Below are 57671 nucleotides of genomic sequence, written 5' to 3'. Positions count from 1 at the left end.
TCCCACCCGCCGCCGCTACCGCGGCACCTGGGAGAACTGCAAGCTGGCCACCATCGAGCGCCAGCTGCTGCGCATCGTGCGCGAGGACGACCTGCCCGGCTCGGAAGCGCCGGCCGCGTGGCTGAACTACCTGCGCGGCGGCAGCGCGCGCAACCTGCGCCGCGTGGCCGCGCACAACCACCAGGACGTGGTGACCCTGGCGCTGCTGCTGCAGCGCCTGGTCGATGCCGAGGCCGAGGACCGCGAAGTGGTGCCGTTCGTGGAAGCGCCGTAGCGCAGCGTCCATAGCCCCTCTCCCCCCGGGAGAGGGGTTGGGGTGAGGGTCCGGCGCGAAGCGACTCGCGGAGTTTGGATGCACAAGGCTGCGCCCGGACCCTCATCCGCCCCTGCGGGGCACCTTCCCCCCAAAAGGGGGCCATGGTCCCGATGGGAAAAGGAACAGCGCGACGCGCTTTAGCCCCTCTCCCACCGGGAGAGGGGTTGGGGTGAGGGTACGCCGCGAAGCGACTCGCAGACTTTGAGTGCGCGAGGCTTCGCCCGGACCCTCATCCGCCCCTGCGGGGCACCTTCCCCCCAAAGGGGGCCATGGTCCCGACAAGGAGAAGGCAAGAGCCGCGGCGCGCTGTCCCCCCCCTCAATGCCGATAGATTCCCGGCAACAATCCGCTAAATGTCCCGCACCGACGTTTCGATCCGCCAAGCAGCGAACTCGCCTTCGAACTCGGCCAGACTCAACAGTCCCATGCACGCATGCGCGCCGACCGGCAACGCCGCGCCGCTGGCCAGCTTGCGTACCAGCAGGATCGCGGCCAGGCAGGGGATCTCCGGGCCATGCAGGGTCGGCGCGGTCAACTCCCAGCACAGCGCATGCGGGCGGCCATCGCGCAGGCCGCGCAACCGCACCGACATGCCGCCCAGGTCGCTGCCGAAGCGGTCGAACCAGCGCCCGGCGCGCGCGAACGCTGTCGCCAGCGCCCGCATCGGCAGCGGCACGCCGAGTCCGCGCAGGCGCGCGAGCGCGGCCAGGCAGCGCTGCAGGAACGGCAGTTCCAGCGCCGCACGGAAACGCACGCTGCGCACGCCGGGATAGCGCGCCACCAGCAGGTCGTGATCGGGCACATCGCAGGGCGCGGCCAGGCGCGGGGCGAGCCGTGCGAAGGTCACCCGCTGCGGTGCGGCCCAGCCGCGCGTGCGCTGCCAGCGTCCATCGCACCACCATTCGAAGGGCAGCCCGCAATACGACAGCACCGCGCGCACCGTGGCCATGCCCAGCGGCGTGGCCTGCGCCGGCGCGATGACCAGGTCGATGTCGTGCAGCTGCGAGAAGCGCGGGCGCAGGGCATCGACCACCGCGCTGGACAGCGCCGGCAGGGTGCTGGCGCCGCTGATCGCACTACGCCCGGCCTGCCGCGCCAGCGCATCCAGCGCGGCGGGGAAATCGCGCACGAACGCGCGGCCGTCGGCCAGGTCGATGTAGTGCATGCCGGCCTGCAGGCAGGCGCGCGCCACCGTGTAGTCCTGGCCCTGGAACGGTCCGGCGCTGTGCACGACGATGTCCGCGCCGGTGGCGGCCAGTTGCGCCGGGAAGTCCGCCGCCGCGGTGTCCAGCCGGCACACGGCGACGCCGCCCAGGTCCGCGCCCGCCAGATTGGCCGCCGCCGCGGCGGGATGGCGCCCGGCCACGATCACCTGCAGCGTCGGCGTCGCCGCCAGCGCGCGCACGATGCGCGCGCCGAAATGGCCGTAGCCGCCCAGTACCACCACCTTGCAAACCGCCATCGTCCCCTGCCCGTCCTGCGGCGTCCGCGCCGATTATCCGCGCCGGCGCCGCCTGCGGGGAATCGCTCAGCCGTCGGTCGGCGTCGCCAGCCCCTGCGCGATGGCTTTGCGGATCAACTCCTCGGCCTGCTGCCGCGCGCGCAGGCTGGCATCGGCCTGCTGCTTGCCCAGCCGGGACTGTTGCAGGCCGAGTTGCGCCTGCTGCCTGGCCAGATCCTGGATCTTCTTGCCCAGGTCCTGCCGGCGCAGTTGCTCGGTCGCGCGCAGCGCCGCCATGCGATCGATCTGCGCCTGGCTGGCGGCGCCACGGCTGGCGGCGACCGCCGCCTCGGCCTGGCGGGCGGCGCTCTCGGCCATCTGCGAGCTCAGTTCCGCCATGCGTTCGCCCAGGTCGCCCTGGCGCTCGCCGAGATCGCCGAGCTGGTCGCCCAGTTCGGCCTGCGCATCGGCCAGGTCCAGGGTCTGCGCGTGCAGCGCCTCGAAGTGCGCCAGCGCGTCCGGGTCGCGGACCACATAGCGGCGGCCGTCATGGCGGATCCACAGCAGGTCGCCGTTGCCGGCCAGGCGACGCGCTTCGCGCAGGTCGTCCAGCGAGGCGTCCATCAGGTTGTGTCCGTCCTGCACCAGCACGTAGGCATCGCGGTCGTCGTGCTGCCCGAGCGAGATGCGGCCCTGGGTGACCAGCGCGTCGGCCTGATTTGGCGCGGTGGGAGGCGTGGGCGCGACCGGCGGCTGCGGCGCCGTCGGGGGCGTGGGCGCGGGCCGGGCCAGCACGCTCGCCACGATCGACGGCGCGGCCGCCGGGGCCGCGGGTGCCGCAGGCGTGGCCGGTGCAGCCGGCGCGACGGGCGAGATGGGCGATGCAGCAACCGGCGTCGCATTGGCCAGCACCGGCTTGGCGACCAGGCGCAGCGGCATCACCCCGGCCAGCGCGATCGCGGCGGTGATCAGCCCCGCGCCCAAGCGCGAAAACGATGCGGTGCTCTGCAGCATCAGCAGCCGCCGCTTCAGGCTGACGAAGCTGGGCGAGGCGCTGGCGACGCCGGCCGCCGGCCGCGGCGCGACGCCCAGTCGCACCAGCAGGCGCGCGTAGTTGTGCCGGCAGTGCCGGTGCCCGGCCACCACCGCCGCGTCGCAGGCCGCTTCGCGCGCCAGCGCGTATTCGCGCACCGCCAGGTGCACCAGCGGATGGAAGAAGAACAGGTGCTGCGCCAGCGCCGGCAACAGGCCCCACCACAGGTCGCGGCGCTGCAGGTGCACCAGTTCGTGGGTCAGCGCCATGTCCAGGTCGTCGGCGTGCATCGCCGCCAGGCGCTGCGCCGGCAACAGCAGCACCGGCCGCCACGGCCCGATCAGCTGCGGCGAATCGATCTGCGCGGACAGCCGCAGTTGCGGCGGCTCGCGCAGGCCGTGCGCGTCGGCGGCCAGGCGCAAGGCGCCGAGCAAGGCGGCATCGGTGCACGGCACGCTGGCACGCACCAGGCGCCGGCTGGCGCGGTAGGCATGAGCGCTGCGCAGCACGCCGAGCAACACGCCCGCCAGCCACAGCGCGACCAGCGCCTGCGCCCAAGACAGCGGCGCGGCGGCAGAGGCGGCCTGCGGCGTGGAGGCATGCGGCGCTGCTGCAGCCGTTGCATTTGCAGCGCCCGCGGCCTGCAGCGACGCGGCCGGCAATGCGGTCGCGGCCACCGCGACCGGCGCCGGCGCGGCAGGCAGCACCGGCAGGTGCACGGCGCCGGCCCACAGCAGGCCGAGCACGGTCTGCGCGCCGACCAGCCACCACAGCCGGCAGCGCGTGGCCGCCGGCAATGCCGGCAGCCAGCGGCACAGCGCCCAGATCGCCGCGACCAGCACCGCGGCCTGCACGCTGGTCGCCAGCAGCCGCGACAGCAGGGTCTCGAACAAGCTCGTGCCGAAGATCGTGTCCATGCTCAATCCTCCCGCCGCTGCGATTGCAATTTGGCGACCAGCGCCTCCAGTTCCGCCAGCTCGTCGTCGCTGACCTCGGCGCGCTGCGACATCCACGCCACGAACGGCGACACCGAGCCTTGCAAGGTCTTCTCGACGAAGCTGCCGACCGCGCTGCGCACCACGTCGTCCTGTCCGGCGGTGGCGGCGTAGCGGTACACGCCCTGCACCTGGCGCCGGCGCAGATAGGCCTTGGCGCGCAGCCGCTCCATCATCGTCAGCACGGTGGAGCGGGCCAGCCCGCGGGTCTCGCCGAAGCCGGCGGCGACCTCGCCCACGCTGGCCTCGCCCTGTTCGCCGATGTACTGCAGCAGGGCCAGTTCCTGGTCCCCGATCGATTTGCGTCGCATCCGCCCGCCCCAGTGACTACACGTGTCGCCAAACCTACCCGTGGCGACACCTGTAGTCAATAGGCCGTCGGTCATTGCCGGAAGAGCCGGTCGGCGCCGAGGCTTCGCCTCTCGGTGCGCGCGCAAGGGCACGCGATCCTCGCTCTCGATGCGAGAAAGACATCCGCCATGCAGCGCGATCTCTTCGCTGGAGCTGTTCCATCCAGCACGGCCGCTACGGTGACGCGATGGTCCAAGAAAGAGGACGCCGACCTACCCTTTCAGGACCAGCGATGCATCCGGATACCTGGCGCACATGAAGTCCACGAAGGCCCGCACCTTCGGCGCGGCCAGTCGCCTGGAGGTGTGCAACACCCACAGCGCCGGCTCCACGCCGGAGATCGTCCCCCACTGCACCAACTCGCCGCGCGCGAGTTGGTTCCAGGCGATCGACTGCGGAATCAGCGCCACTCCTCCGCCGGCGATCGCCGCGTCGCGGACCATCAGGAACGAGGAGAACCTCAGCCTCGGGATGGGTTCCAGCACCAGGCGCCCGCCATCGAGCGTCCACGTGGTCGGCTGGAAGCTCGACATGACGACGCCGGGCACCGGCCTGACCGCGCCGCCGGACGGCATTGCCACGGAGGGCGCGGCCACGACGACCAGCCGATCCCTGGCGAAGCAGCGTCCGACCAGGCCGCTATCCGGGCTGGGGTTGATCCGAATGGCGACGTCGAACTGCTCTTCCACCAGATCCACCGTGCGGTCGTCCGCCACCACCTCCAGCGTGATCTCCGGATACGCCGCGCAGAAATCCGCGCCGATGCTGCCCATCGCCAACTGCGAGAAAAGCACCGGAGACGCCACGCGCAGGCGTCCTCGCGGTGCCGAGAGCCCCTCGCGCGCGGCGGTCAGGGCCTCGGCCACTTCGTTCAAGGGCATTTCGGTGCGGTCCATCAGCAGCTGCCCGGCCTCGGTGAGCCTGAGGCCGCGTGCGCTGCGCTCGACCAACCGCACCCCCAGTTGCTCCTCGAGCTCGGCGATGCGCCGCGACAGGGTCGCCTTCGATCTGCCACTCGCGCGGCTGGCCTTGCCCAGGCCTTGATTGGCGGCGACCAGGGCGAAATCGGTCAGGGCGTTCAGATCCATGGTGTTTCATATTTGAAACGAGGAGTCTACATCCTGGCATCTTCGTATTGCTCTCGCAACGGCATATCGTCTCGTCACCGCAACGCCAGACGAGCAACCACCATGAGCACCACACAACGCGCAGTCCTGATCCGCGCCTACGGCGACGCCGACGCCGCCGAAGTCGCCACCATCGCCAAACCAGAAGCAGCACAGGGCCAGGTGCTGGTCCGCGTCCACGCCGCCGGCGTGAACGGCATCGACTGGAAGGTCCGCACCGGCCTGGTGCGCGATGTCTTCCAGTTGCAATTCCCGGCGGTGCTGGGCGCAGAACTGGCTGGCGTCGTCGCGGCGGTCGGACCCGGCGCGACCCGTTTCCGGGTCGGCGACCGTGTCATGGGCGCCATGAGCGGGCTCGGGGCCTACGCCGAGTTCGTCGCGGTGGACGAGACCGCGCTGGCACGCACGCCCGACGGCCTGGACGACCTCCATGCGGCCGCCATGCCGGTCGCCGCGATCGCGGCCTGGAACAGCCTGCACCTTGCCGGGCCGCTGCACTCCGGCCAGCGGATCCTGATCCATGGCGCTGCCGGCGGGCTGGGCGGTTATGCCGTGCAGTACGCCAAGCGCGCCGGGGCCGAGGTGTTCGCCACCGCATCCGCGGCGCATGGCGACTATGTCCGCGGCCTCGGCGCGGACCATGTCATCGACTACCAGTCGCAACGCTTTGAAGACATCGCCCGGGACATCGACCTGGTCCTGGACTACGCCGGCGGCGAGGTACTGGACCGCTCGTGGCAGGTGCTGGCGCCGAACGGGGTCATCGTCGGCACGACCTCGCCGGACATCCTGGCGCGCACGCCGCCTGGCCGCCGCGGCCTGTGGTTCATGAACAAGCCGGACGCCGCCCTCCTGGAAACACTGGCCGCCGAGGTCGCGAGCGGCGCGCTGACCGCCAAGGTCGGCGAGGTGGTCGGCTTCGCCGACATCCCCCTGGCCATCGAACGCAATCGCACCGCCTCCCGCGCCGGCAAGGTCGTCGCCGACCTGTTGCGCTGACTCACCCTTCCATCCACAGCAGGAGATTCACCATGAGCATTCTCGTTACCGGTGCCACCGGCACCGTCGGTTCCCTCATCGCCCAAGGCCTCGCCGAGGCCGGCGCGGAGGTCAAGGCGCTGGTTCGCCAGCCGGGCAAGCGCGCATTCCCCGCCGGTGTCACCGAAGTCGTCGCCGACCTGACCGACGTTCCCTCGATGCGCGCCGCATTGTCGTCGGTGCGCACGCTGTTCCTGTTGAATGCGGTCACCCCCGACGAGGTGACGCAGGCGCTGATCGCGCTGAATCTGGCCAGGGAAGCCGGGATCGAGCGCATCGTGTACCTGTCGGTCATCCATGCCGACAAGTACAGCAACGTGCCGCACTTCACCGGCAAGCACACCGTCGAACGCATGATCGAGCGCCTGGATATTCCCGCGACGATCCTGCGTCCTGCGTACTTCATGCAGAACGAGGCCATGGTGCAGCAGACGATCCAGGACTACGGCGTCTATCCGATGCCGATCGGTGCGGCGGGTATCGCGATGATCGACGCGCGCGACATCGCCGACATCGCCGTCGCCGAGCTGCTGCGGCGCGACCGGGCCCCTGCCGCGCTGGAGCGCATCACGCTGGAACTGGTCGGCCCGCAGGCGCTGACCGGCGCCTCCGTCGCCAAGGTCTGGAGTTCCGCGCTCGGCCGCGAGATCGCCTACGCCGGCGACGACGTAGCCGCCTTCGAAGCGCAACTGGCGGCGCATGGCCCGTCGTGGCTGGCCTACGACATGCGCCTGATGATGGCGGGCATCCAGCAGTTCGGCATGCACGCCGCCGACGGCACGGTGGAGAAACTGCAGGCCATCCTGGGACGCCCGTTGCGCACCTATGACGCCTTCGTGCGCGAGGCCACGGCGCGGGCCTGACGCAGCGTGCGCAGCAAGCGCGGGCTTCCCGCGCTTGCTGCGCGCGTGCGTTTGTTCGATCCATGGCGTTCGCAACCACGCCGGCAGCGCCGCGCGGAGGATGTCCGCCATCGGCGCTGCCGGAACGGGCCGCTCGCCCGTTCGCCATGCAGGCGGCGGCTCAGCCCTGCGGACCGCCCATCACCGGCAGGATCGCGCCGCTGATGTAGCTGGCGGTGATCGGCGAGGCCAGGAACACGTAGGCCGGCGACAGTTCCTCCGGCTGCGCCGGGCGGCCCATCGCGCTGCTCTTGCCGAACTCGGCCACGTCCTCGGCGGCCTTGTCGGCCGGATTCAACGGGGTCCACACCGGGCCCGGCGCGACCGCGTTGACGCGGATCCCGCGCGGCTGCAGCTGGCTGGCCAGGGCCATGGTGAAGGCGTGGATCGCGCCCTTGGTCGCCGAATAGTCGAGCAGCGACTTGCTGCCGAACAGGCCGGTCTCCGAACCGCTGTTGATGATCGCCGCACCGCGCTTGAGATGCGGCAAGGCCGCGCGCGCCATGTGGAAGTAGCCGCCGATGTTGGTCTGCAGGGTCTCCTGCAGGTGCGCGTCGCTGAGCTCTTCCAGGGCATGGCAGTGCAGCTGGAAGGCGGCGTTGTTGACCAGGATGTCGAGTCCGCCGAAGGCGCGCACGGTCTGCGCGACCGCGTCCTCGCAGAACGCCGGATCCTTCACGTCGCCGGCGATGGTCAGGCAGCGCCGGCCTTCCTTCTCCACGTGTGCGCGGGTGACCTGCGCATCCTCGTGCTCGTCCAGGTACAGCACCGCCACGTCGGCGCCTTCGCGCGCGAACAGCACCGCCACCGCACGGCCGATGCCCGAGTCGGCGCCGGTGACGATCGCGCTCATGCCGCGCAGCTTGCCGCTGCCCACGTACTCCGGCGCCTCGAACCGCGGCTGCAGCGCCAGGTCCTGTTCCTTGCCGGGCTTGCGCAGGTGCTGCCTGGGCATGCGCTCGGGCTGCTTGCGCGCGCCGGCCTGGGTCGGCGCGGACTTTTTGGCCTTGGCCTTGGACGCCGCCTCGCCGGCATCGATCTTGCGCTGCAGGGCGCGCTGGGTCTGCGCGGTCTTGCCGGCGGTGGACACGGATCCGGCAGGCGTCGCACGGGAGGACGCGGACGTGTTGGAGGCGGCAGGACGCTTGTTGTTGCTGGAAGCCATCGGCATTGCTCCGATATGCGGGACGCCGCGCCGCGTGGCGCCGCGTCGGGTGGGTGAGCGGATGGGTGCGCGCTAGACGCGGTCGGCGGCGCCGTCCACGCCATGGCCGACGCTGCGGTGCAAGGCGACGCCATGGATCGCGCACTCCAACGCAGCGAAGGGGCCGCTGCGGGCGCCCTGGGTCGGGGAAAAGGCCTTGACGTCGTCATTGCCGCAGACATCGCAGGTGGCCATGCTCGGCTCCGGTCGGCTGGGGAGGGCGCAGTCTGGCCAAGCCCGCGGCCACGCCGGGTGAAGCCCGGCGCCGCTCTCTTCATGCCGCGCAAACATCCGCCGCGACACGCTCGCGCTATCCGCACGAAGGAACCCGTCCATGATCCGCCATCCGCTCGCCCTCGCCGTTCCATTCGCCGCCAGCCTGTTGCTCGGCGCCTGCAGCACCACCCAGATCGCCCAGGTGCAGCCGATCGACGGCGTCATCTCCGGCCAGTGCCACGTCGACAAGGTCCGCGGCGCGGTCGGCCTGGCCGCGGCGCAGACCACCGTCGAGCGCGCCCGCGTCGACAGCGACAGCCTGAAGGTGCAGGTGGTGAACAGCAGCGTCGGCGGCAGCGGCGCCACCTCCAGCGGCGTGGACAGCGCGACCCGCGGCGCCGGCGAGAGCGGCGGCGAACGCCTGACCATCGAGGTCGGCCCGTACAACAACATCACCACGCTGTATTGCGGTTGAGGCAGAGGGCGCGCGGCGCCGGCTGAGCGGCGCGGACGCAGCCGTTCCGCCGCGTCCGCGTCGCCCGTGATGCAGCCGCACGCGAACGAGCGGCCGCACCTGCGCTTCGCTCAACTGCCTTTGCGTGGGCGCGTCGCTTTTGCGGCCGCCGCGCTGCGGCCGGCCCGACGCGATGCGGCAGGCGCCGCCGATCCGGCGCCTGCCGGCTTCGCACCCGGTTTCCTCGCCCCCGCGGCCTTGGTCGCCTTGCGCGTGGCGGCACGTGCCTGCGCCAGGTACTTCAGCGTGGCCAAATCCCACTGCCGCTCGCCGCGCACGCGCTCGCACAGCCCGTGCAACTCGCCGCCGCGCCAGCCGGCGAACACGCACGGGTCGATGTAGGCCTTGCGGCACACCGCCGGGGTGTTGCCCAGCGCGTCGGCGACCTCGCGGATCACCGCGTTCTGCGCCAGCTTCAGCGCGCGCTCGCTGCTGGGTTCGGGCAGGGGCAGTTGCGCCAGCCGCTGCAGCGCGGCGCGGGTGCCGCCCCAGGTGCGGAAGTCCTTGGCGGTGAAGCTCTCGCCCATCGCCTCGCGCAGGTAGTCGTTGACCTCGCCCGAGTCCACCGGCTGCAGCTGGCCGTCGTCGTCGCGGTACTGGAACAGCGCCTGCCCGGGCAATTGCTGGCAGCCGCGGATCAGCTTGACCAGGCGCGCGTCGTCGACCTCGATGTCGTGCTCCTGCCCGCCCTTGCCGCGGAACTTCAGCCGCGCGCGGCCGCCCTTGACGAATTCCAGGTGGCGGTTGCGCAGCGTGGTCAGGCCGTAGGAACGGTTGCTGCGCGCGTATTCGGCATTGCCGACGCGCACCAGGGTCTCGGCCATCAGTGCCACCACCATCGCCAGCACCTTGTCGCGCGGGTAGCCGGGCAGCGCCAGGTCGCGGCGCAGGCGCCGGCGCAGCCGCGGCAGGGCCTGGCCGAAGGCCATGATCCGTTCGAACTTGCCGTCGCCGCGCACCTGCGCCCAGTCGGCGTGGTAGCGGTACTGCTTGCGCCGCCGCGCATCGCGGCCGGTGGCCTGCACGTGGCCGTTGGCCTTGGTGCAGATCCACACCTCGGTATAGGCCGGCGGGATGGCCAGCTGGCGGATGCGCTGCAGGGTCGGCGCGTCGCGCACCGCGCTGCCGTCGGGCAGGCGGTAGCCGAAGCCCTTGCCGGCGCGGCGGCGGGCGATGCCGGGCTGGTCGTCACTGACATAGACCAGGCCGGCGCTGCTGGCGGCCTGTCTGGCCTGCAGCGCGCGCGCCGCCTCGGTGGCGGCGGTGGGACGGGACGCGTTGGACATCGGGACGCCAGCGGTTGCGGAGCGGCGATTGTCGGCAGCGCGCTGCCTAGGCCGCGTCAACGCCGGAGCGGTTAACGTGCGGCGAACGCGACTTGTCCGATTCTTCTGCGCTTATGCTGGACCCGTCCTCCCTCCACCCACCAGGAGCCCCGATGAGCACTTTCCTTTCTTCTCGTGCGTCCGCGCGTGCCGGCCTGTTCGGCACGGCCTGCCTGGCGCTGGCACTGGCCGCGTGCACCGCGCCGCCGCCGGACGAGCAGGAACAGGTGGCGGCCAAGGCCCAGGCCGCCGCGCAACAGGCCGCCGCGCCGGATCCGGCCAGCGCCCCGGAGCCGCCGCCGGTCGGCACCTGCGACGCCTCGCAGGCGCAGGGCCTGGTCGGCCAGGCCGCCGAACAGGCGCTGCTGGACCAGGCGCGCACCGACACCGGCGCCAAGAGCGTGCGCGTGCTCAAGCCGAACCAGGCGGTGACCATGGAGTTCGACGGCGAACGGCTCAATATCGAGGTCGATGCCAGGAACCAGATCACCGGCGTGCGCTGCGGCTGAGGTCCGTCCGCCGCCGCGGACGGGCGGCGAATCCGGTCGCGGCGGCAAGACCGTCGCCGCGGCTACGGTTGCAGCTGCAACCGTGTATTGCGGCACCGCACCAACATGTGCTTTAGTCGATGTTCCGGTGACCTCAAGATGCGCTCCAGGATAGAGCGGGGGCGAGTGTCGCCGCGTTCCTTCGGATCGCTTTTCAGAGGCAGACATGGCCCCCCGCAACCGCCACGGGCTCTACGACCCCCAAGACGAGCGCGATGCCTGTGGTTTCGGCATGGTCGCGCAACTCGATGACCAACCCTCGCGGGCCTTGGTGGATACCGCCATTGCCGCGCTGTCGCGGATGACCCACCGTGGCGGCGTCGCCGCCGACGGCCTGACCGGCGACGGCTGCGGCCTGCTGATCCGCAAACCCGATGCGTTCCTGCGCGCGCTGGCGCGCGACGCCGGCATCGCGGTGGGCGCGCGCTTCGCCGCCGGCCAGGTGTTCATGCCGCGCGACGACGCCGATGGCGCCGCGCGCTGCCGCCAGGTGCTGGAAGAGGAACTGGTCCGCGCCGGCGCGCAGCCGCGCGGCTGGCGGGTCACCCCCACCGACGATTCGGTGTGCGGGCAGCTGGCCAAGGACACCCTGCCGCACATCGAGCAGGTATTCGTCGATGCCGGCGCCGAGCAGGGCGACGACGCCTTCGCCCTGGCCCTGTTCCTGGCGCGCCGCCGCACCGAGCAGCGCCTGCGCGACCTCGCCGACTTCTACGTCACCACGCTCTCGCCCAACGGCATCAGCTACAAGGGCATGGTGCTGCCGGACAAGCTCAGCACCTTCTACCCGGACCTGCAGCGCAGCGACCTGGCCTCCAGCGCCATCGTCTTCCACCAGCGCTTCTCGACCAACACGCTGCCGCGCTGGCCGCTGGCGCACCCGTTCCGGCTGCTCGCGCACAACGGCGAGATCAACACCATCGAGGGCAACCGGCACTGGGCGCAGGCGCGCAGCAAGGTGTGGAAGACCCCGCGCTTCGACATCGCCGAGTTCGACCCGGTGATCTCGATGCACGGCTCGGACTCGCAGAGCCTGGACAACATGCTCGAGCTGCTGGTCGCCGGCGGCATGGACCTGCTGCAGGCGCTGCGCATCCTGGTGCCGCCGGCGACCCAGTCGCTGGAGTTCAAGGACGCCGACCTGGCCGCGTTCTACGAGTTCTACGGGCTCAACACCGAGCCGTGGGACGGCCCGGCCGGCATCGTCGCCTGCGACGGCCGCTACGCGGCGTGCATGCTCGACCGCAACGGGCTGCGCCCGGCGCGCTGGATGCTGACCTCCGACCGCCATTTCCTGGTCGCCTCCGAGGCGGGCGTGTGGGAACTGCCGGCCGAGCGCGTGACCCGCAAGGGCAAGCTCGGCCCGGGCGAGATGATGGCCATCGACCTGAAGCGTGGCGACCTGCTCGACTCGGACGCGATCGACCGCATCAACCGCGGCCGCGCCCCGTACAAGCAGTGGCTGCAGCAGGGCGTCACCTACCTGCAGACCGAGCTGATCGATCCCTCGCTGGTCGAGGAGCCCTTCGACGAGCGCACCCTGCGCAGCTACCACAAGCTGTTCCAGCTCAGCACCGAGGAAGTGGAGCAGGTGCTGCGGCCGCTGGCCGAGACCGAGCAGGAAGCCACCGGCTCGATGGGCGACGACACCCCGATGGCGGTGCTCAGCCGCCACACCCGGCCGCTGTACGACTACTTCCGCCAGGCGTTCGCGCAGGTCACCAACCCGCCGATCGATCCGTTGCGGGAAGACTGCGTGATGTCGCTGACCACCCAGCTCGGCAAGGAGACCAACATCTTCCATGCCGGCCCGGAGACGGTGAACCACGTCATCCTCAATTCGCCGGTGCTCAGCCAGCGCAAGCTGCGCCAGCTGCTGAAGATGGAGCAGTACCAGACCCGCAACGCGCAGATCGACCTGTCCTACAGCGTCGAGGAAGGCCTCAAGGCCGGCCTGGAGCGCATCTGCGCCGAGGCCGAGCAGGCCGCGCGCGGCGGCAAGGTCATGCTGCTGCTGACCGACCGCTACCCGGTGCCGGAACGGCCGATGGCGCATGCGCTGCTGGCCACCGGCGCGGTGCACCACCACCTGTCGCGGGTGGGCCTGCGCTGCGACGTCAACCTGATCATCGAGACCGGCACCGCGCGCGACCCGCACCACATGGCCTGCCTGCTCGGCTTCGGCGCCACCGCGGTGTATCCGTACCTGGCCTACCAGACCCTGTTCGACCTGGGCCGGCGCGGCATCCTGCTGCTGAAGAAGGGCGGCGAACAGGCGCAGATCGGCCGCAAGTACCGCAAGGGCATCTACAAGGGCCTGTCCAAGATCATCTCCAAGATGGGCATCTGCACCATCGCCAGCTACCGCGGCGCGCAGCTGTTCGAGATCGTCGGGCTGGACCCGGACGTGGTGCAGCTGTGCTTCCCCGACACCGCCTCGCGCATCGGCGGGGTCAACCTGGCGCGGCTGGACACCGAGGCGCGGCAGCTGACCGCGCGCGCCTGGAACGACCTGCTCAAGCCGGAGGTGGGCGGCCTGCTGAAGTACGTGCACGGCGGCGAGTACCACATGTACAACCCGGACGTGGTCATGACCCTGCAGCGCGCCACGCGCAGCGGCGACCAGGCCGACTGGGCGGCGTACGCCGACGCGGTGCATTCGCGTCCGCCCTCGGCATTGCGCGACCTGCTGCAGCTGCGCCAGGCCGAAGTGCCGACCCCGCTCGACCAGGTCGCTCCGGCCGCGGACCTGCTGCGCCGTTTCGACACCGCCGCGATCAGCCTGGGCGCGCTGTCGCCCGAGGCGCACGAGGCGCTGGCGGTCGCGATGAACCGCCTCGGCGGGCGCAGCAACTCCGGCGAGGGCGGCGAAGACCCGGCCCGCTACGGCACCGAGAAGCGCTCCAAGATCAAGCAGGTGGCCTCCGGCCGCTTCGGCGTCACCCCCGAGTACCTGGTCAACGCCGAGGTGCTGCAGATCAAGGTCGCGCAGGGCGCCAAGCCCGGCGAAGGCGGCCAGCTGCCTGGGCACAAGGTCAACGAGCTGATCGCGCGGCTGCGCTACGCCAAGCCGGGCATCGGCCTGATCTCGCCGCCGCCGCACCACGACATCTATTCGATCGAGGACCTGGCGCAGCTGATCTACGACCTCAAGCAGGTCAATCCGCAGGCGCTGGTGTCGGTGAAGCTGGTCAGCCATGCCGGCGTGGGCACCATCGCCGCCGGCGTGGTCAAGGCCGGCGCCGACCTGATCACCGTGTCCGGCCACGACGGCGGCACCGGCGCCAGCCCGGTCAGCTCGATCCGCTACGCGGGCGTGCCGTGGGAACTGGGCGTGGCCGAGTCGCACCAGGCGCTGGTCGCCAACAACCTGCGCGACCGCACCATCCTGCAGACCGACGGCGGCCTGAAGACCGGCCTGGACGTGGTCAAGGCCGCGATCCTGGGCGCGGACAGCTTCGGCTTCGGCACCGGCCCGATGATCGTGCTCGGCTGCAAGTACCTGCGCATCTGCCACCTCAACAACTGCGCCACCGGCGTGGCCACGCAGGACGAGCGCCTGCGCGCCAACCACTTCGTCGGCCTGCCCGAACGCGTGGAGAACTTCTTCAAGCTGCTGTCCGAGGAAGTGCGGCAATGGCTGTCGTACCTGGGCGCGCGCTCGCTGGACGAGATCATCGGCCGCACCGAGCTGCTGCAGCAACTGGACGTGTCGCCGCGCGAAGGCGTGCGCGTGGACCTGTCGCGGCTGCTCAAGGACGTGCGCTACGACGGCGGCCACTGCGCGGCGCAGCGCCTGTACGAATCGCCGGACAGCCTGGCCACGCAGATGGACGGCCTGCTCGCCGACGCGATCGCCAACAAGAGCGGCGGCGACCACCGCTTCCTGATCCACAACACCGACCGCTCGATCGGCGCGCGCCTGTCCGGCGCCATCGCCCGCGTGCACGGCAACCACGGCATGGACGATGCGCCGCTGACCCTGCGCTTCCGCGGCTCGGCCGGGCAGAGCTTCGGCGCGTTCAACGCCGGCGGCCTGCAGCTGGAGCTGGAAGGCGAGGCCAACGACTACGTCGGCAAGGGCATGGCCGGCGGCCGCCTGGTGGTGCGTCCGCCGCGCGGCGCGCGCTTCGAGGCGCGCAGCACCGCGATCATCGGCAACACCTGCCTGTACGGCGCCACCGGCGGCGAGCTGTACGCCGCCGGCCGCGCCGGCGAGCGCTTCGGCGTGCGCAACTCCGGCGCGCTGGCGGTGATCGAAGGCGCCGGCGACCACTGCTGCGAATACATGACCGACGGCATCGTGCTGGTGCTGGGCAAGGTCGGGCTGAACTTCGGGGCCGGCTTCACCGGCGGGCTGGCCTACGTGCTCGACGTGGACCGCGACTTCGTCGACCGCTACAACCACGAGCTGATCGACATCCATCGCATCTCCGCCGAAGGCTTCGAGAGCCACCGCCAGCACCTGCACAAGCTGATCAGCCGCCACCGTGAACTGACCGGCAGCATCTGGGCGCAGCAGATCCTCGACGAGTTCCGCGACTACGTCGGCAAGTTCTGGCTGGTCAAACCGAAGGCGGCGAGCATCGAGTCGCTGACCGAATCGCTGCGCCGAGCCGCCTGATGGCGGCCCGTCGCAGCGAAGGGATTGGGGATTCGAGATTCGGGATTGGGAACAGCAAGCCCGTATCGGATCCGACGCCAGTCCCTCGCTTTCTCGAATCCCAAATCCCCAATCCCGAATCCCTGCCCCTATGAGCCGCAAGCAAGCCTTCCAGTTCCTCGACCTGCCCCGGCAGATGCCGCAGCGCATCCCGGTGGAGCTGCGCACGTCCGGCGACTGGAACGAGCTGTACGGCAAATTCGACAAGGCCGACGCGCAGTACCAGGCCGGGCGCTGCCTGGATTGCGGCAATCCGTACTGCAGCTGGAAATGCCCGGTGCACAACGCGATCCCGCAGTGGCTGCAGCTGGTGCAGGAGAACCGCATCGAGGAAGCGGCGGCGCTGTGCCACAGCACCAACCCGCTGCCGGAAGTGTGCGGCCGGGTGTGCCCGCAGGACCGCCTGTGCGAAGGCAGCTGCACGCTGGAGGAATTCGGCGCGGTCACCATCGGCGCGGTGGAGAAGTACATCGTCGACACCGCGCTCAACAACGGCTGGCGCCCCGACCTGAGCCAGGTCCAGGCCACCGGCAAGCGCGTGGCGGTGATCGGCGCCGGCCCGGCCGGGCTCAGCTGCGCCGACCGCCTGGTCCGCGCCGGCATCCATGCGGTGGTGTACGACCGCTACGAGCAGATCGGCGGCCTGCTGCAGTTCGGCATCCCCAGCTTCAAGCTCGACAAGAGCGTGATCGGCAAGCGCCGCGAGGTGCTCGAAGGCATGGGCGTGGAGTTCCGCCTGGGCGTGGAGATCGGCCGCGATGTGAGCCTGGAACAATTGCTCGGCGAATACGACGCGGTGTTCCTGGGCACCGGCGCCTACCGCTACACCGACGGCGGCCTGGCCGGGCAGGACTTGCCCGGGGTGCTGCCGGCGCTGCCGTTCCTGGTGCAGAACAGCCGCATCGTCGGCGGCAACGACCCGTGGGGCCGGCCGATCGCCGGCTGGGAAGACACGATCGCGCTGCCCGACCTGAGCGGCAAGCGCGTGGTGGTGCTCGGCGGCGGCGACACCGGCATGGATTGCGTGCGCAGCGCCATCCGCCTGGGCGCGGCCAAGGTCACCTGCGCCTATCGCCGCGACGAGGCCAACATGCCCGGCTCGGCGCGCGAAGTGGCCAATGCGCGCGAGGAAGGCGTGCGTTTCCTGTTCAACCGCCAGCCGCTGGCGGTGGAAGCCGATGCCGCCGGCAAGCTGGCCGGCGTGCGCGTGGTGCAGACCCGCCTCGGCGAACCCGACGCGCGCGGCCGCCAGGCCGCGGTGCCGATCGAAGGCAGCGAATCGCTGCTGGACGCGGACGTGGTCATCATCGCCTTCGGCTTCTCGCCGAGCGTGCCGGAATGGCTGGCCGCGCAGGGCGTGGAGGGCACTGCCAACGGCCGCATCCTGGCCGGCGGCAGCGATCCCGATGGCAGCGGCCGCCTGCCGTACCAGACCACCAATCCCAAGCTGTTCGCCGGCGGCGACGCAGTGCGCGGCGCCGACCTGGTGGTGACCGCGGTGGCCGAAGGCCGCGACGCGGCCGCCAGCATCGCCGAATGGATCGGCAACCGCCTGCCGGTGACCACCCAGGCCGCGGCCTGAGCCACGTCGACCGCGCCTGAGCGGCGCGCGCCGCAGGCCCGGCTGCGCGCGACCGGGCGACCCGCTTGCGCACCGCAAGCGACGGCGCCATGGCGATCTCCCATCGCGCCCCGACCATGCCGGCATGCCCGGGTCGGGGCCGAAGCCCCTCCCACCGTGCACCCAGCCATCTTGTCGCAAGTCCCTGTGGGAGCGACTTCAGTCGCGACGAGCGGAGCGACACGCTCGACCGCGTCGGACAGTGTCGGGACTGAAGCCCTCGCACAGGCAAACTCATCCGGCACCGAAGCTTCCTGCGGGACTGAAGCCCCTCCCACCATGCACCCAGCCATCTTGTCGCAAGTCCCTGTGGGAACGACTTCGGTCGCGACGAGCGGAGCGACACGCTCGACCGCGTCGGACAGTGTCGGGGGCTGAAGCCCCTCGCACAGGCGCACGCATCCGACGCCGAAGCACCCTGTAGGAGCGGCTTCAGCCGCGACGAGCGGAGTCGCGAACCTACGGTTTCGACGATCCATCGGAGCCGACCGACCGAAGCCCCCAGACTCCTCCTGCAAGAGCTGCAAGCAACACGCCGGCCACGCATGCCGACAACTCCCGCCGCGACCGACCATGCGGCGCACACCCGCCATCGCGTCCGAACCAGCGCAGGCGCAACGCCGTCTTTCGCGCGAGTGAATGCACCGCTAACGCACGAACGCCTAGGCTGGCCGCGCGGCTGCGATCCGCGCACCCTTTGCATTGCCGACCCCTCCCCCGATGACACAACGGCATCCTCCCCTCCCCCCAAGGAAGCTCCCCCATGTCGCTTTCCTCGCTCTGGTCGTCGCGGCTGCGCCCCGTCGCTCCCGCCGTGTTGCTGCTCGCCGTCGCCTTCGGCGCGTCCGCCCAGGACGGCAAAGGCGTGCTCAAGTACGCCGGCGTCAATCTCTCCGGCGCCGAATTCAACTCTGGCAAGAAGCCGGGCACGCTGTACAAGGACTACACCTATCCAGCGGCTTCGGACTACAGCTACTTCGCCGGCAAGGGCATGAACATCGTGCGCCTGCCGTTCCTGTGGGAGCGCCTGCAACCCACCGCAAAGGGCGAGTTCGACCCGGCGCAGCTGGCGCAGATCAAGAAGGCGGTGGCGCAGGCCAAGGCCAGCGGCATGCACCTGATCCTGGACCCGCACAACTACGCCAAGTACAACGGCGCGCTGATCGGCAGCGCCGGCGCGCCGGCGGACGTGTTCGCCGACCTGTGGCGGCGCCTGGCCACCGAGTTCAAGGGCGACGATACGGTGATCTTCGGGCTGATGAACGAGCCCAACGCGGTCTCCTCCACCGATTGGGCGGCGGCGGCGCAAGCGGCGATCGACGCCATCCGCAAGGCCGGGGCCAAGAACCTGGTGCTGGTGCCCGGCACCGCCTACACCGGCGCGCACAGCTGGCGCAGCACCTACTACGGCACCTCCAACGCGGTGGCGCTGCAGCCGCTGAAGGATCCGGGCAACCGCATCGCCTTCGAAGCGCACCAGTACTTCGACAAGGACAACAGCGGCACCAAGGGCGAATGCGTCAGCGCCACCGCCGGCGCCGAGAAACTGGCCGGCTTCGTCAGCTGGCTGCGCGAGAACAAGAAGGTCGGCTTCATCGGCGAGTTCGCCACCGCCGATACCCCCGTCTGCAACCAGGCGCTGGAAGGCCTGCTCAGCTACATCGAGCAGAACAACGACGTGATCGTCGGCTGGACCTGGTGGGCGGCCGGCGCGTGGTGGAAGAACGACTATCCGTTCAACGTGCAGCCGAACAAGGACGGCAGCGACAAGCCGCAGATGTCGATCCTGTCCAGGCACGCGCGCAAGGTCACCAAGAAGTAAGCGTGCGTTGCCGGGCCGATCGCCCGGCGCGCCATTCCTGCAGGCACGTCCTGCAGACGCGTTCGCGCAGCACGCGAACCATGGCATGCGATCCCGCCGCGCGCATCGCGGCGGCGATGGACGACAGAGAACCAGTGCGCGTTCGCCATGCAAAGCCCTGCACAGAACCGCGCATGCATATGCATTGCCGGTAGTGGCTGCAGCGGGGATGCATTACGGTGCAGGCAAGCACACCGTTTGCCATCAGCTCGGCCAGTTCGCGAGACGCCTGGCCGAGTCCCCCCTCGCTGATGCAGAAGGAAGCTCACCATGGTCCGTTCGTCGCCGTGCCGGCGCGCGTTGCGTCCGGCACTGCTGCTGGCGTTGCTCGCCGTGTTGCCGCAGCTGCACGCACAAGGCGTGCTGAAGTTCGCCGGGGTCAATCTGTCCGGCGCGGAAATCAGTTCCAGCAAGAAGCCCGGCGTGCTCAACGCGGATTACGTCTATCCGCGCGATGCCGACTACGCCTATTTCGCCGGCAAGGGCATGAACATCGTCCGCCTGCCGGTGTTGTGGGAACGCCTGCAGCCCCGCGCGCAGGGTCCGCTGGACACGGCCCAGCTGGCGCTGATCAAGGCGGCGGCGAAGCAGGCCAAGGCGCAGCGCATGCACCTGATCGTGGACATCCACAACTACGCCAGCTACTACGACAACAAGATCGGCAGCGCGGCGGTGCCGATCAAGACCTTCAGCGACCTGTGGCAGCGCCTGGCTCGGGAATTCAAGGACGACAACGCCGTGGTGTTCGGGCTGATGAACGAGCCGAACGACATCTCGCCCGGGCTGTGGGCGGCCGCCGCGCAGTCCGCGGTCGACGCGATCCGCGTCACCGGCGCGCGCAACCTGATCCTGGTGCCGGGCGCGCTGTGGAGCGGCGCGCACAGCTGGTACGCGACCGTCGGCGGCGAGTCCAACGCCGTGGCGCTGGCCTCGCTGTACGACCCGCTCGGGCGCACCGCCATCGAAGTGCACCAGTATCTGGACGCCGATTCCAGCGGCACCAGCAGCAGCTGCGTCAGCGGCGACATCGGCGCCGCGCGCCTGGTCGCCTTCACCGGCTGGTTGCGCGACACCGGCCACATCGGTTTCCTCGGCGAATTCGGCGCCGCCGACAACGCCACCTGCCGGCAGGCGCTGGACGGCATGCTCGGTTACATCGAGCAGCACCCCGCGCGCTGGCTGGGCTGGAGCTACTGGGCCGGCGGCGCCTGGTGGCGGCAGGACTATCCGTTCAACGTGCAGCCCGATGCGGACGGCCGCGACAAACCGCAGATGTCGATCCTGTCGGCCCGGGCGAAGCGCATCGCGCGCTGATACCGGCGTCGCTACGCGAAGCGCGGCGGCGCAACCGATCGCGACGCGCGATGCAACGCCGCAGCATCTGCCGACACACCTGCGCCACGCGCGCACCGCATCGTGGAGGGAAGCGGCATCCGTTCTGGCATGCCGGTTGCAACGGATCAGGACGACGGTCGCCACACATTGCGGCGGCAACGTCCGTTCGTCCTTCCCCACGAGGCAATCCCATGCAACGCATTCCCCCTTCCATTGCACCCTCGCGCTGGCTGCTGCGCGGATCGCTGTGCCTGGCGCTGGCCGCCTGCACCGCCGCCGCCGTCGCGCAGGAGCCGTTGCGCTACGCCGGCGTCAATCTGGCCGGCGCGGAATTCAACTCCGCCAAGAAGCCCGGCGTGGCCTACAAGGACTACATGTATGCGGCCGACAGCGACTACGCCTACGTCGCCGCGCAGGGCATGAACATCGTGCGCCTGCCGTTCCTGTGGGAGCGCCTGCAGCCCAGCGCCAACGGCGAACTCGATGCCGTCCAGCTCGGCTATCTGCGCACCGCGGTGAGCCGCGCCAAGAGCCACGGGCTGCGCGTGATCCTGGACGTGCACAACTACGCCAAGTACAACGGCGTGCGCCTCGGCAGCGACGGCACGCCGGCCAGCGTGCTGGCCGACCTGTGGCGGCGCCTGGCCATCGAATTCGGCAACGACGACACGGTGATCTTCGGGCTGATGAACGAGCCCAACGGCATGTCCTCCGGCGACTGGGCCGCGACCGCGCAACTGGCGATCGACGCGATCCGCGACGCCGGCGCCTACAACCTGATCCTGGTGCCGGGCACCGCGTTCACCGGCGCGCACAGCTGGAACAGCAGCTGGTACGGCGTCTCCAACGCACAATCGCTGGTGACGATCGAGGATCCGGTCGAAAACCTGGTGTTCGAAGTCCACCAGTACCTGGACCAGGACTACAGCGGCACCAGTGCCGACTGCGTCAGCGCCACCATCGGCTCGGAGAAACTGCAGGGCTTCACCGACTGGCTGCGTGCCAACGGCTACAAGGGCTTCCTCGGCGAATTCGGCGCGAGCAGCAACGCCACCTGCATGGCGGCGCTGGACGACATGCTCGGCTACGTGCACGACAACGCCGACGTGTGGCTGGGCTGGACCGCGTGGGCCGCCGGCGCCTGGTGGAAGACCGATTACGCGTTCAATCTGCAGCCGAACAAGGACGGCACCGACAAGCCGCAGATGAGCGTGCTGTCGGCGCGGGCGAAGCAGATGGTGGAGTAGCCGGGATTGGGGATTGGGGATTGAGGGAGCGGGCGGTGGCTCGGTGGACCTGCCGCTGGTGATGACCACGGGCGATTGAGTCCGTACCGCGATCCGGCGCAGACTGTGATCCCTTCTCCGCACGGATCGACGTATGCGCCTGGGCCTGGCCGCCAACCGACTGCACCACCAGGGCAAGGACGCCGCCCTGTTCCGCTGGCTGCGCGCCTGCGAAGCCGGCATCCGCGAACTGCAGTTGGGCCTGCACGCCGTCGGCCGTACCCACGAGGCGATCGCGCGCGCCGGCTGGCTGTCCGGCTATGCACCGCTCAAGCGCTATCCGTTCGGCCGCGAGGGCGGGCTGATGAAGCTGGTCGCCGAAGTGGTGGGCCTGGAAGGCGCCGAGCGCACCCTCGACGGGGCGATCTACTTCATCGATCCGGTCGATCCCTCGTCGATCTTTCCCGAGGCCATCGCGCTCAAGCGCCAATGCGTGATCCACGGCAAGCCCTTCATCTCCACCGTGGCCAGCGCCCGCGACTGGATCGAGATGGAGCGCGTGCACGCCGGACTGGCGGCGGACGCCGGCGCCGACGACCTGCATGCCCTGGAGCGGCACACCCTGGCGCTGATCGCGCACGATGCGATGAAGCCGCAGATGCTGGCCTTCGCCAGCGAGCATTTCGACCTGTTGTCGCGTTTCGAGCAGCGCGTGGCCACCGGCACCACCGGCCAGCGCCTCAACGAACTGGCCTGGAGCCGCGGCTGGCCGCAGGGACAGGACTGGGTGCACCGCTACCAGAGCGGACCGATGGGCGGCGACGCGCAGATCGCCGACCGCGTGCTGGAAAAGCGCTGCCAACGCGCGATCTTCTTCGAGGATCCGCACGTGGCGCGCCAGCACGAGGCGGACATCCAGCTGCTGGAACGCGCGGTGACCACGGTGACCGACCACGCGGTCTGCATCACCTCGCCGCTGGTCGCCGCGCGCTGGGCGCAGGCTGCGGCAAAACGGGCGGCGACGCCGGGCTGAGCGGTCGGTGCCGCATGGTGGCTGCGGCGTACTTCGCTCGGCCGCCTCGAACCTGGGCGGACAGTCAGCCAGGCGGAGTTCCCGCGCGTGATCGGCTCCAACCGCGACGCGCGCAGCGGCGCACGTTCCGGCTCGGAAGCGGTCGGGGCTGAAGCCCGTCCTGCAGTCCGCGACAGGCTCGTGCCGTGGGCGCCGCGACCAGCATCGCCGATGGCGCTGTGGCGGCCATGCCTGAGCTTCCACGCGCGCATCCGCCGAATCGCACGCTTTTGCCGCTGGTATCACCGCCATCCTCCTGGGCTGGCCACTTGCATCGCGGATCGCGCAGTCGCTCGCTGTCGGGTTCGTGTGCGCGCCGCGTTCGGCGTCGGCGGTCGCGCATGCGGCTTCCTCCCGCATCCGCTCGCTGTGGGCACGCACGTCAGCGGGCATGACGGCACAGGGTGAGCTACGCGCCAAAGCGCTGGATGCCAAGCCAACGCAGCGCATGCGCCGCCGCTGCCATCCCTCCCTCGCGTGACCGCGCTCACAGTCACTGCCATGTCACGGCGGTCGCCAACACTGCGGCCTGTCCAGATCCTGGGGGGATCCGATGTTCCGTTTCATCTTGCGCCTGCTGTTGGCCGGTGCCGCGGCACTGTGCGCCATTCCGTCCGCCACCGCGCAGCAGGCCGAACGCCTGCGCGTGCACGGCTCCAACAGCATCGGCGCACGGCTGATGCCGGCGCTGGTCGAATCCTGGCTGCAGAGCATCGGCTACCGGCAGATCCAGCGCCGCCGCGTCGATGCGGCGACGCTGGAGATCTCCGCGCTGCGCGACGACGCACCGCTGGTGGTCGAGATCGGCAGCGCCGGTTCGGGCGCCGGCTTCGCCGATCTGATCCGCGGCGACGCCGAACTGGCGATGCTGGCGCGCGCGCCCGATGCGCGCGAACGCGATGCCGCCTGGCAGCTTGGCGATCTGTCCTCGCCGGACCAGAACTTCGTCGTCGCCCTGGATGGCGCGCGCGTGCTGGTCGCCGCCGACAATCCGCTGGCCGCGCTCAGCGTCGCGCAGCTGCGCGACATTCTCGGCGGCCGGCTGACGCGCTGGTCGCAACTCGGCGGCGCCGACCTGCCGATCGAGGTGCAGCGCAACGCCGAACGCAGCGGGCTGGGCGATTTCCTGCGCGAACGCCTGTCGCTGCCGGCTGCGGCGCAGGCGGCGTCGCAGCGCATCCATCCCAGCCTGGTCGAGGCGGCGCAGGCGGTGGTCGGGCACCCGGCGGCGCTGGCGGTCGTCGGGTTGAGCACGCCGCTCCCGCCCGGCACCCGTGCGCTGCCCATCGCCGACGGCGGCGTCGCCGTGGCGCCTACGCCGGCCAACGTCCGCGGCGAGGACTATCCGCTGGTGCAGCGCTACAGCGTGTACGGCGGGCAGATGATGTCGGCGCTCGGCCGCAGCCTGGCGCTGTACGTGGTCGGTCCGCAGGCGCAGCAGGTGGTGCGCCGGCTCGGGCCGATCCCGATGCACATCGCGCCCGATCCGACCCGGCAGACGCAGGCCAACGCCGGCACCCACCAGGGCGATGCCTACCTGCAGGCAGCCGCCGGCGCGCAACGCCTGACCACGACACTGCGCTTCAGCCTGCAATCGCTGAATTCGATGTTCGAAGCGCGCAGCGCGCAGGACCTGGAGCGGCTGATCGCCTTCATGCAGCAGCCCGCGATGCGCGGCCGCGCCCTGGGCGTCATCGGCTTCGCCACGCCGGACACGGCCAACCGCCTGTATCCGACCATCGCCAGCAACGACCGCGCCGACGTGGTCGCGGCCTACCTGACCCAGCGCGGCATCGTGGTCAAGCGTGCGCGCGGACTGGGCGCGGCGCGGCCCCTGGTCGGCGGCGAAGACGGCTCGGCCAAGGCCCGCAACGAGCGGGTCGAGATCTGGTTGCTGGATGCCGATCGCTGACCGTTGCGGCGCAAGCTGAACCGAACGCGGGCATATTCACCTGCTGCAGAACCCTGCGTTGGGAGCATGGCCCCTCTGCTCAAACGGAGGACGTCATGAACGACACCAACAGGATCCTGTCCCGGCCGCTGCTGGGGATGGCGCTGTCGCTCGCGCTGGCAGCCGGCAGCGCACACGCGCAAGCGCCGGCCCATGGCGGCGCAGCGCTGACCCAGTCGCAGGTGAAGTCGCTGCTGAGCGAACAAGGCTATACCAAGCTGGACAAGCTCAAATTCGAAGACGGTCTCTGGAAGACCGAAGCCACCAGCGGTGACGGCAAGCGCGGGGAGGTGCGAGTGGGCCCGCGCGGAGGCCGTGTGTACGCGGAAGGCGCGCCGTCGAAGCTGAGCGCTTCAGAGGTGACGGCGGCGCTGACGGCGTCGGGGTACACGCAGGTGCACGACGTGCACTACGAAGAGGGGCTGTGGGAAGCGCAGGCGCGCACGTCGACGGGCCAGCGGGTGGAACTGCGGGCGGATCCGGGCGACGGCAGCGTGGTGAGCGCGCAGGAGGACTGAGGTGGTGGTGTGTTGCGTTTGTCGGGCGCAATAAAAAATCCCCGTCCTTGCGGACGGGGATTTGGGGTAAAGCCCCTGGCGATGACCTACTCTCGCATGGCTTGAGCCACACTACCATCGGCGCAGCTGCGTTTCACTTCCGAGTTCGGGATGGGATCGGGTGGTTCCACAGCGCTAATTTCACCAGGGAGACGGTTGGAGTGTCGCCGCGATGCGTCTTCGAACAGCGCACGGAGGTGCGGTGTGGGAAGGACGGCATTGGGCGCCAGCCTCTCATAGGGTGTGACGTAGCGAGCGTTTGGATAGCTATCGACGTGTGTCGTGCTAAGGGATGCTTGGAAGCACCTTGAGGTTATATGGTCAAGCCGCACGGATCATTAGTATCAGTTAGCTCAATGCATTGCTGCACTTACACACCTGACCTATCAACCACGTAGTCTACATGGTTCCTTAAGGGGGCTTGTGCCCCGGGAAGTCTCATCTTGAGGCGCGCTTCCCGCTTAGATGCTTTCAGCGGTTATCGCTTCCGAACATAGCTACCCGGCAATGCCACTGGCGTGACAACCGGAACACCAGAGGTTCGTCCACTCCGGTCCTCTCGTACTAGGAGCAGCCCCTCTCAAACTTCCAACGCCCATGGCAGATAGGGACCGAACTGTCTCACGACGTTCTGAACCCAGCTCGCGTACCACTTTAAATGGCGAACAGCCATACCCTTGGGACCGACTACAGCCCCAGGATGTGATGAGCCGACATCGAGGTGCCAAACACCGCCGTCGATATGAACTCTTGGGCGGTATCAGCCTGTTATCCCCGGAGTACCTTTTATCCGTTGAGCGATGGCCCTTCCATACAGAACCACCGGATCACTAAGACCTACTTTCGTACCTGCTTGATCCGTCGATCTTGCAGTCAAGCACGCTTATGCCTTTGCACACAGTGCGCGATGTCCGACCGCGCTGAGCGTACCTTCGTGCTCCTCCGTTACTCTTTAGGAGGAGACCGCCCCAGTCAAACTACCCACCATACACGGTCCCCGATCCGGATTACGGACCTAGGTTAGAACGTCAAGCACGACAGGGTGGTATTTCAAGGATGGCTCCACTGCAGCTAGCGCCACAGTTTCATAGCCTCCCACCTATCCTACACAGACGAACTCAACGTTCAGTGTAAAGCTATAGTAAAGGTTCACGGGGTCTTTCCGTCTTGCCACGGGAACGCTGCATCTTCACAGCGATTTCAATTTCACTGAGTCTCGGGTGGAGACAGCGCCGCTGTCGTTACGCCATTCGTGCAGGTCGGAACTTACCCGACAAGGAATTTCGCTACCTTAGGACCGTTATAGTTACGGCCGCCGTTTACTGGGGCTTCGATCAAGAGCTTCGCCTTGCGGCTGACCCCATCAATTAACCTTCCAGCACCGGGCAGGCGTCACACCCTATACGTCCACTTTCGTGTTTGCAGAGTGCTGTGTTTTTGATAAACAGTCGCAGCGGCCTGGTTTCTGCGACCCTCTTCAGCTATAGCTCGCATGAGCCACCAAAAAGGGTGCACCTTCTCCCGAAGTTACGGTGCCATGTTGCCTAGTTCCTTCACCCGAGTTCTCTCAAGCGCCTGAGAATTCTCATCCTACCCACCTGTGTCGGTTTACGGTACGGTCTGCGTAAGCTGAAGCTTAGGAGCTTTTCCTGGAAGCGTGGTATCAGTGACTTCGTCTAAAAGACTCGTCTCGGTGCTCGGTCTTAAAGGATCCCGGATTTGCCAAAGATCCAAACCTACCGCCTTTCCCCGGGACAACCAACGCCCGGTACACCTAACCTTCTCCGTCCCTCCATCGCACTTACGCGAGGTGCAGGAATATTAACCTGCTTCCCATCGACTACGGCTTTCGCCCTCGCCTTAGGGGCCGACTCACCCTGCGCCGATTAACGTTGCGCAAGGAAACCTTGGGCTTTCGGCGTGCGGGTTTTTCACCCGCATTATCGTTACTCATGTCAGCATTCGCACTTCCGATACCTCCAGCGGACTTCTCAATCCACCTTCGCAGGCTTACGGAACGCTCCTCTACCGCGCATCGCTTATCGCGATGCACCCCAAGCTTCGGTTCACTGCTTAGCCCCGTTAAATCTTCCGCGCAGACCGACTCGACCAGTGAGCTATTACGCTTTCTTTAAAGGGTGGCTGCTTCTAAGCCAACCTCCTGGCTGTCTGTGCCTTTCCACATCGTTTTCCACTTAGCAGTGAATTTGGGACCTTAGCTGTGGGTCTGGGTTGTTTCCCTTTTCACGACGGACGTTAGCACCCGCCGTGTGTCTCCCGGATAGTACGTACTGGTATTCGGAGTTTGCAATGGTTTGGTAAGTCGCGATGACCCCCTAGCCATAACAGTGCTCTACCCCCAGCAGTATTCGTCCGAGGCGCTACCTAAATAGCTTTCGAGGAGAACCAGCTATCTCCGGGTTCGATTAGCTTTTCACTCCTAATCACACCTCATCCCCTACCTTTGCAACGGGAGTGGGTTCGGGCCTCCAGTCAGTGTTACCTGACCTTCACCCTGGGCATGACTAGATCACCCGGTTTCGGGTCTACTGCCCGCGACTATGCGCCCTTATCAGACTCGGTTTCCCTTCGCCTCCCCTATACGGTTAAGCTTGCCACGAACAGTAAGTCGCTGACCCATTATACAAAAGGTACGCAGTCACTCTTGCGAGCTCCTACTGCTTGTACGCACACGGTTTCAGGATCTATTTCACTCCCCTCTCCGGGGTTCTTTTCGCCTTTCCCTCACGGTACTGGTTCACTATCGGTCGGTCAGGAGTATTTAGCCTTGGAGGATGGTCCCCCCATGTTCAGACAGGGTTTCACGTGCCCCGCCCTACTCGTCTTCACTGGAATGGCCCTTTTAAATACAGGGCTATCACCTTCTATGGCCAACCTTTCCAGGTTGTTTTTCTAGAACCATACCAGCTTAAGGGCTAGTCCCCGTTCGCTCGTCACTACTTAGGGAATCTCGGTTGATTTCTTTTCCTCCGGTTACTTAGATATTTCAGTTCACCGGGTTCGCTTCCAGCAGCTATGTATTCACTGCAGGATACTGCCGAAGCAGTGGGTTTCCCCATTCGGACATTGCCGGATCAAAGCTTGTTGCCAGCTCCCCGACACTTTTCGCAGGCTGCCACGTCCTTCATCGCCTCTGACCGCCAAGGCATCCACCGTGTGCGCTTATTCGCTTGACCATATAACCTCAAGTTGCCTCGAGGCTATGCTGAGTCCGGGGGTACAAAGCCCGGACGCGAACTATAACGACTCAATTTCTAGGGACTCGAAGTCCCCGCCTTAGCCACAACGACACGTCGAGATAGTTGATCTCAAACGCTCGCTACGTCACAAATTTTAAAAGAACACGCCCCAGCCTCAATGCTGGCGCAGTTAAATTCTTAGTGTGCTTATACATTCAGAGTGGTGGGTCTGGGAGGACTCGAACCACCGACCTCACCCTTATCAGGGGTGCGCTCTAACCACCTGAGCTACAGACCCAAAGTCTTCGTCAGTGGTGGAGCCAGTCGGGATCGAACCGACGACCCCCTGCTTGCAAAGCAGGTGCTCTCCCAGCTGAGCTATGGCCCCGAAATCGGGGTGCCCCGCCCTGTGGCGGAACTCTCTGAATGCAGGTGACTTGTGAGGACGCCTGACAGGCGTAGCTGTCATGCTCAAAAGGAGGTGATCCAGCCGCACCTTCCGATACGGCTACCTTGTTACGACTTCACCCCAGTCATCGGCCACACCGTGGCAAGCGCCCTCCCGAAGGTTAAGCTACCTGCTTCTGGTGCAACAAACTCCCATGGTGTGACGGGCGGTGTGTACAAGGCCCGGGAACGTATTCACCGCAGCAATGCTGATCTGCGATTACTAGCGATTCCGACTTCATGGAGTCGAGTTGCAGACTCCAATCCGGACTGAGATGAGGTTTCTGGGATTGGCTCACTCTCGCGAGTTTGCAGCCCTCTGTCCTCACCATTGTAGTACGTGTGTAGCCCTGGTCGTAAGGGCCATGATGACTTGACGTCATCCCCACCTTCCTCCGGTTTGTCACCGGCGGTCTCCTTAGAGTTCCCACCATTACGTGCTGGCAACTAAGGACAAGGGTTGCGCTCGTTGCGGGACTTAACCCAACATCTCACGACACGAGCTGACGACAGCCATGCAGCACCTGTCTCACGGTTCCCGAAGGCACCAATCCATCTCTGGAAAGTTCCGTGGATGTCAAGACCAGGTAAGGTTCTTCGCGTTGCATCGAATTAAACCACATACTCCACCGCTTGTGCGGGCCCCCGTCAATTCCTTTGAGTTTCAGTCTTGCGACCGTACTCCCCAGGCGGCGAACTTAACGCGTTAGCTTCGATACTGCGTGCCAAGTTGCACCCAACATCCAGTTCGCATCGTTTAGGGCGTGGACTACCAGGGTATCTAATCCTGTTTGCTCCCCACGCTTTCGTGCCTCAGTGTCAGTGTTGGTCCAGATGGCCGCCTTCGCCACAGATGTTCCTCCCGATCTCTACGCATTTCACTGCTACACCGGGAATTCCGCCATCCTCTACCACACTCTAGTTGCCCAGTATCCACTGCAATTCCCAGGTTGAGCCCAGGGCTTTCACAACGGACTTAAACAACCACCTACGCACGCTTTACGCCCAGTAATTCCGAGTAACGCTTGCACCCTTCGTATTACCGCGGCTGCTGGCACGAAGTTAGCCGGTGCTTATTCTTTGGGTACCGTCAGAACAATCGGGTATTAACCGACTGCTTTTCTTTCCCAACAAAAGGGCTTTACAACCCGAAGGCCTTCTTCACCCACGCGGCATGGCTGGATCAGGCTTGCGCCCATTGTCCAATATTCCCCACTGCTGCCTCCCGTAGGAGTCTGGACCGTGTCTCAGTTCCAGTGTGGCTGATCATCCTCTCAGACCAGCTACGGATCGTCGCCTTGGTGGGCCTTTACCCCGCCAACTAGCTAATCCGACATCGGCTCATCTATCCGCGCGAAGCCCGAAGGTCCTCCGCTTTCACCCTAAGGTCGTATGCGGTATTAGCGTAAGTTTCCCTACGTTATCCCCCACGAAAAGGTAGATTCCGATGTATTCCTCACCCGTCCGCCACTCGCCACCCATGGTATTGCTACCACTGTGCTGCCGTTCGACTTGCATGTGTTAGGCCTGCCGCCAGCGTTCACTCTGAGCCAGGATCAAACTCTTCACTTAAAATTACAGACCCGAAGGTCAATACTTTGATATGCAGAGTTCAAACCAAGCTTACGTATCGCTTGCTTAGCAATTGATTTGTTGCTCTTGATTCGAACGTCTGCAAGATGGACATACTTCCACCTGCAGGCGCCCTCACAAGTTACCTGCGCACACTGTCAAAGAACCTCGGGGCCGGCCTCAGCGCCTTTCCCTTTTCACCCCGACGTTTCCGTCGTAGCGAGCCGCCCATTATAGCGGACTTTTTCTTGCCGTCAACACCTCGTTTCGAGGTGGTTGACGCCGGTTCCGCTCAAACCCGAAGGCTTTCTGCCGAACCGAGCCGCCCATCATAGCGGCTTTTTTGTTGCCGTCAATACCCTGATTTATCAGGAGCTTGACGCCGCTTCTTGTGAAGAACCCTGAGGTTTTTCGCCGAAGCGAGCCGGCCATATTAGCCGTTTTTTTCACGCCGTCAACACCCGATGTTCGCTAGGTGTTTCCGGTCCCGTTCTGCTTCTGTCGCGCCGAAGATCGGCAGCTGCGTAGCGGGCCGCGCAGTCTACCGGGCCAGAAAAAAACGTCAACCGCTTTCTTGCCGCCGGCATGCGCGGGCCGCGTGGCGCGCGCTTCTTGGCGGCGTTCCCTCTCGATGGAACGCGCGTGCGCGTTGCCGGCGCACCGACGTTGCGGCCATTTGCTGCTGCCGCAGGCGGCCGCTTCGCCGAGAATGCAGGCTCGCCCTCCCTGCAGGATCCCGCAATGCCCTCCACCGCTGGACGCTCCCTATGGCGCGACGCCTCGCTGCCGGCGCTGGTCGCCGGCTTCGTCACCATCCTGGTCGGCTTCGCCAGTTCGGCGGTGATCGTGTTCCAGGCCGCGCGCACGCTGGGCGCGTCGCAGGCGGAGATCGCCTCGTGGATGTGGGCGCTGGGGCTGGGCATGGGCGTCACCTGCATCGGCCTGTCGCTGCGCTACCGGATGCCGGTGGTGACGGCCTGGTCCACGCCCGGCGCGGCGATGCTGATCAGCAGCGGCGGCGGCCTGCCGCTGTCCGATGCGATCGGCGCGTTCGTGCTGGCCGCGCTGCTGGGCACCGCGGCCGGGTTCTCCGGCGTGTTCGAGCGGATGATCCGGCGCATTCCGGTATCGCTGGCCTCGGCGATGCTGGCCGGGGTGCTGCTGCGCTTCGGCCTGGACGTGTTCGTGGCGATGCAGAGCCGGCTGGGCATGGCGCTGGCGATGTTCGCGGTCTATCTGCTGGGGCGCCGCGCGTTTCCGCGCTATGCGGTGATCGCGACGCTGGCGGTGGGCATCGCGATCGCCGCCGGCAGCGGCACGCTGCACCTGGAGACCGCGCAGCTGAGCCTGGCGCGGCCGGTGTTCGTGTGGCCGACGCTGTCGTGGCAGGCGCTGTTCGGCATCGCCCTGCCGCTGTTCGTGGTGACGATGGCCTCGCAGAACCTGCCCGGCGTGGCGGTGATCCGCGCCTCCGGCTACGCGGTGCCGATCTCGCCGACGATCGGCTGGATCGGCGTGGTCAATACGCTGCTGGCGCCGTTCGGCGCCTATGGCCTGAACCTGGCGGCGATCACCGCGGCGATCTGCATGGGCCGCGAAGCGCAGGAGGACCCGCAGCGGCGCTACATGGCGGCGGTGTTCGCCGGCCTGTTCTATCTGCTGATCGGCCTGTTCGGGGCGACCGTGGCGGCGCTGTTCGCCGCGTTCCCGAAGGAACTGGTGATGGCGATCGCCGGCATCGCGCTGTTCGGCACCATCGGCAACAGCCTGGCGATGGCGCTGAAGGACGAGGGCGAACGCGAGCCGGCGCTGATCACCTTCCTGGTCACCGCGTCGGGGCTGTCGCTGTTCGGCATCGGCGCCGCGTTCTGGGGCCTGCTGGCCGGTGCGGCGACCTCGCTGCTGTGGCGGCGCACGCGCTGAGCGCGCGTGGCCGCCACGGCCTGCCTCAGCGCGGGTCGCGCAGCTGCAGCAGCCAGTGCGTGGACACGCCGGACGGGCTCGGCAACGGTTCGAAATCGAACTGGCGATGCAGCGGCGCGGCGGCTTCCACGCGCAGCGGCAAGGTCACGTAGGCGGCGCGTCCCTGCCGCAGCAAGGTGGCGATGCGCTGGATTTCGGCCGGCGCGGCATCGCTGGCGTACAGCTGGTCCAGTTCGCAACCGATCAGGTCGGCGATCTCGCGCTGGTACAGCACCGCGAAGGCATCGTTGACGAACGCCAGCCGGCTGGGGCGGCCCTCGCTGCCGCGCTCGATGATCGCCACCGGTTCGCGCAACCGCGACAACGAGGCCTCCAGCAGCGCGAAATCCTGCTGGAAGCGCTTGCGTTCCATCAGCTCGATCAGCACCCGCAGGCTGCGCGCCGACTCCAGGCTCAGCGGCGACCACGGCCGCGCGCGGCCGCGCACGGTTTCCTGCCACAGGTCGAAGCTCTTGCGCGGCGACAGGCGCGAGTTGGGAATGTCCTGCAGCTTGGACAGCTGCGGGTTGCCGGCCCAGTTGACCGTGCGCACCTGTTCGCGGCGGGTCCACAGCAGCGCGCTGCGCGCCTGCGGCATCAGCGGCACGAAGATGAAGCCGGCCGCGGCGGGCGCCAGGTCGGCCAGTTCCGGGAAGGTCTCGCCGATCTGGTCGGTATGCAGCGCGCCGACCGCGTCGTGGCGCAGCGCCTCGTGGTGGCTGGCCTCGATCTGCTCGCGGATCCGCGCCAGTTCGGCGGCGGACGGCACCGTGCCGTGGCGGGTGACGTGGTCGCCATGGAACACCGCCACGCCATCGGCATCGACCACGTCGAGCAGGTCCGAGGCCATCTCGTCGAGCATGTCCGCGGTCAGAGTCTCGGCTTCGTTGAAGTTGGTGATCAGCTTCTCGCGCACGGTCAGCAGCACCGATTCGACGCGCGCGCGCGACACCGCGGTCAGCGCGCCGATGCGCCCGGCCAGGGCGCGGCTGACCGCATCGGTGACGTCGCGCATCTCGTGGTTGCAGAAGTACGGGCGGTAGTGGTGGCAGGCGATCAGGCCCCACAGCGCGTCGTTGACCACGATCGAGGCCACCAGGGTGGCGGTGACGCCCATGTTGGCCAGGTATTCCAGGTGGACCGGGGAGACGCTGCGCAGGCTGACGTCGCTCAGGTCCACCGGGGCGTGCAGCCGCGGATGCAGGACCGGCTCGATCGGCGAAGGGATGTAGCCGACGTCGGCGATCTGGCGCACGCGGTTGCGCAGGTACAGCGTGCGCGCCTGCGCCGGGATATCGGTGGCCGGATAGTGCAGGCCCAGGTAGGACTCCAGCTCGGGCGCGCGCGCCTCGGCCACCACGTCGCCGTTCCACTCGTCGTCGAAGCGGTAGATCATCACCCGGTCGTAGCCGATCAGGGTGCGCAGGCTCTTGGCCGCGCGCTGGCAGGCCTCGTCGATGCTGTTGTCGGTCTCGAGCCGGCGCAGCAGCGGCAAGGCCTCGCGCAAGGTGGCGTCGGCCAGCGGCGCATCGCGCGGCTCCAGTTCCAGCAGCCACTGCTCCGGGTACAGGTGCCAGGCGCCGACCCAGCGCTGCCGCGGGACGGTGGCGCGGCGCGGGAAGCCGACCTCGACGTAGGCCAGCTGGGTGCGCTCGGCGGCATCCGCCGACACGCGCGGGTCCTGCAGCGTCAGCACCGCGTCGTAGCGTTGCCCGATCAGCTCGGCCAGCGCCACGCCGAGCAGGTCGGCGGCGCTGGTGCTGGCCTGCACGATGCGGCCGTCGCCGGGTTCGATCACCAGCAGCGCACCATGCGGCTGGATCGATCCGGGAATATGGATCGGCTCGCGCGCGCAGGCGTCCATGTCCAGGGGCGCGACGGTATCGCTCATGCAGCGGTCTCCAGGGCGAAGTGGGTATGGAAGTGCGCGAACATCGCGCGGGCGCCGTCGACCGCGGCCTGGCGCAACGCCGGGGTCGGCAGGGCCTGCTCCAGGCGCTGCTGGAAACGCCGCCAGCAGGCCGGATCGGCGTGGCCGAGTTCGAAGTAGGCCAGCGCCGGCGCGATGTCGGGCAAGGTCTGCCGCAACTGCCGGGCGATCACCCGCCCGCCCAGGCGCGAGCCTTCGACCACGTACAGCATGCCCCAGCGATGGCCGCTGGCCTGCGCCGGCGGCGCCTGCGACGGCAGCGGCGGCGCCGCCCGCAGCGCGGCCAGGTCCTGTTCCAGCAGCGGCGTGCGCGGCTGGTAGCGCCAGTCGGCGTCGCCGCTGGCGTGCAGCCAGTCCGATTCGCGCCGTTCCCAGCCGGCGAGAACGGCGTGATGGCGGCGCAGCACCTGGATGTAGTCGTCCACGGACAAGGCACCGTGCATCAGCGCGCGCATCGGCGGCAGCTGTTCGACGGCCAGGTGCTGCTGCGCGGTGGCCTCGCGCAGCAGGCGCGCGGCAGTGGCAGTGGCAGTGGAAAGCGCGGCGGTGCCGTCGGGGGGCGACATCATGGGTGCGGAGCTGTCTGTCTGTTGGCAGCCCGACAGGCCGCGACGGCGGATAGGCCGCACAGCCTAGCATCCCGGATGTGTGGCGCCAGCCGCCGCGGCGACGGCGGTGCGCAGGTCCGCGCCCTTCAAACTGAGCAATTCATCCGCCGGCCGCGGCGCCATGCCGGCGGTGCAGGCTGGTGCGTGCCGCGGCGCGATCGACGATCGCGATCGGGACAGGCGTCAAGCGGCGGCGGTCGCACTGTCCGGCAGGCGCGCGCGGCGCCAGGCCAGCACCCACCCGGCGGCCAGCAGCAGCGCGGCCAGCAGCCACGGCGCACCGGGCAGATGCGCCGGCGCGTGCCTGCCGATGAACAGCGCGAACACCCACGCATACAGCAGCGGCCCGATGATGCCGGCCAGGCTGACCAGGCTCATCAGCGCGCCCTGCACGCGGCCTTGCGCATCGGCGCCGACGTGGCGGGTGACGATCGCCTGCGCGGACGGCGCGGCCACCGCCCACAGCGCGCTGACCGGCACCCCGAGCAGGAACATCGCGCCGCTGCCGGCGACGCTGTAGATGGCGAAGCCGGCCACGCCGCAGCCCAGCCCGAACAGCAGCGCCCCACGCTCGCCGAGCCGGCGCACCACCCGCGTCACCAGCAGCGCATTGACCACGATGCTGCACACGCCGACCAGGGCCAGCACCCAGCTGACCTGCTTCGGCCCCCATTGGTACTGGTACTCGGCGAACAGCACGAAGATGCTCGGGTACACGTAGTGCGCCAGGTTGGCCAGGAAGATCACCGCGGCCAGCGCGAACACCTGCGGGTAGCTGCGCAGCAGCCGCAGCGCGCCGAACGGATTGGCGTGCTTCCAGTCCAGGCGCGGCGTGCGCCGCTCCGGTGCCAGCGATTCGGGCAGCACCCACAGCCCGTACAGGAAGTTGAGCAAGGCCAGCGCCGCGGCGAACCAGAACGGCGCGCGCAGGTGGTAGCTGCCCAGCCAGCCGCCGAGCAGCGGCCCGATCACGAAGCCGAGCCCGAACGCGGCGCCGATCATGCCGTAGGCCTGGGCGCGCTTGTCCGGCGTGGTGATGTCGGCGATGTAGGCGTTGGCGGTGGTGAAGCTGGCCGAGAACACGCCCGACACCACCCGCGCCAGCAGCAGCAGCGGCAGGCTCTGCGCCAGCGCCATCACCACGAAGTCCACGCCCAGGCCCAGGCACGAGGCCAGGATCACCGGGCGCCGGCCGTAGCGGTCGGACAGCGCGCCCTGCAGCGGCGAGCTGACGAACTGCAGCGCGGCGAACAGGAAGCCGAACCAGCCGACCCACTTGGCCGCCGCGGCGAAATCGCCGCCGGTGAAGCCGCGCACCAGACCGGGCAGCACAGGGATGATGACGCCGAAGGCCAGCACGTCGATCAGCAGGGTGATGAAGATGAACACCAGGGCGGCGCGGCGCGTGCGCGCGGCAGGGGGCGAGGAATGCACGGCAGGTCTCCCGACGGACGCGGCAGTGTAATCGGCGGGCGTGGGGTTGCGGGGCGGGGCTGGACTTGTGGCGGCGCGAATGGCGGCGGTGGCGACCGGGAAACGGACGAGCGATGGTCGGGCGTCGAAGTCTTGAATCGGCGCTGATGGTCCAAGGTCCCGGTGATCCGGACGGTGTCCACCGTTGTGATTGCGCGCCCGCATGAGCATGCGCGCGAAGAAGGCAATTGCTGCGGGAAGATTCGGTCCCGGCGTCTTGTCAGTAGATCGCGTCGGGACTGAAGTCCCGCCCACAGGGGGGCGAGGCAGCATGATGCCTGGTCGATACAGCGCCTGGAGCCGATGGCCTTGAGCCGCCGAAGCCCCTACCTGGACGCGCCGCCCCCAGGAGCATCTTTGCGAAGGGTGCGAGCGCGGCAGCGTAGGTGGGTCCCGAAGCATTGTCGGTAGAGCGCGTCGGGACTGAAGTCCCTCCCACAGGCGACGCGTCGGCCTGGAGCCCGTCGATTCCTTCTGGGGCCGGTCGATGACGCGGTTGCGGCAGATGGCCTGAGACGACCGCAGTCAGTAATTGTCCGCAGCGCGCGCCGTCACAGCGGCGCGACCGCGATGGTCTGCTGCAGCACGTGCTGCGCGCCCGGGGCCAGTTCGATCACCTCGGGGCCGGCGTTGGCCGCTTCCAGGCACACGAACTGGCGCCAGTGGGCGCCGACGTCGGGCATCTTCTGCGCGCCGGCTTCGCCCGGATTCCAGGCCACCAGGGTGCGGCTGCCGGCGGTGGCGATCTCGATGCGGCGCTGCAGGCCCGGGTCGAGCAGCGTGTAGCGGCCGCCGGCGCCGGTGTAGATGCGGTCGCTGCGGCCCGGATCGCGCGGGTCCTGCAGGCTCCAGTCGCCGTGCTGGCGGTGCGCGGTGGCATAGCCTTCGAACTTGTCCAGGTAGTCGAGGCCGTCCAGGCCCTGCACCCGCACCTGGGTGGCGTCGGCGACGTGGAAGTAGTTGTGCAGCGCCTGGGTGAAGCGCGCCGGCGCCGGGCCGACGTTGTCGGTGATCAGGCGCTGCTCCAGCGTGGCGCCGATGCGCAGCTGCATGTGCAGGCGCAGCGGCAGGTCGTCGAAGTCCGGCGGGGCGAGGGTCAGCACGACGCTGCCGTCGGCCTCGCGCCGCGCGTCGCGCAGTTGCCACGGCACGGTGCGCACGAAACCGTGCGCCGGCACGTCGCCGCTCTGGTCCTGGCGGCCGAAGTACGGCCAGCACACCGGGGTGCCGCCGCGGATCGGGGTGGGCGTGGGCTGCGCGCTCGGCGACAGCCACATCACCTCGGTGCCGCCCTTGGGCACGAACGACAGCAGCTGGCCGCCGAACAGGCTGATCGCGGCGGTGGAGTGCGGGGTCTCCACCAGCAGCGAGGGATAGCCGTGGAAGTCGCCTGTGCTCAGGCCGGGGATCTCGGACATGGGGGTGATGCTCCGTGGCGCGGGGGATTGGACGAAGGCCGGGTAGCGCGCCGGCACGCGGAAGGCGGTGGCGGGCTTGCCGCCGAACGGCGAGGCCGGCGTGGGCGCCGGAACGGGCGTGGTCGGCGTCGCGGGTGCGGTGGCAGGCGCGCCGGGCGTCTCGCGGCGCAAGGCGTCGAGGATGCGCTGCCCGGCGCGGCCGTCGGCCGGCTGCAGGCCCAGGCGCTGCTGCTCGGCCTGGATCGCGCGGCGGCTGGCGCTGCCGATCATGCCGTCGGCCTGGCCGATGTCGTGGCCGCGCGCCAGCAGCAGGGTCTGCAGTTCGCGTCGTTCCGGCCGGCCCAGGCCCGGATCGTCGGTGGGCCAGGCGCGGGCCAGGCCGGGCTTGCCGCGCAGCTGGTCGGACAGCAGCGCGATCGCCAGCGCATAGCTTTCGGCGGCGTTGTAGGCGTAGATCGCGTCGTAGTTGCGGAACACCAGGAACGCCGGGCCTTGCGTGCCGGCCGGGATCAGCACCGCGGCCGGGGTCTGCGGCGCCAGCGCGGGCAGGTCGAGCGCGCTGCCGTCGATGGCAGTGAGGCCGCGCGCGCGCCAGTCGGACAGCGGCCGGCGCTGGGTGCGCCCGGCCAGGGCCGGATCGAAACCGGCCGGCAGCTTCACCTCCATGCCCCACGGCTGCCCGCTCTGCCAGCCGGCCAGCTTCAGGTAGTTGGCGGTGGAGGCCAGCGCGTCGGGGATGCTGGCGACCAGGTCGCGGCGGCCGTCGCCATCGCCGTCCACGGCGACCCGGGCATAGGTGCTGGGCATGAACTGGGTGTGCCCGAACGCGCCGGCCCAGGAGCCGGTCAGGCCGTCGGGCTGCAGGTCGCCGGCCTGCAGCAGCTTCAGCAGCGCGAACAGTTCGCCGCGGAAGAACGGCTGGCGGCGGCCGTTGCACGCCAGGGTCAGCAGCGACACCAGCAGTGGGCGCTTGCCGGAGACGCGGCCGTAGTCGCTCTCCACGCCCCACACCGCGACCACGGTCTGCGCGTCCACGCCGTACTGCTGCGCCACCTTCGCGAGCAGGTCGCGATGGGTAAGCAGCATCGCGCGGCCGTCGGCGACGCGCTGGGTGTCCACCAGCCCGGCCAGGTAGTCCCAGATCGGCGTGGTGAATTCGGGCTGCGCGTCGAGCAGCGGCAGCACGCTCGGGTCCGGCTGCAGTCCGGCGGTGAAGCGGTCGAACGCGGTGGCGGCCACGCCGCTCTTGGCCGCGGCATCGCGCAGCGTGGACAGGCAGCCGACGAACGCGGGGTCCGGCGCCGGCGGCGCCGCGGGCAGGGTCTGCGCGGCGGCACAGGGCGCGGCCAGCAGCAGGGCCCAGGCGAAACGCATCATCGAAAGTCCTCGCCGACAGCAGGCCGGACATCATAAACAACCGGGGGCAACGGGCCGCTCACGTGGTGGGGTGGTGGCCGCGCGGTGGCGGTCTTGCAGGCTTACTGAGCTGTTGTGGGAATCGCGGTGGCTACCTGCGCCGATCCGCTGCCGCATGGCGCTCATCTCAATGCACCGCGACCACCCGGTTGCGGCCGCCGCTCTTGGCCGCGTACAGCGCCTCGTCGGCGCGTTGCACCAGGCCGCTGGCATCGTCGCCGGGGCGCAGCTGGACCACGCCGATGCTCACCGTCGGCTGCAGCTCCGGATAGGCCAGCGCGGCCTGCGCGCGGAAGCGTTCGCGGATGCGCTCGGCGATCGGGGTGGCCTGCGCCGCATCGGTGCCGGGCAGCGCGATCACGAACTCCTCGCCGCCGTAGCGGCCCAGCAGGTCGTCGTTGCGCAGCTCATCGCGCAACGCCTGCGCCAGCATGCGCAGGCCGTCGTCGCCGGCGCGGTGGCCGTAGCGGTCGTTGAGCCGCTTGAAGTGGTCCACGTCCAGGAACATCAGCGCCAGCGGTTGGCGCCGCCGCCGCGCGGCCTGCTTCAGCGGGCTCAGGCGCTCGTGCCAGGCGCGGCGGTTGAGCAGGCCGGTCAGCGGATCCAGGTCGGCCAGCTGCCGCGCCTGGTCGCGGTCGCGGCGCAGCGAGGTGCTGCGTTCGGCCAGTCCCAGCGACAGCACCAGCGCTTCGAAGGCGCCTGCGGCCAGCGCGGCTTCCTCGCTCCAGGTCCAGTCCGTCGCCACGCCGAAGCCCTGCAAGCTGCTGCACACGGTGACCAGCAGCAGCGGCGTCCAGCCGAGCAGGAACAGCCCGGCATAGCGCGAGCCGCGCCATGCCGCCGCCACCGCGATGCCGATCAGCAACGGCCCGCCGAGGATCAGCAGCGGGTTGACCAGGGTCCGGCCGAGCGCGTCCAGCCACGGCACCGGCAGCAGCGCCGGCAGCGCGATCAGGGTGACCAGCAGCGCATAGCCGCGCAGCCAGCGCCGCGCGCGCGGCAGGTACTGCGCCAGGTCGGCGAAGCGCTCCAGGAACAGCACCGCGGCCACGATCGAGATGGTGACGCCCAGGCGGCCCCAGAAGCGCGCGGCCTGGCCGATCGCCTCCAGGCCCAGCGGGTGCACCACGTAGCCGGTCTCCAGTGCCATCACCAGGCCGTAGCCGAGCACGTAGATCGCGTAGTACAGGAACGTCGCCTCGCGCAGGCGCCAGGCGAACACCAGCGCCATCGCCGCCATGCTCAGCATGATCGCGAAGCTCAGGCTGGCGACCACCAGCCAGCGGCCGTCCTGGCGCAGGTAGTCGGACTCGCTGCGCAGCTGGAAGCGCAGCGAAGCGGCCATGACCCCGCGCTGGTCCACCCACAGCCGCAGCGGTTGCCCGGCCGCCGGCAGCGCGTCGATGCGGAAACCCAGGCGGCCGTTGCCGGGCAACGCCTGCGGGTCGTCGCGCATCAGCCAGCGCTGCTGCGGCGCGGCGCCGGCGACCGGCGCCAGCAGGGTGATCCGCTGCAGCGCCGGGCTGGGGACGTCCAGCACCCATGCCCCCGGCGGCCACTGCCCCTGCGCCGGCCACAGCAGGACCCAGACGCCGGCATCGCCGCCGTGCAGCGCGGCCAGCCGCGCCGGATCGAAGCGGCGCAGCGCGGGATCGGCGCGCGACGGCGCCACGCCGCGGTCGGCGGCGGCGACCGGGCGCCAGGCACCCTCCAGCACCGGCGCCGCGGCGGGTGCCGCGGCGGCGGCGGCGCAGGCCAGCAGCAGGCAGCAGCACAGCAACGCCCGGCCGCCGCCGCGCCAGCGGCGCAACCGGGGCAGGAGCGCGGTCAGCACGAAACACATCACGACGGCGGCAATCGCGGGGGAACTGCACGGATCATCGGCCAGCGCCGCGCAAACCTGACCCCGCGCCTGAACATCGGTTCAGTCCAGCGCATCCAGGTAGTACCAGCGGCCGTCCTCGCGCACGAAGCGGCTGTGCTCGGTCATGCGCACCGCGCTGCCGCCGCCGATGCGGTAGCGCGCCAGGAATGCGACTTCGGCGCGGTCGGCGCCACTGGCGATCACCCGCTGCACGGTCAGGCCGAGCCAGGTGGTGCGCGCATCCACGTCAAGTTCGGCCGGGCGCGTGGACGGGTGCCAGCTGGCGCGCAGGTAGTCGGCATCGCGGCGCACGTAGGCGCTGTAGCGCGAGCGCATCAGCGTTTCCGCGTCGGGCGCGGCGGCGCCGGCGTGGTAGAGCCCGCAGCACTGCGCGTAGTCGCGCGGGCGGCCGCAGGGACAGGGATCGGCGAGGCGCGGGGCGGGCGGAGACATGCGCCGATTGTGCCGGCTGCGGCGGCACGGCGCACGCCGGCGCTGCCCTGCGCGCCGGCCCCGGCTATGCTTGCGCCCCCATCGCACGGAGCGCCGCCTTGCTGGAGCTGATCCCGACCGAGCTGCCCTGGCTTCTGTGCATCGCCTTCGTCGCCGGGCTGGTGGATGCGGCGGTGGGCGGCGGCGGCCTGATCCAGTTGCCGGGGCTGTTCGCGACCCTGCCGCAGCAGGCGCCGGCGGTGCTGCTGGGCACCAACAAGTTCAGCGCGATGGCCGGCACCGGCGCATCGGCCTGGCGCTATGCGCGCAACGTGCGCTTCCCGTGGCGGCCGGTGCTGTACGCCACCGCGGCGGCGTTCGCGTTCTCCTTCCTCGGCGCCACCGCGGTCAGCCTGCTGCCGAAGCAGGCGGTGCGGCCGCTGATCCTGGCGCTGCTGATCGCGATGCTGGCCTATACGCTGGTCAAGAAGGATTTCGGCGCGCTGCACCGGCCGCGCCACATCGGCCGCCGCGAACTGGCCATCGCGCTGGCGATGGGCGCGGCGATCGGCTTCTACGACGGCTTCTTCGGCCCCGGCACCGGCAGCTTCCTGATCTTCCTGTTCATCCGCTTCTTCGGCCTGGACTTCCTGCGCGCCTCGGCCGCCTCCAAGGTGGTCAACCTGGCCACCAACCTGGCCGCGCTGTGCTTCTTCGTGCCCAGCGGGCAGGTGCTGCTGGCGGTGGCGATCCCGATGGCCGCGGCCAACATCGCCGGCGCGGTGGCCGGCACGCGGCTGGCGCTGCGCGGTGGCACGCCCTTGATCCGGCAGCTGTTCCTGGTGCTGGTGGTGGTGCTGATCGGCAAGATGGGCTGGGATCTGCTGCGCTGAGGCGGCACGGCCGCTGCGCGCGCCGAGCGTAGCCGGTGCCGATGCGGCCGTCGCCGGCGGCTCGCCATTGCCGCGACCGGTGTCGGCGCGGGCGGGCGCAGGCGCGTCGACCGCGCCGTTCGCGAGCGACACCGGCCGGGGCGCGCCCGCCCCTGCACTCAGCGGCGGCTGCGCGCCTTGGGCGAGGCCGGCGGCTCGGCCTTGGAGCTGGCCGCCGCGCGCCCCGCGGCCGGGCGCTTGGCGGCGGCAGGCTTGACTGCAGAAGGCTTGGCTGCCGAGGGGGACGTTGCGGACTTGGCCGCTGTTCGCGCCGGTGCCGGCCTGGCTGAGCTTGCCGCCTTCCCGTTCTTGGCCGGCGTGCCGGCAGGCGCAGGCTTGGCGGGACGTGCCGGTTTCGCGGACTTGGCGCCGGTCGCCGCGGCAGCAGCTGGAGTGCCGCGCTTCGCCGCCGGGCGCGTGTGGCTACGGGTGGCCTGCACGGCATCGACGATGCCGGTCGCCGCGGGCACGGAGGCGGTGCTTCCCGCATCCGCATCCGCAGCGACATCCGCATCCATCGGCGCACGCGTCGCTGTCTCCGCGTTCGCTGCGCGTGCCGGCGCCGCATCCTGCGGCGCCGGCTCATCGCCGCGCGTGCGTTCCGGCAGCTTCAGCCGGTGCGCCTGCTCGTCGTACTCGATCAGCAGCACGCCGGAGGTGTGGCGGCCGCTGATCTCGACGAAACAGGCGCCGCCGATGAACGGCTCCAGCGTCATCACCGACTTCAGCGGCGTGGCCACCACCATCTGGAAGCCGAAGTTCTCGAAGATGTTCATCGCCAGCGCGGTGAACTCGTTGTCGGCCTTGTCGAACGCCTCGTCCAGCACCACCGCCGCGTAGCGCGGCAGTTCGCCGTCCTCGCCGCCGAGCTGGTAGCGCAGCGCCGCGGCCAGGCAGGTGGTGGCCAGCTTCTGCCGCTGGCCGCCGGACTTGCCGGCGCCGCTGCGGTAGATCTCCACCTGCGCGCGGCTATGCGCATCCAGCTCCACGCCGACGAACTCCACGTGCTGGCGCACGTCCAGCACCTGCTCGCGCCAGCGCCGCAGTTCCGCGTCCTGCGCGCCGAGCCGCTGCACCAGCGTGCGCAAGGTGGCGAACTGGGCCTCGGCCAGCGCGCGGTCCTCGGTCTGCTGGTGGCCCAGCACCTCGCGCAGCTGCTGCTGGAATTCCTGCACCTCGAGCAGCCGGCGGTCGCTGACCTCGATGGTCAGCAGGGTGCCGCGGTTGAACGGCACCTGCTCGAGGCTGGCGTTGACCTCGTCCATGCGCTGCTTGATCGCCTTGTGCGCCTCGGCGGTATGCCGTTGCAGGGCCAGCAGGTTGTTCTTGCTCTGGGTCTGCAGCAGGTCGAAGAAGCGGCCCTCGTGGCGCGGCAGGCCGTCGCTCTCCAGCCGCTGCAGGCGGGCCAGGAAATCGTCGGCGCTGGCCAGGCTGACGGTGAAGTCGCCGCTGTCCTCCGGCCATTGCTGGCAATAGCGGCGGAAGCAGTCGAGCAGTTGCTGGCCGAGCCGCGCGTCCTGGCCCTGGCTCTGCGCCAGCTGCTCGCCGAGGCCGCGCTCGACGCTGCGCAGGTGCGCCTCCAGGTTGTCCAGGTTCAGCGGCGGCAGCGCGGCCAGGCGCGCATCCAGCCCCTGCGCCTGCGCCGGGCTGATCACCGCGGTGGCCACGCGCGCGGCGCAGGTCTCGCGCTGCGCCTGCAGCCGGCTGCGCTCGCGGCCCAGCTGCGCGCGCTCCAGGCGCACGTCCTCGTAGGTGCGCCGCGCCTGGTCGCGCAGCGCCCGCGCCACGGCGATCTGCTCGCCCAGCGCGCGCAGCGCGGTGTCGCCTTCGCGCAGCTGCAGCAGTTGCTCGGCGATGTCGCTCAGGCGCTGCAGCTTGGGCGCCACGTCGATCTCGTCCCAGTCGCGCTCGGCCAGGGTGTGCGCAGCCAGCTGGCGGCCCTGGTCGAGCTCGCGCTGCTTGCGCAACGCGGCGACGTCGGCATCGCAGGCGGCGATGCGCTGCGCCAGGGCCTGGCCCTCGCGCTCATACACCTTGAGCTTGTCGCGGTTGTCGTAGCCGAGCAGCCAGCGCTTGCGGTCGCCGACGGCGTGGCGGTCGTCCTTCTCGTAGCGGTCGCCGGGATGCTTGAGCTGGCCTTCGCGGGTGATCGCGCGCTCGGCGTTGCGCAGCTGCGCGGCGCTGTCGACGCAGGCGTAGTCGAAGCGCCGGCCCAGTTCGTGGCGCAGCCAGGTCGCGTAGGGATGGTCGCGCAGCTGCAGCTTGCGCAGCAGCGAGCGCGCGTCCGGCTCGCGGCTGTGCAGGGCCTCGTTGTGGCGCACCCGGTAATAGACCAGGCGGGTGCCGAGCTGGGTCTGGTTGACCCACTCGGCGACCGTGGCGTGGTGGCGCTCGTCGACCAGCAGCGACTGCGCGAAGCCGTGCAGCACGCGCTCGATCGCGCCGCGCCAGGCGGCCTGCGCCTCGTCCACCTGCATCAGCTCGCCGACGAACGGCAGCGCCGCCTCGGCCAGGCCGGTGTCGGCGCACAGCCGCGCGCGCAGCGCCTGCATCGGCGCGGGGATGCTGGACGGCGCCTTGTGCAGCGCGTCGATCTCGGTGCGGATCGCGGCGAAGCGGCGCTCGTCCTCGCGGCGCTCGGCCATGCGCTCGGCGATCGCCTCGTCCAGCGCGCTGGCCTCGCCGGCCCCGCCGTCGCGCAGCGCGCGCGCCTGCGCCACCTGCTCGGCGAAGCCGGCGGCGCTGCCGGCCAGGCCCATGCCCAGCTGGCGGCAGGCCTGCTCGACCTGGCTGCGCCGGCGCATGCGTTCGTCGCGTTCGCGTTCGACCCGGCCGCGTTCGCGCTCCAGCGCCTCGACCCGCTCGCCGCCCTGCGCGCGCTGCTCGGTCTCGCGTTCGGCCAGCTTCTGCTCGTGGTTGTCCAGCGCCTCGCGGCGCTGCCCTTCCTCGCCGGCCAGGCCGCGGTCCTGCGTGTCCAGTTCCTGCAGGCGCGCGTCCAGCAGCGCCAGCCGGCGCTGCTCGCGGTAGCCGTCGATGCCCAGCTGCAGTTCGCGCAACTCGCCGACGCTGCGGCGCAGGGCCATCAGTTCGGCGTAGTGCTGCCGCGCCGGGGCCAGCGTCTCCACCTGGCGCCGCGCGGTCACCACCGCATGATGGGCGCCGTCGAGTTCGGCGAAATCGCCGACCAGGCGGTCGGCGGCCTCGAAGGTGCGCGGCTCGTCGAGCATGAAGCTGCGCAGGAAGGCATTGAGATCGCCCAGGTTCTTCGCCGACTGGGTCTTGTGCAGCAGCCGCAGCGCCATCTCGTTGCCGATGCCGAGCAGGTGGCGGAAGCGCTCGGCATAGCCGGCGAAGCTGTCGAAATGGTGCACGTCCTCGCCCAGGCGCTGCTTGAGCCGGCGCAGGTCCAGGTCGAAGCCGTCCAGTTCGGCGGCCACGTCGAAACCGCGCGGCACCACCATGTAGTGCTTGCGCACGTCGGCCGCGGCGGTGCCGCTGCCGGCGATCCAGAACAGGCGCACCAGGCTCACCGCCTGGCCGTGCGCGTTGCGGTATTCCAGCGCCAGCGCCGACCAGGTCGCGCCCTTGCGCAGGTACTGGGTGGCGATCTCGCCGGAGGCGCTGTCCTGCTGGTCGGCCCAGGCGCCGCGCACGTACGACACCAGGCTGCGGTCGCGGCCGCTGCGCTCGGCCTCGCGCGCGGCGGCGTTGAAGTCGACGATGCTCGGCGGGGTCAGCAGCGCCGACATCGCATCGAGCAGGGTCGACTTGCCCGAACCGGAACGGCCGACGAACAGGAAGCCCTTGTCGGCGATCGGCACGTCGGTCAGGCCGTTGAAGGTGCCCCAGTTGTACACCTGCAGGCGGCGCATGCGGTATTGCTGCGCGCGCTGCTCGGCCAGCGTATCGGCGAACAGCGACGGCGCGGGGACGGGCGCGGACAGGGACGGATCGGACAGGGACGTCATCGTGTGCTCATCGGGAAATCAAGATCGCCAGGGCGCCTGGCGGTGGGCTGGGGCGGGCCGGCGGTGGGTCGCGGCTGAAGCCGCTCCTACCGTCACCGCGGCGCATCCACCGCCGCGCCCTCGCGCAGGCCGCGGTAGGCGGCGGCCAGCGCCTGCACGTCCTCGGCGGAGAACAGCAGCTTCAACGCCGGCGACACCTCGTAGCGGTCCTCGCTGCCGCGCAGCCTGGACAGCAGGTGGTTGTCGCGCATCTTCGCGATCGCCGCCAGCACCCGCCGCGCGAAACCGGCGCGGTCGGTGGACACGTGCTTCTCGTACACCGACAGCACTTCCAGCAGTTGCGCCTCGTCCACCACCGCGCGTTCGCCGCGGGTATCGGCTTCGGCCAATTGCTGGCGCAGGAACAGCAGCAGCACCGACTCGATGAAGGTCAGCGGCGCGGTGCGCAGCAGCGCCGGCGTGTCCAGCTCGCCGGTCTCGGCCTGGCGGGCGAAGGCCACGCCGCCGTCGCGGTCCAGCACCAGTTCCAAGAACAGCTCGCACAGCACGCGGCGCACCGCGGCCTCGTGGCGCAGCAGCGCCGGCCACAGCGGGCCGTGGCGGTAGGCGTCGATGCTCGGCCCGGCCAGCAGTTGGCACAGCGCGCGGCGCGCCTCCAGCGGCAGGCTGCCGGTGTCGCCGGCGAACAGTTCGCTGCGGCCGTCGGCCTGGGGCGCGGCGGCCGCCGCGGTGTCCAAGCCGTCGGCGTCGCCACCGGGCACGTCGTCAGACCAGTTCATTGCGTTTTTCCTTGGTGAACCACACCAGCGGGATGCGGGCGCGCCGCAGCTGGCCATCGTTGCCTTCCCATTGCACCGCCTCCCATGCGTCGGCGACCACCACGCCGTGGCGGGTGCCCAGCGCCAGGTAGCCGATCACGCTGCCCAGCCCCTGCTGCGCCGGACGCTGGCGCAAGGCCTCGCCGATGGTCAGCTGCGGCTGCTGGCCGAGCAGCGCGTGCAGGTCCTCGCGCAGGCCGCGCAGGTCGATCTCCGACTGCGCGACCAGGTCGCCGACGCTGTCCAGCGAGATCGTCGCCGCCTCCGCCGCCTGCACCCGGCCATCGACCTGCTGGCTGCGCGGGTCGTGCAGCCGCCACTGCGACAGCGAGCGCAGCCGCGCGCTGCTCAGCGGCAGGGTGTAGCCGGTGGCGGCGGTGGCATGCAGCCGGTCGCGCAGCTGCAGCGCCTCGCCCTGCGCCTGCTTCAGCAACTGGTTGAGCCGGCGCTGCTCCAGGTAGCCGCGGCTCTGCACGAACCCGCGCAGGCTGCGCGCGAAATGCTGCATCACCTCGTGCACCTGGCCGCCGCGCTCGAGCAGGGTGCCGGTGAGCCCGCGCAGGAACGCGCGTTCCTGGCGGTCGAGCCGGCGCGCGAACCCGCGCGCCAGCAGCGTGTCCAGCGCCGCGTCCAGCTGCACGCTCTGTTCGGCGTCGTTGAGCAGGCTCCAGAACGCCTGGAAGCTGCGCCCGGCGTCGCTCTCGCCGATCACGTCGATGCCGGCGAACAGCTTCTCCAGCACGTCGCCGCGCGCACCCTCGTCGTCGATGATGCGCTCGCGGAAATCGCGGTTGAGCTGTTCGAAATCGTCGCGAACGCGGCGGAAATCCTCGGCCAGGTCGTCGGACAGGCGGATGATGTCGCGGGTGCGCTCCAGCGCGCGCTTGCCGTCCAGCGCGGCCAGCTTGCCGGCGGCCACGCGCTCGATCTCCGCGTCCAGGCGCGCGCGTTCGGCGCGCAGCGCGGCCAGCCGCGCATCCGGATCGGTCTCGGTCTGCCCGGCCAGCTGCACCAGCTGTTCGATCACCAGCGACAGCCGGCTCTCGGTGGCGACGCTGGCGCTGCCCTGCACCCCGGCGATGAAGCGGATCGCCTGCGCGGCCTGGCGCGACAGCTCGTACTCTTCCTCGGCATCGCCTTCGGGCAGGCGCCGTTCCAGCCAGCCCTGCGCCAGCCAGTGCGCCAGGTAGGCCTGCGCGGTGCGCGGCAACTCGCGCGACAGCTCGTCGTCCTTCAGCGCATCCAGCTGGCGCTGCAAACGCTCGTGCAGCACCGACGACGGCAGCCGCCGCTGCGCATCGCCCAGCAGGGTCTGCAGCAGGCCGATCAGTTCCGGCGCATGGTCGGCGGCGAGCAGCTTCCACAACGGCTGTTCGCGCAACTGGCGATAGCCGGCGATCCGGACACGGTGCTTCATGCAGGAACCGACGACCGCCCCATCCGCACGCTCAGCGCACGCCGCCGTCGATGAAGCGCAGGAACTCGGCGCGGGTGCGCGCGTCCTCGCGGAAGGTGCCGAGCATCTTCGAGGTGACCATGCTCACGCCGCGCTTGTGGATGCCGCGGGTGGTCATGCACTCGTGCGCGCCTTCCACCACCACACCCACGCCCAGCGGCTGCAGCACGTCCTGGATGCACTGCGCGATCTGCGCGGTCATCTTCTCCTGCACCTGGAAGCGCCGCGCATAGGCCTCGACCACACGCGCCAGCTTGCTGATGCCCACCACCTTGCCGCGCGGCAGGTAGCCGACGTGCACCTTGCCGATGATCGGCGCCATGTGGTGCTCGCAATGGCTTTCGTATTCGATGTCGCGCAGCACGATCAGCTCGTCGTAGCCGGCCACTTCCTCGAAGGTGCGCAGCAGGTACTCGCGCGGGTCGGCCTGGTAGCCGCTGAACCAGTCGCCATAGGCCTCGGCCACGCGCCGCGGGGTGTCCAGCAGGCCTTCGCGGTCCGGGTCCTCGCCGGCCCAGCGCAGCAGGGTGCGCACGGCGGCTTCGGCCTGGTCCTGGGTCACAGGGGATTCGGGGGTCTTCTTGGAGTCGGCCATGAGCGAAAACGCCCGTGAGGGGGGCTGCATGGTACCCGAGTCGCACGCGCGCCGCAGAACCCGGGGCGCGGCCCTGCCGGCGGGGATTGCAGTGCGCCTTGCGCGGGCATGGCCAGGCCACGCCCGGGCAAGGCGCCGCGGCCTCAGCCGCGCCCGGCCGCCGCCTTCGCGGCCTTGCGCTCGCGCATCGCACGCTCGTCGTCGAGCCAGTTCGCGCCCTTGTTGCTCAGGAAGAACATGTACACCACCAGCGACACCGCGATCACCGCCGTGGCGTACCAGACGAAGGTGGTCACGTGGCCGGTCTTCAGCGAGGCCTGGTACAGCAGCGGCGCGGTGCCGCCGAAGGCCGAGTTGGCCAGCGCGTAGCCCAGGCCCACGCCCAGCGCGCGGATGTGGGTCGGGAACAGCTCCGCCTTCACCACTGCGTTGATCGAGGTGTAGCCGGTCAGGATCACGAAACCGGCGGTCAGGATCGCGAACGCGGTCAGCCAATCGCTCTGCTTGGGCAGCTCCAGCACCAGGAACCAGGTGTAGAGCACGCCGCCGATGCCGAAGAACACCAGCAGGGTCTTGCGCCCGATGATGTCCGACAGCCAGCCGCCGACCGGCTGCATCAGCATCAGCACGGTCAGCGCGACCAGGTTGATGATGGTGCCGGCCATCACGTCGTCGCCGGCGAACGCGGTCTGGATCATCTTCGGCCCGGTGACCGAATAGGTGTAGAAGGCGATGGTGCCGCCCGCGGTGACCAGGAAGCACAGCAGCAGCGGCCGCCACTGGTGCACGAACAGCTCGTGCAGCGAACCGGCCGAGCGCGCCCCGCCCTTCTTGGCCTCGGCGATGGAGTCCGAGCCCAGCGACTCGTCCATCGTGCGGCGCAGCCAGAACACCACCAGCGCGCCGATGCCGCCGAGGCCGAACGCCACCCGCCAGCCCCATGCCGACACCTGCGAGGCATCGAAGAAATGCAGCATCAGCAGCAGCGTCGCCTGCGCCAGCACGTGGCCGCCGACCAGGGTCACGTAGTGGAACGAGGACAGGAAGCCGCGCCGGCCCGGGATCGCCGCCTCGGACATGTAGGTGGCGCTGGTGCCGTACTCGCCGCCGGTGGCGAAGCCCTGCAACAGCCGCGCCAGCAACAGCACGATCGGCGCGGCGATGCCGATCGTGGCCACCGTCGGCGTGATCGCGATGACGAACGAACACAGCGCCATCAGCGACACCGAGATGGTCAGCGCCAGGCGGCGGCCGTAGCGGTCGGCGAAGCGGCCGAAGTACCACGCGCCGATCGGCCGCATCAGGAAGGTCATGGCGAAGATCGCCCACACGAACATCGTGGCGTTCTTGTCCTCCTTGGAGAAGAACTGCGACTCGAAGTAGGTGGCGAACACCGAGTAGACGTAGACGTCGTACCACTCGACCAGGTTGCCGGCCGAGCCCTTGAGCGTATTGGACACCGAGCGGCGCAGGCTGCCGGGTGCGGCGCCGGAAGCGGCGGTGGTCGGGGATGCGGGTGCGCTCATGCGATGAGACCCTTCAGCAGATGGACACCGCCGGAGTATAGGTGGCGGTTTGCGAGGACGATGTCGCGGCAGCGGCGGCCGGTGCCCCGCGCTAGCGTCGCGACGTGCGGCTGTGCGTCATGGCGCCGCCTTCGGCGCGCCGAGCGACTTGCTGTACATGCCCGAACGGTCGAAGCAACAGGCGCGGCGCTTGCCCGCGGCGAGCATGTCGCAGGCGCTGGCGATGCGCTTGGCGCGCGTGTCGGCCTTCTTGCCCGAGACGATCCAGAAGATCCAGTCGCGTCGCGCCAGCGCGGTGATGGCGTCCCAGGTCGCACGCGCGGCCGGATGCGCGGCCAGCGCGGCGTCCAGGTCGGGCGGCAGCACCGGCTCCGGCTCCACCGCCACCGGTGCGATCGCCAGCGCCACCGTCTCGCCCGCGGCGACCCCGGCCGCCGCACGCAGCGCGTCTTCGACCTTCAGCCAATGGCCGCCCTGCCCGTCCGGCTGCAGCGTGGCCTGGAACGGCTGCCCGGCGAACGCGCCCTCCACGCTGACCATGCTGCGCGTCGGCAGCCTGGCGCTGGCCTCGGCGGGCAGCACCAGGAACGTCCAGGCCGCATCCGGCGGCGTCGCCGGCCGCAGCAACGTCGCCTCGAAGCGGAGGGTGGCGGTGGCCTTGGACATGGCGCGGACGATAGCACTGGGCGGCGGCGACGTGTCCCGGCCCAGGCCCGGCGGCCGCCCCGCACGATCGCAGTGGCGCACAACTGCAGTCGATCCAGGCGATAGGTGCGGGCTCTTCTTTACTGGCCTGCCACGTTCAACCATGCTTTCGCATCGGCGATGTCGCCGTGCGGCGCAATCCGCCCCACGGCGACCACCGCCGCCCACCCCAATCCAGTGACCACCATGCCCATCGCCGCCCGCCCCACCCTGATCCGCGAACGCGCCGGCGCGGGCCACGCGTCCAGATCGCGCTCGGCGCTGCTCGCGTGCCTGCTGCTTGCCGGCGCCGTTCCTGCCAGCGAGGCGAAGACGCACTATGCGTCGTTCACCTATCGCCAGACCTCGGGCACGCGGCCCTACGTCCCGGTCGAACTGAACGGCACCAAGCTCCTTTTCATGGTCCATGCCAACGCCAGTTTCTCCGCCATGACCACGCATGCGAATGCGAAGAAAGCGGGCATCGGCGATCTCGTGCCGCTCGGCGCCTACGGCATTACCGAGCCGGGCAAAGTGAGCGAGCTTGGCAGGGCCAAGGCGGTCGCGACGCGATTCGTGGTCGGCGGCCGCATCGACAAGGACCTGGGCATCCTGGTGTTCGAGATCCCGCAGACGCCCCCTGTCGACGGGATGATCGGAATCGAGTGGCTCAACGCCTCCAAGGCCCTGGTCGACTACCGCCACGATCGGCTGGTGCTTCCGGAAAGCGACCAGGACGTGGCGGCCGAACACCGCCGCCTGCGCGAGCAAGGCTACGCCGCCCACCCGATGACCTGGGACGCCAAGGAAGATCGCTACTACGTCTTCCCGACGGTGAACGGCGCCAAGTCCAGGTTTGCGGTGTCCACCGTGGCGTCGATCTCGATCGATACCGCATTCGCGTCGCGGGCCGGCATCGCGCTGGGGCCGGTCGTGGACCACTACGGCGGGCCGACCGGGACCACCGGCGATGAGCGCGAGACCGCCGAACCGTTCGCGATCGCGCTGGATGGGCAACGCCTGCAATCGGTCAAAGCGCAGAGCTACGATCTGTACGCGTACGACGGCACCGAGCGGCCGTCCGAGGCGTCCGAGATCGTCGATGGGTATCTCGGTTGCGATTTCATGCGCGCCAACGACGCCGTCATCGATTTCGGGTCGGGGCTTCTCTTCACCAGGCCGAAGACGCCCGCGAAGCACCGCTGACGACCACGGCACGGCGCGGGCACGCAGCGGCAGCTTGGCGTTCGCGTCAGCCGGCAGGACCAGGGCAGGGCGAGGCCGCCACCTTCCGCAGTCCCGACCGCGTCAGCCGCGCCTCGCAGCAGATCCGGGCGGCGGCCTTGGACATGGCGCGGAAGATGGCGCCACCCGCCTGCGCCTTGTCCCGGCTCATGCCTGCGGGCGGCCAAGCCGTGCGCGAGTGCCCTGCGGAGCCGGCCGATCACCTCCCTGCGATCTTGCGGTCGCGGCGAACGCGCCGGCCGCGTGCAGGCGCGGCCTGGCCGCATCCCCTGTCCCGCCAACAGCAACAGACCCTAAGCGTGCTGTGGCCCGACAAATGAACCGGCCCTCGCACGCGTTACGATGGCGCCCCCACCGGCCGCACCCTGCAGACCCCCCATGAAGGCCCGCACTCCCGACGCAGCCGCGGCGGCATGAGCAACGCGTCGCATCGCGCGGACCCCCGGGCCAGATCCTGGGACGAACGCCTGGAGCCGTGGATTGCCGCCATCGTCAGCGCCCTGCTGCATGTGCTGATGCTGCTGCTGTTGCTGCTGGCCGACCCGCCCACCATGAGCACGCCGCAAGGCGCCGCCAGCGGCGGCCGGACCAAGGTGGACTTCATCGGCGCCACGCGCCAGCCTGTGCATCCGGCCAAGACGCCGCCCAGCCCCACCCCCGCGCAGAAGCCGGTCGCGGCCAAGAAGCGGCGCGCCACCTCGCCGGTGCAGTCCACGCTGGTCGCGCAGTCCGACCACCCGGTGCCGCCGCCCGATCCGGCCGCCACGGCCAACACCCCGGCGCCGCCCGCGCCCACGCCCGCCGAGCAACCGGCCCCGCCGCAGCCGGACCCCGCCACGCAGCAGCAGGCCCAGGCCGCCGCCAGCGAACCCGAACCGACCCAGCGCCGCGAGACCTGGACCGGGCGGCCGCCGGGCGCCATCGACCAGGACCTGGGCCCCAACGAAACCGGGCTGGTGCGCGACGGCGGCGGCCGTGGCGGGCGCCGCGGCGACCCCAGCGACGCCGGCCCCAGCATGGAACTGGGCGGCTACCTGGTCTATTACGACCTGCGCAGCGAAACCCTGCTGCGCGCCTGGATGGACCAGGGCATGAAGGAATTCTTCATCCTGCTGCCCGGCACCCAGTACCGCATGGCCTGCCCGCTGGAGATCGCGATGAAGCGCGGCTCCGGCAAATGCCGCGCGCTGCCGCCGGATTCCCCGGAACTGAAGGCCATCGGCGACGCCCGCGAAGTCATCACCATGCTGCAGGTCTACAAGCAGGGCGAACTGGTCTGGCGCGGTCCTGGGCCGTACAAATAGCCGCGTTCTGAAGAAGCAGGCGTTGGGCTGAAAGTCCAGCACACTCGGCCAACAGCCCCTCTCCCCCCGGGAGAGGGGTTGGGGTGAGGGTAAGGCGCGAAGCGACTCGCGGAGTGAGTACGCAGGCAACGCCGTCCCCGCATCCGGCGTTGTTGCACAGCGACCCGGCACTTCCACCTCCGATGCTCGATGCGGCGTCTCGAAACGTTCGCTCACCTTCCGCAGCGGTGCAGACACGCGGGCGCGCGCCGCGCATCCGCGCGCGAGCGTGGCGCCGCGCCGCCTGCTTCCCCACAGCTGCTATGCAAGCGCCTTTCCCCACCGCCACCACTCGGCCCATGCAACGTGAATGAAAGCGTGCCGAACAACACGCCCCATCACGCTCCTTTTGCAATTCCCCATCGCCCCCGTTGCTAGAGTGCCGGCGCGTCCATGGTGGCGGCCCACCTGCGCGTGGCCGACCGCGACGCTTGGAGCAATTCATTCAATAGGAGGTGTCACGTGCACTGGAAGTCCACTGTCGCAATGCTCGCCCTGTCCGCCGCCGCCCTGCCGGCCTTCGCCCAGTCCGATCGGCAAGTGGTCGAGGACATGCTGCTGCGCTCGGCCAACGTCTGCCCCGGCCACAGCACCGACCGCACCGCGCCCACCGTGAGAGCCGTGCCCGTCGGCGCGTTGCGCGTGATGCTCGACCGCGGCCTGGTCATGTGCCCCGACCGCCGCCTCGACGCCGACGCGCCGGCCGTCTTCTACGGCAGGCTCGGCGTCTTCGCCTGGAACCCCGAAGTGAAGGCCGGCTCGACGGTGATCGTCAAGCAGATCGGCGCCATGACCCGCAACGAGGAGTACCCCGCCGAGACCCTGGTGTGGGACGCCAAGGGCACCGCGCTCAAGCAGCAGACGGTGCCCATGTTCGAACCGAAGCCGGGCGCTGCGGTGCTGTACAAGGTGCGCTAAGACCCGCCTACGCTTCTCTGCGGGAAGTACCGGCCGTGGTGGTTCACCACCGCGGTGCTTTTCAGCCGGCGTCCATGCCGACGCCGGTCCCCGCCGGGGCCGCGGTTGTTCGCGTGCCCCGTTTTGCGGCATCGGCCATCCATCGGCCCAGCGCATACACCAACAGCGGCACCGCCCAACTGCCCCACAACAAGAGCGCGATTGTGTTCGGCGAAGGCGCCATTCCGGCACCCACTGCACCATAGAGCGCGACGCGGAACACCACCGGCGCCAGCGTCACCAGATACGCCCGCACCATCCAGCGCCGGTGCAAGCTCACCTGCCCGCGGCGGATGGCCAGCAAGCCCACGGACGCCGCCACCAGCCACGCGATTTCCGTCGCCGCGAAGGCCACGCGGATCGGCATCGGCGCCGGCGACGTGGCGATCAACGCCGTGGCCCCCAGCATCGCCACCAGCATCCCGGCGAAGTAGGCGCGCCCCACCCAGCGATGCACCCACACATGCCGGCGCCAGCGTTGCGTGGCGAACTGCAACGTGCCGAGCACGATGCCCACGGCGCCGCCGCCCAGGTGGCACCACAGCCAGCCACGCCGGCTCAGGAACATGGCATAGGCGGGCGAATCCAGCGCGGCGTATTTCAAATAGACGTGACGGACGAACTCGGCCGCGAAGGCAGCCAGCGCCAACCACAGCAGCGCCCACACCACGCGGGCGGCAGGCCTGCCGCGGCGCACATCGCCACCCTCGCGTATCGGATCGACCCGCATGCCCCGCTCCCTCGGCCAGCCTGCTCTCGGCAGCGGAACGCTAACATGGACCCGCGGCCGGAGCGCGGGCGCAGAGGGAGAGGAAATGGCGGGGGCACGGGAAACACACGCGGCCCGGTTTGCTCCATTCCCATCGTGCGCACCATGCAGCGGCCTTGCACCCGACGGCGGCGCGGCGCGTCAGTCCGCACCAGCCACGCGCACCACCAGTTCGCCGGCGCGCACCTCGATGCGCAGCGTGCTGCCGATGGCGAAGCCCAGCTGTTCCAGCCAGCGCCCGCGCAGGCGCAGCGACGGCACCACCTGGTTGCTGGCCGGGTAATAGCCGTAGCCCATCTTGCAGCGCTGCGGCGGGCGCGTGCGGCGCGGTGGGCGCTGCGCGCGGGCCGCCTCCGCGGCAAGTTCGGCGGCGATCTGCTCGGGCGTCAGCATCGGCGTGAGCGTCGGCTCCACGATGGTCCAGCAGCGCGGGCGCTGCGCCCGCTTGCGGGGCGCGGCGGCGGCACCGGAGGGCGGCTTACGCATGGCGCGGCTCCCCGTGCGACCCCGGCGCCAGGCCATCGCCGCCCAGCCGCTGCGCGTGGATCTCGTCCACGATCCCACGCACCGCGCGGGCGGCAGTGAAGATGTTCTCGCCCAGGATCGACACGCTCTTGTCGTCCAGCGGCGCGCCGCTGCACACCGCCACCATGTCGCTCTGCGCGGTGATGGTGCGTAACAGCGCGTGGAACTGGTCGAGTTGTTGCAGGGTGACGCCGAAGGTGAAGGGCTCTTCCTGCGTCTGTAGCGTGGCCGCTGATGCGGTGTGCCGCAGTGCGGCGGTGGTTCTGCGGGCTTTCGAAGTCGTCATGGCATCCGTCCTCGACGTGGGCGGACGGGGTGTCCGCACAGCCACCGTAGCGCGCTCTTTTTGATATCCAAAAATCAGATATTCACTGGGAGTTTCAGCCGCGCAATGGCCCTCGTGACCGTCACCTCGAACCGGTGCAGTCCACTCGACCGCTGCCCCCTGAAACACCTCATGTCTCGTTTCGTAGACGGCGCAATCGCCAGGCGGACAACTGCTGATTCTGGCGCTATGTTCGACTTTGGGACGGGGGTCGCATGAGATGCAAATGGGGAAGCACAGTTTTGACACGCTGGCTGCATTGCCGTCGCCGCTTGGGACAGCAGACGGCATCGCTGGCTTTCTTGCAGTGCGCTATATGCTCACATGGTGGCTCTCCCGGCACGGCGGCCCACCAGCACAAGGCATTGCTCAGCGCTCGCACGGTACGCTCGCGCCGCTTGCGTGGATCGTGGTGATCGTCTGCTGGATAGCTGCGCTCTTCGCCTTTCTCGGCGCACGCCATCGCCGTCGACTGCTAGACACCCACACCACTCTGGAGAGTGTTGTCGCCGGCGGTGGCTTCGATCTGGCTCTGCTTAAGGACAGCCGCGGCACGCTCGTCCAATGCAAAAATGGGAAACGCAGCAGGCGGGTGTCAGCAAGCAACACGAAATGGCTGAGCATTTGGCCTACCAACGCGCCAACATGGTGAAGATCGTCTGCATCGACGGCTTCATTCGATACGCGGAGTCCTTTGCACCGTGAAAGCCAATCGAATTGACAAGGGGATGATCTTGAAAGTGAAGAATGGCAACGCTGCGCTTCCGACCTGAGCGCGATTGGAGCCAACACCTGCGTCGTCAGCCAACACATACGTTAAGCCACACGCATTTCTGCGTTGCGGGGAGCTTGCGGTTGCAACAATAGTAAATGCACAAGCGAGAATTTCTTCGAAAGTAGCCAGCTCCTG

The 57671-nt window shown here is 69.3% G+C and carries 41 protein-coding genes, 2 tRNA genes and 3 rRNA genes (1 of these 46 cut by a window edge); 19 read left to right on the top strand and 27 right to left on the bottom strand.

Annotated features, from left to right (window positions below):
- Positions 1–274, top strand: the end of a protein-coding gene (locus AB3X10_RS01000) for a ribonuclease H-like domain-containing protein (RefSeq protein WP_369978288.1). It extends 842 nt beyond the left edge of the window; only the last 274 of its 1116 coding nucleotides appear in the window; its start codon lies off the left edge, out of view; its stop codon occupies positions 272–274.
- A 391-nt stretch (positions 275–665) separates the two neighbouring features.
- Here AB3X10_RS01000 and AB3X10_RS00995 read toward each other — a convergent pair whose 3' ends face one another.
- The 4 genes from AB3X10_RS00995 to AB3X10_RS00980 all read right to left on the bottom strand — a co-directional run bounded on the left by AB3X10_RS00995 (position 666) and on the right by AB3X10_RS00980 (position 5224).
- On the bottom strand, positions 666–1778 hold the full coding sequence (locus AB3X10_RS00995) for a saccharopine dehydrogenase family protein (protein WP_369978286.1): 1113 nt from the start codon (positions 1776–1778) through the stop codon (positions 666–668).
- Between the two features lie 66 nt (positions 1779–1844).
- Positions 1845–3707, bottom strand: coding sequence for a M56 family metallopeptidase (locus AB3X10_RS00990; protein ID WP_369978285.1), 1863 nt, complete (start codon positions 3705–3707; stop codon positions 1845–1847).
- Between the two features lie 2 nt (positions 3708–3709).
- Complete coding sequence (locus AB3X10_RS00985) at positions 3710–4096, bottom strand: BlaI/MecI/CopY family transcriptional regulator (protein ID WP_228320807.1); 387 nt, start codon at positions 4094–4096, stop codon at positions 3710–3712.
- A 252-nt stretch (positions 4097–4348) separates the two neighbouring features.
- Complete coding sequence (locus AB3X10_RS00980; RefSeq protein WP_369978282.1) at positions 4349–5224, bottom strand: LysR family transcriptional regulator; 876 nt, start codon at positions 5222–5224, stop codon at positions 4349–4351.
- Positions 5225–5326: 102 nt separating this feature from the next.
- On the opposite strand from AB3X10_RS00980, the gene AB3X10_RS00975 reads away from it, so the two are divergent.
- Complete coding sequence (locus tag AB3X10_RS00975; RefSeq protein ID WP_369978280.1) at positions 5327–6262, top strand: NADP-dependent oxidoreductase; 936 nt, start codon at positions 5327–5329, stop codon at positions 6260–6262.
- A 32-nt stretch (positions 6263–6294) separates the two neighbouring features.
- On the top strand, positions 6295–7164 hold the full coding sequence (locus AB3X10_RS00970; protein ID WP_369978278.1) for an NmrA/HSCARG family protein: 870 nt from the start codon (positions 6295–6297) through the stop codon (positions 7162–7164).
- A 160-nt stretch (positions 7165–7324) separates the two neighbouring features.
- On the opposite strand, the gene AB3X10_RS00965 is transcribed toward AB3X10_RS00970, so the two are convergent.
- Both AB3X10_RS00965 and AB3X10_RS00960 read right to left on the bottom strand, forming a co-directional pair.
- Positions 7325–8368 (bottom strand): SDR family oxidoreductase, encoded by a 1044-nt coding sequence (locus AB3X10_RS00965; protein WP_369978276.1) that lies wholly within the window; start codon positions 8366–8368, stop codon positions 7325–7327.
- A gap of 72 nt (positions 8369–8440) precedes the next feature.
- Positions 8441–8602 carry a hypothetical protein gene (locus tag AB3X10_RS00960; protein ID WP_369978274.1) on the bottom strand — a complete coding sequence of 54 codons (162 nt, stop codon included), beginning with the start codon at positions 8600–8602 and terminating at the stop codon, positions 8441–8443.
- A gap of 139 nt (positions 8603–8741) precedes the next feature.
- Between AB3X10_RS00960 and AB3X10_RS00955 the strand changes: the two genes are divergently transcribed.
- Positions 8742–9098 (top strand): hypothetical protein, encoded by a 357-nt coding sequence (locus tag AB3X10_RS00955; protein WP_369978272.1) that lies wholly within the window; start codon positions 8742–8744, stop codon positions 9096–9098.
- 110 nt (positions 9099–9208) lie between these two features.
- On the opposite strand, the gene AB3X10_RS00950 is transcribed toward AB3X10_RS00955, so the two are convergent.
- Positions 9209–10423 carry a DNA topoisomerase IB gene (locus AB3X10_RS00950; RefSeq protein ID WP_369978270.1) on the bottom strand — a complete coding sequence of 405 codons (1215 nt, stop codon included), beginning with the start codon at positions 10421–10423 and terminating at the stop codon, positions 9209–9211.
- A 152-nt stretch (positions 10424–10575) separates the two neighbouring features.
- Here AB3X10_RS00950 and AB3X10_RS00945 point away from each other — a divergent pair, with 152 nt between their 5' ends.
- The 9 genes from AB3X10_RS00945 (at position 10576) to AB3X10_RS00905 (ending at position 25257) form a co-directional block, all read left to right on the top strand.
- A complete protein-coding gene (locus AB3X10_RS00945) occupies positions 10576–10971 on the top strand; it encodes an I78 family peptidase inhibitor (protein ID WP_369978268.1) in 396 nt (131 codons plus the stop codon).
- A gap of 205 nt (positions 10972–11176) precedes the next feature.
- Positions 11177–15634: a glutamate synthase large subunit gene (gltB, locus tag AB3X10_RS00940; RefSeq protein ID WP_369978266.1), complete on the top strand. Its 4458-nt coding sequence runs from the start codon at positions 11177–11179 to the stop codon at positions 15632–15634.
- Positions 15635–15764: 130 nt separating this feature from the next.
- Positions 15765–17255, top strand: a complete 1491-nt coding sequence (locus tag AB3X10_RS00935) for an FAD-dependent oxidoreductase (RefSeq protein ID WP_369978264.1) — start codon at positions 15765–15767, stop codon at positions 17253–17255.
- 802 nt (positions 17256–18057) lie between these two features.
- A complete protein-coding gene (locus tag AB3X10_RS00930; RefSeq protein WP_369978262.1) occupies positions 18058–19116 on the top strand; it encodes a glycoside hydrolase family 5 protein in 1059 nt (352 codons plus the stop codon).
- A gap of 309 nt (positions 19117–19425) precedes the next feature.
- Entirely contained in the window at positions 19426–20469 is a 1044-nt protein-coding gene (locus AB3X10_RS00925; RefSeq protein ID WP_369978260.1) for a glycoside hydrolase family 5 protein, read from the top strand.
- 212 nt (positions 20470–20681) lie between these two features.
- Positions 20682–21737, top strand: a complete 1056-nt coding sequence (locus tag AB3X10_RS00920; RefSeq protein WP_369978258.1) for a glycoside hydrolase family 5 protein — start codon at positions 20682–20684, stop codon at positions 21735–21737.
- 133 nt (positions 21738–21870) lie between these two features.
- Positions 21871–22749 carry a methylglyoxal synthase gene (locus tag AB3X10_RS00915; protein ID WP_369978256.1) on the top strand — a complete coding sequence of 293 codons (879 nt, stop codon included), beginning with the start codon at positions 21871–21873 and terminating at the stop codon, positions 22747–22749.
- 592 nt (positions 22750–23341) lie between these two features.
- Complete coding sequence (locus AB3X10_RS00910; RefSeq protein WP_369978254.1) at positions 23342–24700, top strand: substrate-binding domain-containing protein; 1359 nt, start codon at positions 23342–23344, stop codon at positions 24698–24700.
- A gap of 95 nt (positions 24701–24795) precedes the next feature.
- Positions 24796–25257: a PepSY domain-containing protein gene (locus AB3X10_RS00905; RefSeq protein WP_369978252.1), complete on the top strand. Its 462-nt coding sequence runs from the start codon at positions 24796–24798 to the stop codon at positions 25255–25257.
- A gap of 73 nt (positions 25258–25330) precedes the next feature.
- Here the strand turns inward: AB3X10_RS00905 and rrf are convergent.
- The 5 genes from rrf to AB3X10_RS00880 form a co-directional block, all read right to left on the bottom strand.
- Positions 25331–25445: ribosomal RNA gene (gene rrf / locus AB3X10_RS00900) — 5S ribosomal RNA — on the bottom strand.
- Between the two features lie 168 nt (positions 25446–25613).
- Positions 25614–28493 (bottom strand): 23S ribosomal RNA (locus tag AB3X10_RS00895).
- A gap of 224 nt (positions 28494–28717) precedes the next feature.
- A tRNA-Ile gene (locus AB3X10_RS00890) sits at positions 28718–28794 on the bottom strand.
- A 14-nt stretch (positions 28795–28808) separates the two neighbouring features.
- A tRNA-Ala gene (locus tag AB3X10_RS00885) sits at positions 28809–28884 on the bottom strand.
- 86 nt (positions 28885–28970) lie between these two features.
- A 16S ribosomal RNA gene (locus AB3X10_RS00880) occupies positions 28971–30515 on the bottom strand.
- Together the 16S, 23S and 5S rRNA genes with 2 tRNA genes alongside form the textbook arrangement of a ribosomal RNA operon.
- 741 nt (positions 30516–31256) lie before the next feature.
- On the opposite strand from AB3X10_RS00880, the gene AB3X10_RS00875 reads away from it, so the two are divergent.
- Complete coding sequence (locus AB3X10_RS00875; RefSeq protein ID WP_369978250.1) at positions 31257–32438, top strand: benzoate/H(+) symporter BenE family transporter; 1182 nt, start codon at positions 31257–31259, stop codon at positions 32436–32438.
- Positions 32439–32463: 25 nt separating this feature from the next.
- Here AB3X10_RS00875 and bphP read toward each other — a convergent pair whose 3' ends face one another.
- The 6 genes from bphP to AB3X10_RS00845 form a co-directional block, all read right to left on the bottom strand.
- On the bottom strand, positions 32464–34368 hold the full coding sequence (gene bphP, locus AB3X10_RS00870; RefSeq protein WP_369978248.1) for a bacteriophytochrome BphP: 1905 nt from the start codon (positions 34366–34368) through the stop codon (positions 32464–32466).
- The gene (locus AB3X10_RS00865; protein ID WP_369978246.1) at positions 34365–34976 is read right to left on the bottom strand and encodes a biliverdin-producing heme oxygenase; all 612 of its coding nucleotides are present in this window, start codon (positions 34974–34976) and stop codon (positions 34365–34367) included. Before AB3X10_RS00865 ends, bphP begins: the two co-directional genes overlap by 4 nt.
- A 222-nt stretch (positions 34977–35198) precedes the next feature.
- On the bottom strand, positions 35199–36449 hold the full coding sequence (locus AB3X10_RS00860; RefSeq protein WP_369978244.1) for a TCR/Tet family MFS transporter: 1251 nt from the start codon (positions 36447–36449) through the stop codon (positions 35199–35201).
- Positions 36450–37039: 590 nt separating this feature from the next.
- Positions 37040–39280, bottom strand: a complete 2241-nt coding sequence (locus tag AB3X10_RS00855) for a lytic murein transglycosylase (RefSeq protein ID WP_369981993.1) — start codon at positions 39278–39280, stop codon at positions 37040–37042.
- A gap of 169 nt (positions 39281–39449) precedes the next feature.
- Positions 39450–41156, bottom strand: coding sequence for a sensor domain-containing diguanylate cyclase (locus AB3X10_RS00850; protein ID WP_369978242.1), 1707 nt, complete (start codon positions 41154–41156; stop codon positions 39450–39452).
- A 90-nt stretch (positions 41157–41246) separates the two neighbouring features.
- Positions 41247–41639, bottom strand: coding sequence for a YchJ family metal-binding protein (locus AB3X10_RS00845; RefSeq protein ID WP_369978240.1), 393 nt, complete (start codon positions 41637–41639; stop codon positions 41247–41249).
- Positions 41640–41737: 98 nt separating this feature from the next.
- Between AB3X10_RS00845 and AB3X10_RS00840 the strand changes: the two genes are divergently transcribed.
- Positions 41738–42511 carry a sulfite exporter TauE/SafE family protein gene (locus tag AB3X10_RS00840; RefSeq protein WP_369981991.1) on the top strand — a complete coding sequence of 258 codons (774 nt, stop codon included), beginning with the start codon at positions 41738–41740 and terminating at the stop codon, positions 42509–42511.
- Positions 42512–42669: 158 nt separating this feature from the next.
- Here AB3X10_RS00840 and AB3X10_RS00835 read toward each other — a convergent pair whose 3' ends face one another.
- The 6 genes from AB3X10_RS00835 to AB3X10_RS00810 all read right to left on the bottom strand — a co-directional run bounded on the left by AB3X10_RS00835 (position 42670) and on the right by AB3X10_RS00810 (position 51579).
- Positions 42670–46518: an ATP-binding protein gene (locus AB3X10_RS00835; protein ID WP_420018512.1), complete on the bottom strand. Its 3849-nt coding sequence runs from the start codon at positions 46516–46518 to the stop codon at positions 42670–42672.
- Positions 46519–46610: 92 nt separating this feature from the next.
- The gene (locus AB3X10_RS00830; RefSeq protein WP_369978238.1) at positions 46611–47297 is read right to left on the bottom strand and encodes a DUF4194 domain-containing protein; all 687 of its coding nucleotides are present in this window, start codon (positions 47295–47297) and stop codon (positions 46611–46613) included.
- On the bottom strand, positions 47284–48753 hold the full coding sequence (locus AB3X10_RS00825) for a DUF3375 domain-containing protein (RefSeq protein ID WP_369978236.1): 1470 nt from the start codon (positions 48751–48753) through the stop codon (positions 47284–47286). The genes AB3X10_RS00830 and AB3X10_RS00825 overlap by 14 nt, the downstream gene beginning before the upstream one ends.
- Positions 48754–48784: 31 nt before the next feature.
- On the bottom strand, positions 48785–49387 hold the full coding sequence (folE, locus tag AB3X10_RS00820; protein WP_369978234.1) for a GTP cyclohydrolase I FolE: 603 nt from the start codon (positions 49385–49387) through the stop codon (positions 48785–48787).
- A 143-nt stretch (positions 49388–49530) separates the two neighbouring features.
- On the bottom strand, positions 49531–50913 hold the full coding sequence (locus tag AB3X10_RS00815; RefSeq protein WP_369978232.1) for an MFS transporter: 1383 nt from the start codon (positions 50911–50913) through the stop codon (positions 49531–49533).
- Positions 50914–51030: 117 nt separating this feature from the next.
- The gene (locus AB3X10_RS00810) at positions 51031–51579 is read right to left on the bottom strand and encodes a YdeI/OmpD-associated family protein (RefSeq protein WP_369978230.1); all 549 of its coding nucleotides are present in this window, start codon (positions 51577–51579) and stop codon (positions 51031–51033) included.
- A 225-nt stretch (positions 51580–51804) separates the two neighbouring features.
- On the opposite strand from AB3X10_RS00810, the gene AB3X10_RS00805 reads away from it, so the two are divergent.
- The 3 genes from AB3X10_RS00805 to AB3X10_RS00795 all read left to right on the top strand — a co-directional run bounded on the left by AB3X10_RS00805 (position 51805) and on the right by AB3X10_RS00795 (position 55103).
- Positions 51805–52803, top strand: coding sequence for a hypothetical protein (locus AB3X10_RS00805; RefSeq protein WP_369978228.1), 999 nt, complete (start codon positions 51805–51807; stop codon positions 52801–52803).
- 452 nt (positions 52804–53255) lie between these two features.
- On the top strand, positions 53256–54146 hold the full coding sequence (locus AB3X10_RS00800; protein ID WP_369978226.1) for a type II toxin-antitoxin system RelE/ParE family toxin: 891 nt from the start codon (positions 53256–53258) through the stop codon (positions 54144–54146).
- A gap of 525 nt (positions 54147–54671) precedes the next feature.
- Positions 54672–55103, top strand: coding sequence for a hypothetical protein (locus tag AB3X10_RS00795; protein ID WP_369981989.1), 432 nt, complete (start codon positions 54672–54674; stop codon positions 55101–55103).
- Positions 55104–55164: 61 nt separating this feature from the next.
- Here the strand turns inward: AB3X10_RS00795 and AB3X10_RS00790 are convergent, their stop codons facing one another.
- From AB3X10_RS00790 to AB3X10_RS00780, 3 genes are all read right to left on the bottom strand, one after another.
- Complete coding sequence (locus tag AB3X10_RS00790) at positions 55165–55872, bottom strand: DUF2306 domain-containing protein (RefSeq protein ID WP_369978225.1); 708 nt, start codon at positions 55870–55872, stop codon at positions 55165–55167.
- A gap of 180 nt (positions 55873–56052) precedes the next feature.
- Positions 56053–56397: a SymE family type I addiction module toxin gene (locus tag AB3X10_RS00785; protein WP_369978223.1), complete on the bottom strand. Its 345-nt coding sequence runs from the start codon at positions 56395–56397 to the stop codon at positions 56053–56055.
- Positions 56390–56722: a hypothetical protein gene (locus tag AB3X10_RS00780; RefSeq protein ID WP_369978221.1), complete on the bottom strand. Its 333-nt coding sequence runs from the start codon at positions 56720–56722 to the stop codon at positions 56390–56392. Before AB3X10_RS00780 ends, AB3X10_RS00785 begins: the two co-directional genes overlap by 8 nt.
- 265 nt (positions 56723–56987) lie before the next feature.
- Here AB3X10_RS00780 and AB3X10_RS00775 point away from each other — a divergent pair, with 265 nt between their 5' ends.
- A complete protein-coding gene (locus tag AB3X10_RS00775; protein ID WP_369978219.1) occupies positions 56988–57413 on the top strand; it encodes a hypothetical protein in 426 nt (141 codons plus the stop codon).
- Positions 57414–57671: the final 258 nt, after the last annotated feature.

Source organism: Xanthomonas sp. DAR 80977 (genome assembly GCF_041240605.1).
GTDB classification, from domain to species: Bacteria; Pseudomonadota; Gammaproteobacteria; order Xanthomonadales; family Xanthomonadaceae; genus Xanthomonas_A; species Xanthomonas_A bundabergensis.
The sequence above is the reverse complement of the archived record's forward strand: the minus strand, read 5'-3'. Positions and strand labels throughout refer to the sequence as shown.

Excerpts from the sequence above, each read along its gene's own strand:
- AB3X10_RS00995 (WP_369978286.1), bottom strand. The coding sequence starts at position 1,778 with ATGGCGGTTTGCAAGGTGGTGGTACTGGGCGGCTACGGCCATTTCGGC.
- AB3X10_RS00990 (WP_369978285.1), bottom strand. The coding sequence starts at position 3,707 with ATGGACACGATCTTCGGCACGAGCTTGTTCGAGACCCTGCTGTCGCGG.
- AB3X10_RS00985 (WP_228320807.1), bottom strand. The coding sequence starts at position 4,096 with ATGCGACGCAAATCGATCGGGGACCAGGAACTGGCCCTGCTGCAGTAC.
- AB3X10_RS00980 (WP_369978282.1), bottom strand. The coding sequence starts at position 5,224 with ATGGATCTGAACGCCCTGACCGATTTCGCCCTGGTCGCCGCCAATCAA.
- AB3X10_RS00975 (WP_369978280.1), top strand. The coding sequence starts at position 5,327 with ATGAGCACCACACAACGCGCAGTCCTGATCCGCGCCTACGGCGACGCC.
- AB3X10_RS00970 (WP_369978278.1), top strand. The coding sequence starts at position 6,295 with ATGAGCATTCTCGTTACCGGTGCCACCGGCACCGTCGGTTCCCTCATC.
- AB3X10_RS00965 (WP_369978276.1), bottom strand. The coding sequence starts at position 8,368 with ATGGCTTCCAGCAACAACAAGCGTCCTGCCGCCTCCAACACGTCCGCG.
- AB3X10_RS00960 (WP_369978274.1), bottom strand. The coding sequence starts at position 8,602 with ATGGCCACCTGCGATGTCTGCGGCAATGACGACGTCAAGGCCTTTTCC.
- AB3X10_RS00955 (WP_369978272.1), top strand. The coding sequence starts at position 8,742 with ATGATCCGCCATCCGCTCGCCCTCGCCGTTCCATTCGCCGCCAGCCTG.
- AB3X10_RS00950 (WP_369978270.1), bottom strand. The coding sequence starts at position 10,423 with ATGTCCAACGCGTCCCGTCCCACCGCCGCCACCGAGGCGGCGCGCGCG.
- AB3X10_RS00945 (WP_369978268.1), top strand. The coding sequence starts at position 10,576 with ATGAGCACTTTCCTTTCTTCTCGTGCGTCCGCGCGTGCCGGCCTGTTC.
- gltB (WP_369978266.1), top strand. The coding sequence starts at position 11,177 with ATGGCCCCCCGCAACCGCCACGGGCTCTACGACCCCCAAGACGAGCGC.
- AB3X10_RS00935 (WP_369978264.1), top strand. The coding sequence starts at position 15,765 with ATGAGCCGCAAGCAAGCCTTCCAGTTCCTCGACCTGCCCCGGCAGATG.
- AB3X10_RS00930 (WP_369978262.1), top strand. The coding sequence starts at position 18,058 with ATGTCGCTTTCCTCGCTCTGGTCGTCGCGGCTGCGCCCCGTCGCTCCC.
- AB3X10_RS00925 (WP_369978260.1), top strand. The coding sequence starts at position 19,426 with ATGGTCCGTTCGTCGCCGTGCCGGCGCGCGTTGCGTCCGGCACTGCTG.
- AB3X10_RS00920 (WP_369978258.1), top strand. The coding sequence starts at position 20,682 with ATGCAACGCATTCCCCCTTCCATTGCACCCTCGCGCTGGCTGCTGCGC.
- AB3X10_RS00915 (WP_369978256.1), top strand. The coding sequence starts at position 21,871 with ATGCGCCTGGGCCTGGCCGCCAACCGACTGCACCACCAGGGCAAGGAC.
- AB3X10_RS00910 (WP_369978254.1), top strand. The coding sequence starts at position 23,342 with ATGTTCCGTTTCATCTTGCGCCTGCTGTTGGCCGGTGCCGCGGCACTG.
- AB3X10_RS00905 (WP_369978252.1), top strand. The coding sequence starts at position 24,796 with ATGAACGACACCAACAGGATCCTGTCCCGGCCGCTGCTGGGGATGGCG.
- AB3X10_RS00875 (WP_369978250.1), top strand. The coding sequence starts at position 31,257 with ATGCCCTCCACCGCTGGACGCTCCCTATGGCGCGACGCCTCGCTGCCG.
- bphP (WP_369978248.1), bottom strand. The coding sequence starts at position 34,368 with ATGAGCGATACCGTCGCGCCCCTGGACATGGACGCCTGCGCGCGCGAG.
- AB3X10_RS00865 (WP_369978246.1), bottom strand. The coding sequence starts at position 34,976 with ATGATGTCGCCCCCCGACGGCACCGCCGCGCTTTCCACTGCCACTGCC.
- AB3X10_RS00855 (WP_369981993.1), bottom strand. The coding sequence starts at position 39,280 with ATGCGTTTCGCCTGGGCCCTGCTGCTGGCCGCGCCCTGTGCCGCCGCG.
- AB3X10_RS00845 (WP_369978240.1), bottom strand. The coding sequence starts at position 41,639 with ATGTCTCCGCCCGCCCCGCGCCTCGCCGATCCCTGTCCCTGCGGCCGC.
- AB3X10_RS00835 (WP_420018512.1), bottom strand. The coding sequence starts at position 46,518 with ATGACGTCCCTGTCCGATCCGTCCCTGTCCGCGCCCGTCCCCGCGCCG.
- AB3X10_RS00830 (WP_369978238.1), bottom strand. The coding sequence starts at position 47,297 with ATGAACTGGTCTGACGACGTGCCCGGTGGCGACGCCGACGGCTTGGAC.
- AB3X10_RS00825 (WP_369978236.1), bottom strand. The coding sequence starts at position 48,753 with ATGAAGCACCGTGTCCGGATCGCCGGCTATCGCCAGTTGCGCGAACAG.
- folE (WP_369978234.1), bottom strand. The coding sequence starts at position 49,387 with ATGGCCGACTCCAAGAAGACCCCCGAATCCCCTGTGACCCAGGACCAG.
- AB3X10_RS00815 (WP_369978232.1), bottom strand. The coding sequence starts at position 50,913 with ATGAGCGCACCCGCATCCCCGACCACCGCCGCTTCCGGCGCCGCACCC.
- AB3X10_RS00810 (WP_369978230.1), bottom strand. The coding sequence starts at position 51,579 with ATGTCCAAGGCCACCGCCACCCTCCGCTTCGAGGCGACGTTGCTGCGG.
- AB3X10_RS00805 (WP_369978228.1), top strand. The coding sequence starts at position 51,805 with ATGCCCATCGCCGCCCGCCCCACCCTGATCCGCGAACGCGCCGGCGCG.
- AB3X10_RS00800 (WP_369978226.1), top strand. The coding sequence starts at position 53,256 with ATGAGCAACGCGTCGCATCGCGCGGACCCCCGGGCCAGATCCTGGGAC.
- AB3X10_RS00795 (WP_369981989.1), top strand. The coding sequence starts at position 54,672 with ATGCTCGCCCTGTCCGCCGCCGCCCTGCCGGCCTTCGCCCAGTCCGAT.
- AB3X10_RS00790 (WP_369978225.1), bottom strand. The coding sequence starts at position 55,872 with ATGCGGGTCGATCCGATACGCGAGGGTGGCGATGTGCGCCGCGGCAGG.
- AB3X10_RS00785 (WP_369978223.1), bottom strand. The coding sequence starts at position 56,397 with ATGCGTAAGCCGCCCTCCGGTGCCGCCGCCGCGCCCCGCAAGCGGGCG.
- AB3X10_RS00780 (WP_369978221.1), bottom strand. The coding sequence starts at position 56,722 with ATGACGACTTCGAAAGCCCGCAGAACCACCGCCGCACTGCGGCACACC.
- AB3X10_RS00775 (WP_369978219.1), top strand. The coding sequence starts at position 56,988 with ATGGGGAAGCACAGTTTTGACACGCTGGCTGCATTGCCGTCGCCGCTT.